The sequence below is a fragment of the Streptomyces sp. NPDC051907 genome, assembly GCF_040681075.1.
Classification (GTDB): Bacteria; Actinomycetota; Actinomycetes; order Streptomycetales; family Streptomycetaceae; genus Streptomyces.
Map to the genome: position 1 here is coordinate 56,280 of NZ_JBFAYB010000012.1, position 56,937 is coordinate 113,216.

The window sequence follows — 56,937 nt, forward strand, 5'->3', positions numbered from 1 at the left end:
GGCCGCACGGGGTGCGGCGGCGGTGCAGCAGTTCAGTACGCAGGGGGGCGTTCGTGTCGACGTGGGACATCAAGCCACAGGGAGTCCAGGGCCAGTTGAAGGTCACCGGCACACATGCCGGGGACCTGGAGAAGGCCCTGACGACCCTGGTGGCCGATATGCAGGAGGCGGCCCAGTGTGCGGGCACGGCCGTGCCGGGCTCCGCGGCCAAGGTCGCCCTGCACGGGCCGACGGCGTCGGGGGCGCCGTTGACGACGAATGCGACGGGGCCGGTCGGCGCGGCGCTGGCCGAGTACCTGAGCAAGCAGCAACCGTCCCTCAAGGACATGGCCGAGCGCATCCAGGCCGCGGTTCTGGGCGCCGCGAAGGCCACCAACGAGTACGTCGGGGGCGACCTGGCGGCGGCCAAGCACGCCCAGGACGCCGCGAAGTCCGTACGACTGGATCTTCTCAAGGACGCCGGGGGGCGCAGGTGAGCGGGGACGAGGCGGTCGACCCGGCGGAGGTGCCGGTCTTCACCGGCGATCTGGATCGGCTCGACACGAAGGTGAAGGCGCTGTCGATCGGCAGCGCCAAGATCGCGACCGCGACCGGCGACGTCCACACCTCTTTCGGCGGGCTGCGTGCCTTCTACAAGGCGCCTGAGGCGGAGCAGCTGTTCGCCGTCACCAAGCCGGTCTCGGACAAGGGGCTCTCGATGAGCTCCGACCTCTGCGTCATCGCGGGCGCGCTGGGCGCCTATGCGAGAGACGCCCGTCCGCTGAAGGAGAAGCTGGAGCAGCTCAAGGCCGAGGTCTCCGCTTTCCGCGCCAAGATCGCCGATGACGACAAGTGGCGTGAGGACGGCGATCTGACCGACGAGAACCTCGAGCGCCGCAATGAGATCGCCGAGGCCTGGGCCGCCTTCCAGGAGATCGAGCGCACCTGCCACGACAAGATCGTCGCGCTGGTCTGCGGTACGCGGCTGAGGGTGAACGACGGCTCCAACCAGGAGGGCATGTACGGCTACGACGCCGAGGCCCTCAAGCAGTCCGAGAGCCTCCCGTGGGGCGAGGCGGTCGAGGAGTCCACGCCCGGGTGGCAGGTGTGGGAGCACGCCTGGGACTTCGGCAAGGGCGTCATCGTCGACGGCGTCTGGGGCACCGTCAGGGGTCTGGGGACCCTGGTCGGCGTCGACGGCTGGGACGCCGCGGGCCAGGCGTGGGTCGGTCTGGGCCAGCTCGCCACCGGTGTGGTGATCTCCGCTGTCCCGGGCGCGAACCTGGCGTTCTGGTCGGCCGACGACAAGGACATGCCCGCTTGGCTGCGGGACTCGCGCAAGGCGTTGAAGGAGACGGGCAAGGCGCTCGTGGCCTGGGACAAGTGGGGAGAGAACCCCTCCCGGGCGGCCGGAGCGGTCACTTTCAACGTGGTGACGACCATCTTCGCCGGCGGCGCCGGAGGCGCGGCGGCCGGCGCGGGCAAGGCGGGCACGACGGCGAAGGCCCTGTCCTTCGTGGGCAAGGCGGGTCGGGCGATCGACCCGACGACGTACCTCTTCAAGGGCGTCGGCATGAGCCTGTCGAAGATCGGCGATGCGCTGGCCGCTCTCAGGGGCATGGGGAAGGTCGAGGTCTCCGCCCTTCCCGAGGGCGCGATCATGTTGCCGGAGGGCTCGTTCAAGCTGGCCGACGGCACGCTGCACCTGCCCGAGGGCGCGCCGATCCCGGAAGGCGCGTTCGAGGTCCCGAAGGGCACGTTCCAGCTGCCCGAGGGCGTCCCGATCCCCAAGGGCGCGGTCGACCTGGGCCACGGAATGGTCAAGATGCCCGACGGCACACCGCCCCCGGCGGGCTCGACCCCGGTGGCCGAGGGCACGGTCAAGGTCCCCGAGGGAGCGACGGCCCTGCCCGAGGGCACGACGGTGGTGAAGGACCTCGAGGGCAAGACCTTCCACCTCGACCGCCAGGGCAACCTCTTCAAGGAGGACGGCACTCTCCACCAGCACCACTCCGCGGCCCCGAGGGAGAATCCGCCCCAGACGGCCCCCAACCCGGCCGCGCGCGTGCCGGTCACGGCGGGCGCCGTTGCGGCCCGCGTCGGGGACGACGCGGCCGGCGCGGCGCGGCTGGGCGACAGCCTCGCCGACGACCTCGGCGACGTGGGCCGGGCGGGAGACGACGCGCCTGCCGGCAGGGCGGGCGACAACGCGCCGGGCGGCGTCGCGAACAACATGCCAACGGGGCAGGCGGGCGACAACCTGGACGGACCGGCAGGCAGCGCGGGCCGCACTGGAGACACCCCTGCGGCCACCGGCAGCACCCGCCCCGGCGCCAACCTCGGCGACGACGCCGTCCCTGGCCCTCGCCCAGAGCCCCCGGGCGCAGGCGCTGGCCGCAACCTCCCGACCGGCGCGCTCGACGAAGCCATCCGGACCCGCCCCGAGGCACCGGGCGGGGGCGGGGTGGACGAGGCGGCGCGCGCGGGCGACGACGCGAATACACCACCCGGCGACGGCACGGTCCCGCCGCAGCGCCAGCCTGTGCCGCGTCCCAGCTTCATGCGCGATACGGGCAACCCGTACGGACCCCGCGGTTCGCTCACGCTTGAGCAGATCGAGGAAATCCAGGTCTACCGGGCCAATGAGGAACCGGGGTACCGCGAGCGCCACTACAGGAAGGACGGCACTCGCCAGAGACTGGAGCGGTACGACGAGAGCGGGTACACCCCGCCTCAGCTCACCCGGCTGTCGGAGGACGGCCCGTGGATTCGTGCCAAGGATGCTCCAGAACCTCCTAAACCTCATTTCCTTGATGACGACTACATCTCCGTCGGAGCTGACACGGTCACGAGCAAGGTTCGGCGCAGGATACTGGAGGAGGCTGCGCGGATCCGCCATCTCTCCGTCAAATGGGACAACCTTATGGCGGATTGGAAGGCGGAGACCGGCAGGGCTCACGCGGCCCAAGGCACCATTGAATCCGCGGCGCTTTGGGGAGAGGCCAAGGGGGCGTACAAGGAATCTCACACCAGGATGGGCGACGACGCCGAAGCGTTTGGTGAGGCGGCTGCCGAGCACCACTTCATCGCCGAGCGCTACCCGGACTTCGAGAGCCAGTCTCTCCTCGGCCCGAAGAACGGAAATGACCAGTTCGACCAGGTGTGGAAGCACGAAGATGGTCGGGTCGTCGTCGTTGAGGCAAAGAGCAGCGCCGACACGGAGCTCGGTCGGCGCACGCTTCGGAACGGTAGGCAGGTGTCTCAGGGGAGCAGAGAGTACTTCTTCGACATCATCCGAGTCATGGAACGCCGAGGTGAATTCAAGGTTGCGGCTGATCTGAGAAATGCACTGAAGGAGGGCAAACTGGAATACGTCGTCGTCAAAGGTGAGAAGAACTCGGGCACGTACACTGGTTACCAGTATCGGCGCTTCGACATCAGCAAGGGGACTCTTCCGTGACCGTGATTGTGAGCCGGCATGCTCTGCAGCGAGATGAACCGGGGCAGTATTCGGAGCGGTTGGGAGAGTATCTTGCCAGCGCGATCAGCGATCTTGATGAGTCTGCCGAGCTCATCGACGCCACGTTCAGCACTTCTCTCCTGATGTTGCATGCGCGTTGTGTCGTCGATCCGCGGGCGGCTGCGGTGGAGACGTGGGAGGCCGCCGTCAACGCGATGCAGTTGGGCTCGGCGCTGTTCGCCGTGACCGGGGTGAGCGAGGGAACTGTCGAGTGCCGTGTCGATCGGAAGTTGCGGACTCTGCCGGCTGTCGGCCCGTTGCCCACGGCTGATGCGGGTACGTGGCTGTCGGCGTTCTGGCTGGCGATCATCTGTCGGGAGCAGCAGCGGATGACACAGCTGTGTGAGATCCCGTTGGAGCGGCTGCGTGCGCCGGAGGGGCAGTACGACGAGTACATCTACCACTGGGTGGATGTCCTGCAGACGTACTGGCTGCGGCGTCCGGGGCTGGTAGACAAGCTGATCGCTGCGATCGAGGCGTCGGATCCCGCGGTGGCGCGGGTCGCTCCACGCGATCTGCTGCAGTGTCTGCTCTATCCGCCGATCAACCTCTTCTACCACTTCGTGCGCAAGGACGAGGAGGGCTTCAGTCCGGCTCTGGAGGAGGCGCTGAAGCTCCACAAGGCGTACTGGACCATGGACGAGGACAGGACGGAGGACATCGACGGCGCTATCGCCCTGGGCCCGCTGGCGATCGCCTGCCTCGCCTACGACGGCAAGATCCCGATCGAGGTTGAGTCGGAGTACCTGCCCAAACACCTCCTCCAGCACGGCTGGCTGGGTGAGTTCCCCACCTGAGGCACATGTGAAGACGCGCATTCCCCGCCATCCATTCCGCACCGACAATGCGGCCGAAGCGATGGCGCCGATCATCGAGAGCACGAACCAGGCGCTCGAGCAGCTTGAGACGTCGGAGGACGACCGCTGGGATGCTCTGATGCTCACGCTGACGACAGCGAAGTGGCACTGCGTTGCGGATCCCACTGCGGCAGCCTTTCCGACGTGGGAGGCGTGGGTCACGGCCATGCAGGTCGGCTCAGCTCTGTTCGCCGCCGGCACTGCTGCGGAAGGTCCTGTGGCGTGTCGCATCGGGGCCGACGGCGAGGTGACGAACCTTCCCGCCACCGGGCCCCAGGACTACCTGCATGCGGGAAACTGGCTCACCTCCTTCTATCTGGCGGTGATCTGCCGCGAGAATGAACGGCTGAACCAGCTTGCCCAGGTGCCTGTGTCGTTCCTCCGTGCGTCCGGTGCGGAGTTCGACGAGTACATCTATGCATGGGTGGAAACCCTCCAGAACCGCTGGTTCGGCCGGCAGGAGACCTGGGACACCCTGGTCGCCGCAGTCGACGGCACCGACCCCGACGTCGCACAGGTCGCCGGCAAGGAGCTGATGCTGAAGGTCCTCTACCCCCCTCTGGAGCTCTTCCAGCTCTACCTGCGCGGGGAGTCGGAGCAGTTCAACGCCTCATTGGCCCAGGCTCTGACCTGGCACAAGGAGTACTGGACAGCCAACGAGGCACGTTCCTTGAGCGGCGAGGGCCTGGTCGCCCTGGGCCCGCTCGCCGTCGCCTGCATGGCACGCGACGATGGCGACATGGCCATCGAGGTCGAGTCGGAGTATCTGCCCAAGGAACTCTTGGAGTTCGCCTGGGCAGGCGAGCTGGACACATGAGCCAGGAGGCTGTCAGGCCGCGACCCTGACCCGCCACGGTGCGGGATTTCGACAGCCAGCTGCTGGGGTCGGTATCCGCCCGACGACGAGATGGATCCCTTGATGGACTCCGAGCGCAGGATCGACATCGACGACCCCGAGGTCGACATGGATGGCGGAGGACGTCTGCTGTACAGGGGGGAACTGTTCACTGGAGAGGTGACGGAGCACCTGGGCACTCCTCTCGTCAGCCTAAACGACTACGTGGAGGGAGTTCTGCACGGCCTCAGTCGCGAATGGTATAAGGACGGCACCCTTCGTTCCGAAGGGACAGTGCAGATGGGGCGTGCCGTGGGGCTCTTTAGAGAGTGGCATCCAAACGGAAGGCTCGCGTCTGAACGGGTCTTTTCCCAGAATGGATTGCCCATCCTGGCGGAACGTGTTTGGGATGAGCAAGGGAATCTCACAAAGAGCTGGAAGAAGGAAGCCGAGTAGTGCCGGGTGGGCGCGTTCCTCGGTGAGCATCGGTTGCTCGACTAGGGCCTCATCTGGGTACTGGCCCCTGTTCCTCTACAGGAACGGGAAGCCCCCGGTTCCATTACGGCGAGAGCCGCCCCTACGGCTCCCAAGGTTGTGAGCATGACGGCCGTGAACCGACCTGGCCTCCACTTCATGAAGAAGGCCCCGATGAGGAGGACGGCCGAACCGGCGCAGGTGGCGAGATAGGCGAGCCATGCCTTCTCTGCGTTGTCCTGGATGAGGAGCTGGTACGGAACGACCGCCAGAACGACGGCGATGACGCCCCACTCCTCGCCGCCGAGGACTCTCTCTTGTCCCGCGTTGTCCTGTCCGGTGGCGTTCGGAATGGCCATCTTCCCCTCCCTGTCGCGCTGTTCAGTCGTTGGTCGATCAACGATGAGGGACGCCAGCGGCAGGGCGCGGGTTGCCTCGATGGGGACGAACGAAGTCGCGGGCGGAGAGCCGGCGAGGCGCGCGGTGTCACGGGAGTAGCGGGTTGCCCTGCGCCAGGCGTCAGGCGGTGGCGGTCTCCTCGGGGCGCAGTACGTACGTGCCCATGCCGGCCTCGGAGCGGGTCAGTCCCTCGGCGCGCACGGACTCCATGGCGCGCTGGGCGGTCGAGTTGACCACGCCGAACTCGTTCGCAATCTGAACCACGCTCGGGATCTTGCTTCCGGGCGGATAGGTGCCGTTGCGAATGCGCTCGATGATCACTGCGGCGATCTGCGGCCACATCGCGCGAGTTCGGTCAATGCTCATGGGTCTAGTTGAGTGCGCCTCAGTATTCTTCGCATCCTCAGTGCGCTTCGGTATACTTCGGTATGGTCTCGAGGAAGGCTCCGACGGGTGCTAGCGGCACCCCAGGGCATGGCCGTTCTGAAGGGATGGACCGACATGTGCAACCTCATCCAGGCCCTCGTCCTGTGGGCGAGGGCAGTGTTCGCGCCGCGAACCAGCGGTCGGCATCGTTTGCGTGCGGGCGACCGCATGGCCGACTGCGTACAGCCCCGTCCTCCCCGGCTGCCCGACGTGCCGTGGCTGCTGCCCGCCGCCCGTTCCCCGTACGGGCTCCACCTGCCGCTGAACGGGCAGGAGACCGCCATGGTCCGCCCGTACGTCCTGGCGGACGAGCAGCGTCAGCGGCGGCTCGCCCTGGTGCTCGCCGCCGACTTCGGGGTCGATGTCGATGCGCATCTCCTCGGCGCCCATGGGGTGGTGTGATGAGCGCGGCCGTGGAGCATGCCGAGCCGCGGACGCCTGCGTGTGCCCGGTGCGGGAGCTGGCGGGGTCCCTGGCAGTCGCATCCGTCCAGTGAGCGGTACGCGTGCGGCGCGGAGGTCCTGGTGTGTGTCGCAAGCTGCCTGGTCGATGCGGACGTGCCCAAGGTGTGTGACGTCTGCGGGTCGACGGCCGGTCCCCAAGCCGCGGGCGCGGCCCGTTCGCCGCGGCCGCCCGTGCGGATGTGCGTGCGCTGCGACCGGATCACCGCCGCCCCGGTCCTCGTGTCCGAGGTGCACTCCGCTTCCGGCCCGGGTTTCAACGTCTACGCCTGTGCCGAGTGCGCGCCGCTGCTCCCGAAGCCGCCCGACGCGCTCGACCTGCTCGCGACCGGCAGGCGCACCCGTGCGGAGAGCGGGCATTGAGTGGGGGTACGACACGATCCCGGTGCCCACGAGCCGCCTCCGGCAGGTCCTGCGGGCCCGTCCTTCGGCTTCGGCCCGGCCCTCTCAGGCTGTGCGGTGTTAAATGAAAATGTGATTCATTCATGCAGCCCGTGCCGAGCGCCTTGGTGCGGTCACTGAGCGGGAAGCACCCACGAAGCGTCGCCGGACAGGTGTTCATACTCCAGGTGGCGGTTGTGGTGCTGCTCGCCGCCGGTGCCGTGCTGGCGCTGGTGCTCCAGTCGCGGCACGACGTCGGACGTGAGGCCCGCGCCCTCTCGGTGGGGGTCGCCCAGACGTTCGCCCACTCGCTCGGGCTTCCCGCCGCGCTGAAGGCCCCGGACCCGTCCAAGATCCTTCAGCCGCTCACGGAAGAGACGCGCAAGGCCGCGGGCGTCGACTTCATCGTCGTGATGAACACCGACGGAATCCGCTACACGCACCCCCAGCCCGACCGTATCGGCAAGCGATTCGTCGGCACGATCGCACCCTCCCTGGCCGGCCGGGTGCATACCGAGAGCGTGCGAGGGCCCCTGGGCCACGAGATCCAGGCCGTGGTCCCGGTGACTTCCGCCGACGGCCGGGTCATCGGGCTGGTGTCGGCCGGTCTCACGGTGGAGAACGTGACCGGCGTGGTCGACCGGCAGCTCCCCGTCATCCTCGGCGTCAGCGCTGCCGGCCTGGCCGTGGCCACCGTCGGCACCGCACTGATCACCAGACGGCTGCGGCGGCAGACCCACGGGCTCGGGCCCCTCGAGATGACCCGGATGTACGAACACCACGACGCGGTCCTCCACGCCGTCCGCGAGGGCGTGCTGATCACCGACGGGGAGGGTCGGCTGGTGCTCGCGAACGACGAGGCCAGACGGCTGCTCACCCTGCCGGCGGACGCGGAGGGACGCGACATCGAGCATCTGCCCGCGCTCGACCAGCGCGTGGCCGGCCTCCTGAAGTCCGGTCGGGTGGCCACGGACGAGGTCCTCGCGGCCGGGGACCGGCTGCTGGTGGTCAACCAGCGGCCGACCATGCCCCGCGGCCAGCCCGAGGGGGCCGTGGTCACCATCCGCGACTCCACCGAGATGCGCATCCTCACCAGCCGGGCGGAAGCAGCCCGCCGACGGCTGAAACTGCTGTACGACGCCGGTATCGGCATCGGCACCAGTCTCGACGTGACGCGCACGGCCGAGGAGCTGGCGGATGTCGCCGTACCCCGGTTCGCGGACTTCATGACCGTCGATCTGGCGGACCCGGTGCTCCACGGCGACGAACCGACCGACGCGCGCTCCGGCGTGCGCCGTACGGCGGTCAGCGGCATCCGCGACGACCAGCCTCTCTATCCGCGCGGCAAACTGATCAACTTCAAACCGTCCACACCGCACGCGCGGGGCCTCGCCGGCGGCCAGGCCGAACTGGTGCCGGACCTGGCCGACGCGCCGGGCTGGTACGCGCAGGATCCGCCACGGGCGCAGAGCATCATCGACTACGGCATCCACTCCCTCATCACCGCGCCCCTCAAATCGCGCGGCGTCGTACTCGGAATCGTCACCTTCTGGCGCTCGCGCAAGCCCGAGCCCTTCGACGAGGAAGACCTCTCCCTGGCCGAGGAGCTGGTGGCCCGGGCCGCGGTCAGCATCGACAACGCGCGCCGGTACACCCGTGAGCACGCCATGGCCGTGACGCTCCAGCGCAGCCTGCTGCCGCGCGCCCTGCCCGACCAGAGCGCCGTGGAGATGGCGCACTACTACCAGCCCGCGCAGTCCGGGGTGGGCGGCGACTGGTTCGACGTCATCCCGCTGCCGGGCTGCCGCGTCGCGCTCGTCGTGGGCGACGTGGTCGGGCACGGACTGCACGCCGCGGCCACCATGGGCCGGCTGCGGACGGCGGTGCACAACTTCTCCTCGCTCGACCTGCCGCCCGACGAGCTGCTCGCCCGTCTCGACGACCTCGTCCAGCGCATCGACCACGACGGGGACGCGGGCGAAGGCGCGGTGCTGGGCGCCACCTGCCTCTACGCGGTCTACGACCCGGTGTCCCAGCGCTGCACCGTGGCACGGGCCGGGCACATGCCGCCCCTGGTGGTCAGCCCCGACGGCGCCGTGGACATCATGGAGCTGCCCGCCGGGCCGCCGCTGGGGCTGGGCGGGATGCCGTTCGAGACGGCGGAGCTGCACCTGAGCGAGGGCAGCCAGCTCGTGCTCTACACCGACGGACTGGTCGAGGACCCCAGCCGTGACATCGGCGACGGCCTGGAACTGCTGCGCGCGGCCCTGAGCCATCCCGACCGGCACCCGCAGGACAGCTGCAGCGCGGTTCTCGACGCACTCCTGCCGGCTCGTCCTCGCGACGATGTGGCGCTGCTCATCGCACGGACCCGAACCCTCGGCGACGGCGACGTCGTCGACTGGGCCGTGCCGTTCGAGCCGAGCGCGGTGGGCGCCATGCGAGCCGTCGTCGTGGAGAAGCTGGAGGAATGGGGCCTGCCCGATCTCGCCTTCAGTACGGAGCTGCTGCTCAGCGAGCTGATCACCAACGCGATCCGGCACGGCTCCGCCCCGGTGCGCGTACGGCTGCTGCGCGACCGCACGCTGACCTGCGAGGTGTCCGACGGGAGCAGCACCTCGCCCCATCTCCGCTACGCCGCCACCACGGACGAGGGCGGGCGTGGGCTCTTCCTGGTGGCACGGCTCAGCCAGCGGTGGGGTACCCGGTACACCCCCGAGGGCAAGGTCATCTGGGCCGAGCTGCCGCTGTCGGGCGACTCGGAGGGCTCGGTGAGTCCGTTCCAGGACTTCCCGGACTTCCTCGACGTCGACGCGATCTGACGGCCGTCGACGCGATCTGACGGCCTCGGGTCGGGGGCGGGCGAGCGTCACGTCCGTCCAGGGGGCGGAGCGTCGCGTCCGTACGGCGCGGGGGTCACGGTCGTAGGGTGCGGGGCGTCGCGTCCGTACGGTGCGGAGGTCACGTTCGTACGGTCCGGGGCGTCGCGTCCGTACGGCGCGGAGGTCACGTCCATACGGCGCGGAGCGTCACGTCCGCAACGTGCGGGCCAGCAGCACCGCCACGTCGTCCTCCGCCGGACGCGGCAGCAGCCGCCCCAGGACACCGTCGCAGAGCTCCTCCAGCGGCTGGTCAGGCTCTTGCAGCGCCTGCGCGAGCTGGTCCATGCCCTGGTCGAGGTCCCTGTCCCGGGCTTCGATGAGACCGTCCGTGTACAGCACCAGCAGGCTGCCCGGGGGCAGCGGCACCCGCTCGGTGGGGAAGTCCTTGCCTCCCGTGCCCAGAGGGGTGCCCAGGGGACCGTCGAGGAACACGATCGCCCCGCCGGGCCTGGCGACGGCCGGCGGAGGGTGGCCGGCCCTGCCGATCACACAGCCGCCGGACGCCGGGTCGTGCACGGCGTAGACGCAGGTCGCCATCTCGTCCTCCCCCAGGTCGGAGACGACGGCGTCGAGGGAGCGGAGCATCTGCGCAGGAGGGATGTCGTGCCGGGCGAGCGTGCGCACCGCTGTGCGCAGCTGTCCCATGACGGCCGCCGCGTGGATCCCGTGGCCCATGACGTCCCCGATGACGAGTCCGGTCCGGCCCCCGGGCAGGGCGATGACGTCGAACCAGTCGCCGCCGACGTCGTGCTCGCTGGCGGGGAGGTAGCGCCCGGTGAGCTCGAGGCCCGTGACATCGGGCAGCGCGTTGTTCGTCAGGCTGCGCTGCAGGGTGAGGGCCGCCTCCCGCTGGGTCGTGTACATGCGTGCGTTGTCGATGTTCAGCGCCGCTCGCGCGACCACTTCGTCGATGAGGACGCAGTCCTGCTCGTCGAACGACTCGCGGCTGCGCAGCCGCGTCACCGTGACCGTTCCGAGCACCTTGCCGCGCGCGACCAGCGGGACCAATCGCGCCGATCCCAGACTGGCGAGGTAGTTGCGCAGGCTCTCGGCGCGGGGGTCCCTGATCAGCGCCGGGACGTCGGACCGGTACAGGTTCATTGGCCGGCCGTCGGCGATGACCCGCTCGTACACCGTGCCGGGCGGGATCTGCATGGTCTGGCCGGGCGCCAGTTTCGCGGTGGGGGCGGTCGGGTCGGGGAAGGCGACCGCCAGCCGGCGGAGCACGCCCCGGGTGGCCGCGGCGGCCGCCGCCCCCTCGTCGGGGGCGAGGACCGCCTCCAGCAGCTGTACGTCGGCCGAGTCGGCGAGCTGCGGCACCAGCACCTGCACGATCTCCTCGGCGGTCTGGCGCAGGTCCAGGGTGGTGCCGATGCGGGCTCCCGCCTCCGCGAGCAGGGCGAAGCGCCGACGGGCCCGTTCGGCCTCGACGAGCGCCCGCTGCCCCTCGGTGATGTCGATGAGGGAGGCGATCAGACCCAGCCGCCGGCCCGCGCCGTCGAGCAGCGGGGCGTAGGAGCAGGACCAGGTCCGGTCGTGATCGGGATCGGCCGCGGTCCGGCCGGTGCGACGCGCGTCGACGACCGGCTCTCTGCGGTCCAGAACCTGCTGCATCATCGCCTCCAACGCCGTGGCGTTGACGCCGGGGACCACCTCCGTGAGCCGCTTGCCCAGGTGCTCGGCCGGCAGGACGCCGTTCATCCGGGCCAGGGCGTCGTTGACCCGGATGAACCGCAGGTCCGTACCGAGGGTGGCCAGGCCGATGGGCGACTGGGTGAAGAGACTCTGGAGAGCCGCCAGCGAGTCCCTCATCCGCAGGACCTCCGAGGTCTCCACGGCGATCAGCATGGAGCCCGGACGGCCTTGCGGGTCGACGGCTGGGACGATCCACATCTCCATCGTCACGTGGTGGCCGTCGCGATGCCGCACGGGAAGGGTCCCGACCACGGTCTCGCCTGCCTGGACCCGTCGTGTGAGCTGCTCGGCCAGTTCCTGGTTGGCTTCGGGGACCAGTACGGGCGAGGCAGGGCGGCCCAGGAGGTCTTCGGGCCGGTGGCCGAGGAGGTCCTGGGCAGCGAGCGACCACTCCAGGACACGCCCTTCCGCGTCCTCCCTCCACAGCGCGATGGGAAGCAGCTCGCGGAGCACACCAGCGTGCCCGACAGCTCCTACGGGCGGGTCCGGCACCTCGCTCGTCGACTGGTGAGGGTGAGTGTCCAATGCATCGGCCTAACCCCAGGGGGGCATTTCCTATCGAATTACCCTATCCGAAAGATCGGCGCGGGGCGCTGCCCGCCTAGGGGGCGGCGCGCAGCGGGGGTGCGGGGCGATCCTGAATCCCGTTCCCGCGCGGCGCCCCCGGGGCGCCGCGCGAGAAGACCTCCAGGTCAGCCGCGACAGGGCAGCCCATCGGGTGCGCCAGTTAGCGAGCCCCCCGGCGATCCCGGTCCGTACCGCGCCGCCCCCGCCGCGCCCGGTCCGTACCGCGCCGCCCCCGCCGCGCACGCCTGCACCGCGCCGCCGCCGTGCGCCACCCGCACGTCCCGCACCCTCTTCACCGCGTCGTTCGTGTGGCCCCGCGTTGCGGCGGCGAGTCGAGCGAGCCGAGCGAGCAGGGGGAGCGCCGACGGGCCCGTTCGGGCCCGTTAGGCCTCGACGAGCGTCCGCTGGCCGTCGGTGGTGTCGCGCGCGTCATTCCCGTGGCACCCCGTCGCGGCGGCGAGCCGGCCGTCCCCCTCCGCGGGCTCCTTCGGGCGGGACAGCGTGCCGCAGGCCCATGCCCCCTGGGCCCCGCAGCCTCACGCATGCGCCCCCACCGCCACCACCCCCACCGTCAACTCCGTCTTCCCCTCCAGTGCTTCGCCCACCCGCTCCGCCTGCGCCTCCAGCTCGTCCCGCGCGTGCTGCGTGCGCAGCGCCTCGCCGATCGGCTCCACCGTCAGCGCGATCCGTCGGCCCGAGCGGCGCTGGTGCCACACCCCCGCGACGACGCCGTCCACCAGCACCACCGGAAAGTTCCCCGCCTGCCCGCCGGCCAGCGCGCGCTTGTACGCCGGGCCGGGGAAGAGCCGTTCGCGGGGCTGCGAGGCGATGGCGAACGCGTCGAAGTACGGCAGCAGCCGCACGCCCCGCGCCGGGGCGTCCGGGAAGTCGAGGTCCCCGGCGGCCACCCATGCCGGGGCGTCCTCGAAGGACACCTCCTCGACGCGGCCCTCTCGGGCGAGCGCGGCGAAGAGCTCCGTCGCCCAGCCCTTCGGCGCCGCGAGCCACTTGGCGAAGTGCTGGGGGCTCGCCGGGCCGTACGCGTACAGGTAGCGGTGTACGAGGGCGGCCAGCGCGGGCTGTGCCTCCATCGGTGTGACGGCGGGGCTGGTGTACGTCGTCTTGCGGCCGCGGTTGGGGGCGAAGCGGAGCACGCCCCGGTGCGCGGCCCGGTGGGTCGCCTGGCGCCAGCGGGGCCACTTGTCCTGGAACGCCTCCATCACCGGGTCCCCGGCCCAGGACCCGACGCGCTCCACGATCGCCTCGGTCAGTTCGTCGACGGTCAGCTCCGCGCCGTCCAAGGCGTCCCCGATCGCGTCGAGCACCTGCTCGGTCTGCTCGTCCGTCATCCGTGCCGGGGCGGGCATCGGGTTCGCCCCGGCGGGGATCGCCGAGAGCGCCCCGGTCCACATGGGCAGGTCGGCGGCGGCCAGCAGATGGACCGTGCCGCGCGGACCGTACGTCTTCACCAGGCTGGCGTCGCTCCACAGCGCCTCGCGCACATCGGCCCGGGTGGCGCCGCCCGCCATGCGCAGGGCGAGGGAGAGCTCGCCGGCCGACAGCACCTGCGCGTGCGCGCCGAGCATCGCGGAGGAGGTCTCCGCGGGCGTGCTCTCCATGGGGGCTGCGATGCCCTGCCGTTCGATCCGGCGGGCGTTGGCCTCGGTCCACGTCACCGTACGCGTCGTCATGCGAGCGACTCTAGGCTCGATATAGGTCAGATTCTGGCCGCATTGAGGGGCTCTCCGCGGGCTTTCCCCGGGACTCTGCACGGGACTTTCCACGGGCCTTCCGCGGGCCCTCCGCGGGCTTCCCTCGGTGAAGCGATGGCGCGACCGCGCCCGTCCGACCCGCCCTCACCGGCGGACAATGGTGTACTGGCGGGACGGTAAGTATTGCTCTCACCCGAGGAGTTGCGGTGGCCAAGGTCCGGACCTCGTATCACTGCGGCCTCGACGCCGCCGTAGACGTCGTCGGCGGCAAGTGGAAGCCGCTCATTCTGTGGGCGCTGCACGACGGCACGCACCGCTTCGGGGAGCTGAAGCGCCATGTGGCGGGCGTCAGCGAGAAGATGCTGATCCAGCAGCTGCGCGAGCTGGAGGCAGACGGCGTCGTGCACCGCGAGGTGTACCGGGAGGTTCCGCCCCGGGTGGAGTACTCCCTCACCGAGCTCGGCGAGGCGCTCAACACCGCCCTGCTGCCTCTCGGCGAGTGGGGCGCCGCCTATACCGAGCAGATCCTCGCCAACAAGCGCGCCAACTCCGTCGTCTGACCGGCCGTCGGGAGCGGTTGCGGCCGGGGCGCGGCCGTCGTATACGGCGCCCCGGCGGCGGCCGGCGGCCCACGTCGGACACGCCGTCAATACGACGCCCCTGCCCGGGGGTCACCCTTGGGAGGTACGGCCCCGGGCACGTCCCCGAGCCCCGCAAAGGCCCGGAACCAGCCATATTCCGGGCCCGTGGGACGCCGCTTCCTCCGTCCGCCGCATTCGGAGCGTAGTTACGGCATGGCGTGGCACCCAGCACCACTTACGAAGGGTTATGGTGGAAACCCCCCCTCGGGCCGGTCCGTATCCCCCCCCCACGGACCGGCCCGTTTTCTTCTCTCGGCTCCGCGCAGCTCTCGGCTCCGCGCAGCCCTGGTTCCGCGCAGCCCTCGGCTCCGCGCCGGCTCCTAGCTCCGCCCGGCCCAGATGTTCGTGCCCGCGGTGTCCACCGCGAAGGCGTCGATCTCCTCCAGCTCCGCGTCCGTGAGCGGCGGGGCGGCCAGCGCCGCCACGTTCTCCTCCAGCTGCTGCACGCTGGACGCGCCGATCAGCGCCGACGTCATCCGCTCGTCCCGCAGGACCCACGCGATCGCCAGCTGGGCGAGCGACTGGCCGCGCCGGGACGCGATGTCGTTCAGCCCGTTCAGCCGCCGCAGCACCTCGTCGGAGAGCAGATTCGGGTCCAGGGACTTGCCCTGCGTGGCTCGCGAGCCCTCCGGGATGCCCTTGAGGTACTTGCCGGTGAGCAGGCCCTGCGCGAGAGGCACGAAGGAGATGCAGCCCATGCCCGCGCTCTCCAGCGTGTCGAGCAGGCCGTCGTCCTCGATCCAGCGGTTGATCATGGAGTAGGAGGGCTGGTGGATGAGCGCGGGGACGCCCATCTCCTTCAGCAGCCGCGCCGCCTCGGCCGTCTGCTCCGCGTTGTACGACGACACGCCCACGTACAGCGCCTTGCCCTGCTGCACCGCGCTGGCCAGCGCGCCCATCGTCTCCTCGAGCGGAGTGTGCGGGTCGAAGCGGTGGGAGTAGAAGACGTCGACGTAGTCCAGGCCCATCCGCTTCAGGGAGGCGTCCAGGGACGACAGCAGGTACTTGCGCGAGCCCCACTCGCCGTACGGGCCGGGGTGCATCAGATAGCCGGCCTTGGTGGAGACGAGCAGCTCGTCCCGGTATGCCGTGAAGTCCTGGGCGAAGATCTTGCCGAAGTTCAGCTCGGCGGACCCGGGCGGCGGTCCGTAGTTGTTCGCCAGGTCGAAGTGGGTCACGCCCAGGTCGAAGGCGCGGCGCAGGATCGCGCGCTGCGAGTCCAGTGCGCGGTCGTCGCCGAAGTTGTGCCAGAGGCCGAGGGAGAGGGCGGGGAGCTTGAGCCCGGAGCGGCCCGTACGGCGGTACTCCATCGAGTCGTAGCGGCTGGGGGAGGCGAGGTAAGAGGGGGAGTCAGTCACGCTTCCCTCCTTATCACGGACTTGTGACAGACCGGGTTGGGTGGCCGTGGCCGCTGCGCAGTAGTGTGGCGGCCTCGGGCCCCGGACCCTGGCACGGACGGGACGGCGTGGCCCCGGACGGAACCGAGAGGTGGACTCAGTGAACTTGCGCGACCTGGTGTACGGGCTCTACGCACGCCGGGTGGAAGGCCGTCTCGACCACGCTCAGGTGCCCAAGCACATCGGTGTCATCCTCGACGGCAATCGTCGCTGGGCGAAGGCTTCGGGCGGCACCGCGGAGCAGGGTCACAAGGCCGGCGCCAGCAAGATCCAGGAGCTGCTGGGCTGGTGCGAGGAGACCGACGTCGAGGTCGTCACCCTCTGGCTGCTGTCCACCGACAACCTGGAGCGTCCCGAGGACCAGCTGATCCCGCTGCTGGGCATCATCGAGGACGCGGTCCGCGACCTCGCCGCCGACGGCCGCTGGCGCGTCCACCACGTGGGCACCCTGGACCTGCTGCCCGCCCGCACCCAGTCCGTGCTGAAGGAGGCCCAGCAGGCCACCGTCTCGAACGACGGCATACTCGTGAACGTCGCGGTCGGATACGGCGGCCGCCAGGAGATCGCGGACGCCGTCCGCTCCCTTCTCCTGGAGCACGCCGACAAGGGCACGAGCTTCGAGGAGCTCGCCGAGATCGTCGACGTCGAGCACATCTCCGAGCACCTCTACACCCGCGGCCAGCCCGACCCCGACCTGGTCATCCGCACCAGCGGCGAGCAGCGGCTCTCCGGCTTCATGCTCTGGCAGAGCGCCCACTCCGAGTACTACTTCTGCGAAGTCTTCTGGCCCGCCTTCCGCAAGGTGGACTTCCTGCGCGCGCTGCGCGACTACGCGGCGCGCCACCGCCGCTACGGATCCTGACCCCCTGCGGCCCCACCGGCGGCGTACGTCACAGGCTGTTCATTCATGCGTCGTCATATGCCATGGCATGGCCGCGCATGTTCGAGGGAATACCACTTTCAGGTCGACGTCCGATCCACGAACGTCGTATCTCAGTGAGCGGCCATGACCGCTCACCCGGGAGGCCCTTTGCACACGAAGGACCGCACCTCGCTTGCGGACCGCGCGGAGGGCCGGAGCTCGGCCCGTGCAGCGTGGCCTGAGCCCGGCCCGTCCCCCGCCTTCGGCGGGGAGACCCCATGGCCCGCGACAGCCGTCGCACGCCGACCTCAGCCGAGGGGGTACGTCCTTCCGTGGTGAACAGCACAAAGCGCCGCATGCCCGACAGGCGCACCTACGTTCTCGACACCAGCGTCCTGCTGGCCGACCCGAACGCCATGACCCGCTTCGAAGAGCACGAAGTCGTGCTCCCGATCGTGGTCATCACGGAGCTGGAGGCCAAGAGGCACCATCCGGAGCTCGGCTACTTCGCCCGGCAGGCGCTGCGCCTGCTGGACGACTTCCGTATCCGGTTCGGCCGCCTCGACGCCCCCATTCCGCTCGGCGACCTCGGCGGCACGCTCCGCGTCGAGCTCAACCACTCCGATCCCGGCGTCCTTCCGGCCGGCTTCCGATTGGGGGACAACGACTCACGGATCCTGGCGGTCGCCCGCAACCTCCAGGCCGAGGGGTACGACGTCACGGTCGTCTCCAAGGACCTGCCCCTGCGCATCAAGGCGTCCTCCGTCGGTCTGCTGGCCGAGGAGTACCGCGCCGAGCTGGCCATCACGGACTCCGGCTGGACCGGTATGTCCGAGCTGCCCCTCTCCGCCGAGCAGGTGGACCTGCTGTACGGAGAGGAGACGCTCTACGTCCCCGAGGCCGCGGAGCTCCCCGTCCACACCGGGCTGGTCCTGCAGTCCGAGCGGGGCAAGGCGCTGGGCCGGATCTCGGCCGAGGGCAACGTCCGCCTGGTGCGCGGCGACCGGGAGGCGTTCGGCATCCACGGCCGCAGCGCCGAGCAGCGCATCGCGCTCGATCTGCTGCTCGACCCGGACATCGGCATCGTCTCGCTCGGCGGCCGGGCCGGCACCGGCAAGTCGGCGCTGGCGCTCTGCGCGGGCCTGGAGGCGGTCCTGGAGCGCAGGCAGCATCAGAAGGTGATGGTCTTCCGGCCGTTGTACGCCGTGGGCGGGCAGGAGCTCGGCTATCTGCCGGGCACCGAGGCCGAGAAGATGAGCCCCTGGGCGCAGGCGGTCTTCGACACGCTCTCCGCGGTGGCCGGCCGTGAGGTGATCGAGGAGGTGCTGGGCCGCGGCATGCTCGAGGTCCTGCCGCTCACCCATATCCGCGGGCGCTCGCTGCACGACGCGTTCGTCATCGTGGACGAGGCGCAGTCCCTGGAGCGGAACGTCCTGCTGACGGTTCTGTCCAGAATCGGGGCCAATTCCCGGGTTGTTCTCACGCATGACGTGGCACAACGGGACAATCTGCGCGTCGGTCGCTATGACGGAGTGGTCGCCGTCGTGGAGAAGTTGAAGGGCCATCCGCTCTTCGCGCACGTCACCCTCACACGCTCCGAGCGCTCCCAGATCGCCGCGCTCGTGACCGAAATGCTGGAGGAAGGCCAGATCTAGTACGGAATAAGGCAGTTGGCGCCGCCCGGCAAGCGCAAGAGCGTAGCCGGGCGGCGCCGTGCTGTCCGCCGGTTTCCGTAAAACTCCTGGCGTAAACGGCGTGTGAGCTTTCACACGTAACGAAGAATTGCCTTGCGGCGTTGCCTTCCGGCAGAGTCTTGCTTCCGTCAGGCCCCGCATACGACACACGCGCACCTCTCGTGGGTGCACAGCAGTACATAACTCAAGACTTCGATCGTCGTATGCCGCCCGCGAGCACCACGCGGCGACTTCCGCAGGGGAGTTGCCCACCGGGCCCGAGCCTCCCGTGACCCAGACAAGGGGAGGCCAGCGTCAGGGGCAAGATTGCGCTCGCGAGGTCACCTATGCGGGCGACGCTGGAAGGAAACCGTGTGAGCCGGATCTCGGTCCGGGGGTTCGCGGTGGCATCTGCCACTGCGGTCACCACCGTCGGCGCCGTCGTTGGCGTCGCGTCGGGCAGCACTCAGCCCTCGAACGGCGACAGCCTCGAGGCGACCGCAGCCGACGCGACCCTCCTCGCGGACATTCCCATGGGCCAGCAGGCCCAGGTTCAGGTCTCGTCCCTGACGGAGCAGGCCGACGCGCAGGCAGCCGCCGCCGACGCCTCCGCGAAGAAGACCGCCGAGGAGGCCGCACGCATCTCGGCCGCCAAGACGGCCAAGGAGAAGAAGGCAGCCGCCGACGAGGAGGCCGAGAAGGCCGAGGAGGAGCGCGCGGACGCTGAGGCGCGGGCCAACCGCGACTCCGTGCGCGACGCCTCCAGCTTCTCCGCGAAGGCCTCCTACACGGTCGCCGAGGTCCAGGCGATGGCGCGGCAGATGGTCCCCGCCGACCAGTTCCAGTGCTTCAGCAACATCGTGAACCACGAGTCGACCTGGAACTACCGCGCTCAGAACCCGTCTTCGGGCGCGTACGGCCTGGTCCAGGCGCTGCCCGGCTCGAAGATGTCCTCGGCCGGCGCCGACTGGCAGACCAACCCGGCGACCCAGATCAAGTGGGGCCTGAACTACATGGACAGCCGCTACGGCAGCCCCTGCGGCGCGTGGTCGTTCTGGCAGGCCAACCACTGGTACTAGAGCTCGCTCGGCGCTCAACTTCGCGGAGCCCCTCACCGTCCTACGGTGAGGGGTTCCGTGCGTGTACGGTCGGTCCGAACAGGCTCCCGGGGGGAGTGATGTGGGGGGAAGAGGAAAGATCATGTCAAGAGTGCCAGGATGGCTCGGCCGGCTGGGCGGCAAGCTGACCGAGATGGGAGAGCGCTGGGACGAGCGCCGCGGCGAGGCCGCCGGCGACGAGGCGCCCGCCCCCGCCTCGCCCCCGGAGAGCGTCCCGCCGCCGCCCTCGTACGCGCCCGCCGTCGCCGCCCGGCCCGACCCGGTCGCCACCATCCCCTGGGGCATGCGCGTCGCCGCCGAGGCCGGCTGGCGGCTGCTCGTACTGGCGGGCACGCTCTGGGTGTTGATGCGCGTCATCAGCGCCGTACAGCTCGTCGTCCTCGCCTTCGTCGCCGCGCTGCTCGTCACCGCGATGCTCCAGCCCACCGTCGCCCGGCTGAAGCGGCTCGGCCTGCCGCGTGGGCTCGCCACCGCGGTCACCGCCATCGCCGGCTTCGTCGTCATGGGGCTGGTCGGCTGGTTCGTGGTCTGGCAGGTCATGGACAACCTCGACAACCTCTCCGACCGGGTCAGGGACGGTATCGAGGAGCTCAAGCGGTGGCTGCTGGACAGCCCGTTCCATGTCACCGAGAGCCAGATCAACGACATCGCCAAGAACCTCAGCGACACCATCGGCACGAACACCGAGGAGATCACCTCCGCCGGTCTTCAGGGCGTGACCGTGATGGTCGAGGTCCTCACCGGGATTCTGCTGGCGATGTTCTCGACGCTCTTCCTGCTGTACGACGGGAAGCGCATCTGGCAGTGGGTGCTCAAGCTGGTGCCCGCGCAGGCCCGTGAGGGAGTGGCCGGCGCCGGGCCGCGCGCCTGGCGCACGCTGACCGCCTATGTGCGCGGCACGGTGATCGTGGCGCTGATCGACGCGATCTTCATCGGCCTCGGCATCTACTTCCTCGATGTGCCGCTCGCCGTGCCGCTCGCCGTGTTCATCTTCCTGTTCGCCTTCATCCCGTTGGTCGGCGCGGTCATCTCCGGAGCGCTGGCGGTCGTCGTCGCGCTGGTCACCCAGGGCGTGTTCACCGCGCTGATGGTGCTGATCGTGGTCCTGGCCGTACAGCAGCTCGAGGGCCATGTGCTCCAGCCCTTCATCCTGGGCCGCGCGGTCCGCGTCCATCCCCTGGGCGTCGTCCTCGCGGTCGCCGCGGGCGGGCTGACCGCGGGCATCGGCGGCGCGGTGGTGGCGGTGCCGCTGGTGGCGGTGACCAACACGGTCGTCGGCTATCTGCGCGCGTACAGCAAGGAGCAGGCGATGCGGAGCGGGCCGCCGCCGTACGGGGCGACGGCCGTCGAGATCGCGGTGGCGCCGCGCCCGCCTGCCTCGCCGCTCAAGGACTCCGCGGCGGGGGAGGAGCGGGAGTGATATCCGAGCCTGAGCTGGTGGGAGAGGGCGACCCGTTCGGCGACGCCCAGCCGCCGGGAGCGGTGCCCGGGCCGCGCGGTCCTGGCGGGGCCGCGGAGGCCGCCACGGCATTCGGAGCGCCCGGGGCGACGGGAGCGACGGGAGCCGTCGAGGCGAGCGGGACGGGCGGAGCCGTCGGCACGGCCGAGACGGTCGGCGCGGGCGGCGACGAGGGCAAGGTCCCCTGGCTGCGCAGGCCGTGGACCCGCAAGCCGTGGGTGTGGGGGCTCGGCGGCGCGCTGCTCGCCTCCTCGCTGTGGGCGGGCGGTCTGTACGTCGACCACCGTCTGGGCCCGGACCTGCGGGGCTACAAGACGACCGGCAACCTCTGCGAGGAGACCGGGCTCAAGGCGCTGACCAAGCAGCTCGGCGAGATGGACGCCCCGGACCACGGCGAGCAGCCCCATAAGAACCAGAGCCGGGCGTACTGCTGGGCGACCTTCAAGTCGCCGGGCGCGGACGAGAAGAACGAGGAAGAGTTCGACGACCCGACGTCGAGCGTCTACGTCTTCTACCGGCTGCACAGGAAGGTCGACCCGGGGCCGGAGTTCGAGGCGAGCATCACCCCTGAGTCGAGGTTCAGCAGCGAGAACCAGCCCCCCATGGAGAAGGTCGAAGGCCTGGGCGACCGGGCGTACTTCGTGGTGGACGAAGTCACGTCCGCCGGTCCGCCGTCCCTCCATGTGCTCGACGGCCAGGCGGTGCTCAGCATCGCCCTCTCGATTCCCGACTCGACCGAGACCGTAGGGGACTCGGCGACGACGCGCCAGGCGTACCGGGACGAGATGATCGCCGATATGAAGGAGCTCATGGCCAAGCTCAAGGAGTGAGGCCAGCGTCGAAAGGGCCCCGCCGACGGGTGTCGGCGGGGCCCTTCGCGTGCTTGGCCCAAGGGGCCTGCGCCGTGCTACTCGGCCAGAGCGGCTTCGGCGTCCAGAGTCGTGCCCACGGCCTGGATCACCGAGGCGATCTTGAAGGCCTCCTGGATCGTCTCGCGGTCCACGCCGGCCTTGCGGAGCACCTGCTCGTGCGAGTCCAGGCACTGGCCGCAGCCGTTGATCGCGGAGACGGCGAGCGACCAGAGCTCGAAGTCGACCTTCTCCACGCCCGGGTTGCCGATGACGTTCATCCGCAGTCCGGCGCGGAGCGTGCCGTACTCCGGGTCCGACAGCAGGTGCCGGGTCCGGTAGAAGACGTTGTTCATCGCCATTATCGCCGCGGCCGACTTGGCGGCGGTGTACGCCTCGGCGGAGAGGTTGGCCTTGGCCTCGGGCTCCAGCTCGCGCAGCACCTTCGGCGAGCGCGAGGCGATCGCGCAGGCCAGGACCGTGCCCCACAGCTGCTGCTGCGGGAGGGCGCTGTTGCCGATGACCGAGCCGAGGTTCAGCCTCAGGTCCTTGGCGTAGTCCGGTACGGCGGACTTCAGTTCGTCGAGAGCCATCTCAGATCAGCCCGCTCACTCGCCCGAGAGCAGCTTGACCGGGTCGAGGGTGTTCTCGCCCTTGGTCCAGTTGCAGGGGCAGAGCTCGTCGGTCTGCAGCGCGTCGAGGACCCGCAGGACCTCCTTGGGGTTACGGCCGACAGAGCCCGCGGTCACCATGGTGAACTGGATCTCGTTGTTCGGGTCGACGATGAAGACGGCGCGCTGCGCGAAGCCGTCCTCGCCCTCGATGCCGAGGTCGCGCATCAGCTCGTGCTTGGAGTCGGCCAGCATCGGGAAGGGCAGGTCACGCAGGTCGGCGTGGTCCTTGCGCCAGGCGTGGTGGACGAACTCGGAGTCGCCGGAGAAGCCGAGGATCTGAGCGTCGCGGTCGGCGAACTCTTCGTTCAGCTTGCCGAAGGCGGCGATCTCGGTCGGGCAGACGAAGGTGAAGTCCTTGGGCCACGCGAAGACGACCTTCCACTTGCCCTCGTAGGACTTGTGGTTGATCTGCGCGAACTCCTCGCCGCTCTCCAGCGAGACGCAGGCGGTCAGTTCGAACGTGGGGAACTGGTCACCGACAGTGAGCACTCGGTCTCCTTGCATACAGGAATTCCCTTTTGGGGTCTTCCAGTGGGGGTTGGACGGATCTTGATCCTGGCATAGGCGCCATTGATCGCGGAAATAGCTAGACTCGGTCATCGCGATCGGAGGTGCCTATCAGTGGCCATCAGTAATGTCGTCAATGCCGGTAATAGGGGAGCGGGGCGAGGCAAGCAGCCGAGCCTCGCTCAGCTGCGCGCCTTCGCGGCCGTCGCCGAGCATCTGCACTTCCGGGACGCCGCCGCCGCGATCGGCATGAGCCAGCCCGCGCTCTCGGGCGCCGTGTCGGCGCTGGAGGACACGCTGGGCGTGCAGCTGCTGGAGCGTACGACGCGCAGAGTACTGCTCTCCCCGGCCGGCGAGCGCCTCGCGGTGCGGGCCAAGGCCGTTCTGGACGCGGTCGGGGAGCTGCTGGAGGAGGCCGACGCGGTGCGCGCGCCCTTCACCGGAGTGCTGCGGCTCGGCGTGATCCCGACGGTCGCCCCGTATCTGCTGCCCACGGTGCTGCGCCTGGTCCACGAGCGGTATCCGGAGCTCGACCTCCAGGTCCACGAGGAGCAGACCTCCTCCCTGGTCGACGGGCTCGCCGCCGGGCGGCTGGACCTGCTGCTGCTCGCCGTGCCGCTCGGGGTGCCAGGCGTCACCGAGCTGCCGCTCTTCGACGAGGACTTCGTGCTGGTCACGCCCGACGACCACTGGCTGGGCGGCCGCCAGGACATTCCGCGGGAGGCGCTGCGCGAGCTGCATCTGCTGCTGCTCGACGAGGGCCACTGCCTGCGCGACCAGGCCCTGGACGTCTGCCGGGAGGCGGGCCGCACCGAGGGCGCCCCGGTCACCACCACCGCGGCGGGCCTCGCCACGCTGGTGCAGCTGGTGGCCGGCGGGCTCGGAGTGACGCTGCTGCCGCGCACGGCGGTCGACGTGGAGACGGGTCGCGCCGGGCGGCTGCAGACCGGGTACTTCGCCGATCCCGCCCCCGCACGCCGGATCGCCCTGGCGATGCGCGCGGGGGCGGCTCGCCAGGGCGAGTTCGAGGAGTTCGCGCAGGCCCTGAAGGAGGCGCTGCGCCCCCTGCCCGTACGGATCAGCGACTAGCGCGCGGTCCGATACTCGGTACGGATCGGTCGCCGGTGTACGGATCGGCGACGAGCGCTCAGTCCGTGACCGGTGTACGGGTCGGCCCCGGCCAGGCGCTCAGTCCGTCACCGGTGTACGGATCGGCCCCCGGCCAGGCGCTCGGTCGGTCACTCCGTGCGCAGGCCGTCCGGGCGCATCAGGCGCCACAGCGGCGGCAGGCTGAGCAGCGTCACCACCGCGACCAGGCCCGCGCCGACCCCGGCGAGCGGCAGGAACAGCAGCCACTCCGTCACCGGCTTGTCGATCAGCCTGAGCATCGCCCAGCCGAGCCCGAGACCGCCCGCGACGGCCAGCGCCGTGCCCAGCACCACCGGGATCGCGGTCTGCCACAGCACCGACCAGGCGAGCGTGGAGCGGCGGGCGCCGAAGGCGACCAGCACCGACAGCAGCCGCTTGCGCTCGCGCAGCTGCTCGATCTGCGCGACCACCATGGACGCCGCGATCAGCATCAACGTGCCGGTGGCGGCGACGAAGAGCGCCGTGCGGAGGGAGTCGTACATCCTGTCCCGGTCGGCCCTCTGGAACGTCCATACGCGCATCGCCGGGTCGATCGCGTACGCGGTGGTGCGAACGCGTTCGGCGGCGTCCGGGACGGACGGGTCCGTCTGGATCAGCGCGGTGGTCGACGCGTTGGGCAGGCTCGCCGGGTCGAGGGAGCCCGGGGTGAGGAAGACTCCGCTGTGCGTCTCGCCCGCGGGGTCGGTCCGCTGGGGGACGGTCCGGGCGTCCGCGGGGATCCTCCAGAGCACCGGCTCCTTGTCGGCGGCGCCCCGGGGGTCGTAGAGGGTGTCGTTGAGGTTGAGCGTGCGGCCGGGGCGGGCGGCGTCGGTCACCCACTCCTCGTTCTTCTGGTCGGCGCGGTACGCGATGAAGACGTCGCCGTCCTGGCAGGAGGGCAGCTTCAGCAGCTCGCGCAGGGTCGAGCAGGAGCCATAGGTGAGCGCGACCGTCTGGGCGGAGCCGTCCGCGCTCCTGCCGGGGGAGACCGCGTAGGCGTCGACCGTGCCGACGACCTCCTTGACGCCCTGGGTCGCCCGGAAGTCCTTGATCATGCGGTCGGCCAGCTCGCCGCTGGGGAAGTCGGTCATGACTCCCACCTGGGCGCGCTTGGGGTCCTCGCCCGTCACCTTGGTGAAGTCGTCGTTGATGCCCACGAAGTACATCTGGAGCGCGATGCCGCCCGCCACCGCGACGGTGATGCCGCTGACGGCGCGGGAGGCCGCCGCGCTGGACAGCTGGAGCCTGCGGCTTGCGAGCTGCCAGGCCACCGGGCCGCCGCGCATCTGGAGCACGACGGTCTCGACCAGCCATGGCAGCAGGGTCACCAGACCGAGCAGGATCAGGAGGATGCCGATCGAGATGAGCGCCACCTCCGGCGAGGTGACCCCCTCGCTGCCGGCGCCGGTCGACAGGAGCAGCAGCACGCCGACGACCGGCATCGCGACGCGCCAGGCGGCCCTGCGCTTGCGGGTCTTGCTCTGGCGTACGACGCCCAGCGGCTCGATCGCCACCGAGCGCAGCGCCACCAGCGTCACCACGACCGCGCACACCGGCACCGCCAGCACGATCGCCAGGGCGAGCAGGGGAGCGGGCTGGAGGTCGGAGGGGAACGCGGCGACGCGCCAGACCTGGAACGATCCGACGAACTCGCGGCCCCCGTAGAAGAACACGGCGCCGAGGAGCAGCCCGAGCAGCGTGCCGAACAGCGCCTCGCCCGCCGCCGCCCGCCGGGTCGTCGCGATGTCCGCGCCGACCAGCCGGAGCGCGGCCAGCCGCCGGTCGCGCCGCTCGCCGCCGAAGCGCACCGCCGTGGCGATGAAGATCACGACGGGGACCAGCAGGACGACGCACATCAGCACGACGAGGATCACCAGGACGGGGTCCATGGGCTCCCGCTGCGTCGCCTGCCCCCACTCGGCGATCCTGTTCGCGTTGCCCTTGCCGTCCGTGATGGCGCCGCTGCCCGTGTACAGATAGAGGTCGTGCGGGTCGCTGAGGCCCGCCTCGCCGATGGTCCCCACCAGCTTGTACGGCTTGAACCGCTCCCTGAGCAGCTCTGAGTCCTCGCCGTTGAGCAGCCTCTTCAGAGCGGGGGAGACCACCATCTCGCCGGGGCCGGGGAACCGGTCGACGCCGGGCGGCCGGGCCGGGTTCGCGCCGTCCGCGCGCAGCTGCCAGCCGCCGATCGTGGCGTCGCGGTACTCCACCGACGCGTCGGCGACGACCAGCGTGCGGTCGGACGGCGGCAGCGTGCCGGCCTCCACGGCGGCGGGGGTGCGGTCGACGGTGCGCTGGTCGCGGTTGTTCAGCAGGCTGGGCACCGCGGTCGCGGCGAGGAGCACGGCCACGCCGAGGCCCACGCCGACGGCGGTGAGCAGGGTGCGGATCCAGCCTTCGCGGCCGCCGGCCACGGCGAAGCGCACCCCGAGGCCGAGGTCGCGCGTCCAGGCGGAGAGCGGGGCGGGGCCCGAGGGGCCCGGGGACGCCGTGGCCGCGTCCTTCCGCTCGTCGAGCATCGTCATCCGGCGTACTCCAGGTCACGGGTCCTGCCGTCGCGCACGACGATCTCGCGGTCGGAGTACGCGGCGACCCGGGCCTCGTGGGTGACCAGGACGACGGCGGTGTTGGCGGACCTGGCGGCCTCGGTGAGCAGCTGCATCACACGCTCGCCGTTGAGCGAGTCCAGGGCGCCGGTCGGCTCGTCCGCGAAGACCACCTTGGGGTTCGATGCGAGGGCGCGTGCCACGGCGACGCGCTGGCCCTGGCCGCCGGAGATGTCGCCGGGGCGCTTGCCGCCGAGGTCGTCGACCTCCAGCTCGGCCATCCGGCGCAGCGCCTCGGCCTCGGCGTCCTTGCGCTTCACACCGCTCAGCCGCAGGGGCAGGGCGACGTTCTCCGTGCAGGTCAACTCCGGTACGAGCTGGCCGAACTGGAACACGAACCCGAAGTCGCTGCGGCGCAGCGCGCTGCGGCGGGCGTCGGACATCGTGTGCAGCTCGCGGCCGCCGTAGACGATCGAGCCGCTGTCGGGCGTCACGATGCCCGCGAGGCAGTGCAGCAGCGTCGACTTGCCGGAGCCCGAGGGACCCATGACGGCGACGACCTCGCCGGGGTGGATGGAGAAGGACGCGCCGTCCAGGGCCGCTGTGGGGCCGAAGGACTTGTGCAGATCCGTGGCGACGAGGAGGGAGCCCGCGGGCGTCATGCGCGTACCGCCTTCGCGAGCTGGTCGAGCCGGGCCGCGGTCAGCTCCAGCCAGCGCAGGTCCGCTTCCAGATGGAAGAGCGCGTGGTCGCAGACGAGCTGGTCGGCGAGGTCGCCGCGGCGCTTGCGGTCGGTGAGGATGCGCATCAGCCGCAGATGCTCGGCCCGCTGGGCGTCCAGCAGATCGGCGGCGCTGCGCCCGGTGAGGATCGCGAGGACGACCTTGGTGTAGAGGGTCGACTGCAGATACGGCTCGGGCTTCTCGGGCTGGGCGAGCCACTGCGCGACGTCGGTGACGCCGGCGTCGGTGATCGCGTACCGCTTCCGCTCAGGACCGCCGCCGGCCTCGATGCCGTCCACCTCGACCAGCCCGTTCTTCAGCAGCCGGGACATGGTCGAGTAGACCTGCCCGTAGTGCAGGGGGCGGTCGTGGCCGAATCTCTCGTCGAAGGCCCGCTTGAGGTCGTAGCCGTGGCGCGGGCCGGACTCCAGGAGGCCGAGCAGGGTGTGACTGATGGACATGGGGCCTACTCTACACGCGGTGTATACCCCATGTGTATACCCGAAGGGGATAGTCGGATTCCGGTCGACGGGGGCTTCGGAGGGCGGGGACGGGCGCCCAGTACCCCCATAAATCGACTACTTCACCGCTCCTCGCAACCTTGTGCGCCTCTCAGGAGTCGGTTCCATAAGACGGGGTGCTCATTGTCACGTCCGGAAAAGGCCGGATCGGTGGCCCTTTGTCTGCATGGCCGGTGTTAGCTTTCTGAGCTGATTCCGGGCCGACCCCGGCGACACGGACAGATCGAAGGAAGAGCGGAGCAACGGAGCGATGGGCCGAGCGGAAGCGCGACAGGCCCGGCAGCGCGGCGCGCGCCGGGCGACCAAGGCCAAGCCGACCGGCATACGGCGCTTCTTCACCTGGAAGAAGCTGCTGGGCACGTTCTTCGGCCTGTGCCTGCTGCTCATGGGCGCGTTCTTCGTGGTCTATCTGATGGTCCCGGTGCCGAAGGCCAACGCCCAGGCCGAGATGCAGAGCAACGTCTACAAGTTCAGCGACGGCAAGGTCCTCACCCGCACCGGCAAGGTCAACCGGGAGATCGTCGGGCTGGAGTCGATCCCCAAGGACGTCCAGTACACCTTCGTCGCGGCGGAGAACAAGTCCTTCTTCAAGGACTCCGGAGTCGACCTCAAGGGCACTGCCCGCGGCCTGATGAACACCCTGACCGGCAAGGGCAAGCAGGGCGGCTCGACGATCACCCAGCAGTACGTCAAGAACTACTACCTCAACCAGGATCAGACGGTCACCCGCAAGCTCAAGGAGCTGGTGATCTCCCTCAAGGTCGACCAGAAGAAGGAGAAGAGCGAGATCCTGGCCGGGTACATCAACACCGCGTACTACGGCCGCGGCGCCTATGGAATCCAGGCCGCGGCCCAGGCGTACTACCGGGTCGACGCCGAGAAGCTGAACGTCGCCCAGGGCGCGTACCTCGCCTCGCTGCTCCAGGCCCCCAACCAGTACGACTGGAGCTCCGCGACCCCGACCGGCAAGCGGCTGGTCCAGGAGCGCTGGAACTACACGCTGGACAACATGGTCGAGGAGGAGTGGCTCGACAAGTCCGGCCGCGACGGACTGAAGTTCCCGGTGCCGAAGGAGCCGAAGGCGGCCCCCGGCAGCGAGGGCCAGGTCGGCTACATCGTCGAGGCCGCCAACAAGGAGCTGATCCGCCAGGGCCTGACCGAGGACCGCATCGAGGCCGGCGGCTGGACCTTCACGCTCAACATCGACTCCAAGCGGCAGGCGGAGCTCGAGAAGGCGGTCAAGCGCCAGCTCGAGGACGAGCTGGACCGCGAGGGCAACAAGATCGACGCCACCGTCCAGGCCGGCGCGACCTCCGTCGACCCCAAGACCGGCAAGGTCGTGGCGCTGTACGGCGGAGTGGACGCCACCAAGCACTACATCTCGAACGCGACCCGCTCCGACTACCAGCCTGCCTCGACGTTCAAGCCGATCGTGTTCGCCTCCGCGCTGGAGAACGAGTCCGAGACTCAGGACGGCGACCGCATCGGCCCCAAGACGATGTACGACGGCACCAGCAAGCGTCCGGTCGACGGCAGCGACACTCCCTTCGCCCCGGAGAACGAGGACGACAAGAGCTACGGCCCGGTCAACGTCCAGAAGGCGATGAACAAGTCGATCAACTCGGTCTTCGCGCAGATGGTCGTGGACGTCGGACCCTCCGATGTGAAGGAGACCGCGCTCGGCCTCGGCATGAAGGACGGCCCGTCCTTCCCCGAGCGGCCCGCGATCTCGCTCGGCACGATGGGCGCCTCCACCTGGGACATGGCCGGGGTGTACGCGACCCTCGACAACCACGGCAAGAAGGTCACGCCGACGATCGTGGCCAAGGCCGAGCACAAGGAGCGCCAGGTCGAGCTGGCGGACCCGATCGGCGAGCAGGTGATCAGCCGTGAGGCCGCCGACACCGTCACCTCGGTGCTGACGGGCGTGGTCAAGAACGGCTCCGGCCACGAGGCCCGTACGGACGACTACGAGGCGGCCGGCAAGACAGGCACGTCGGAGCAGAACAAGTCCGCCTGGTTCGCGGGCTACACCCCCGAGCTCACCACGGTCGTCGCCCTGTTCGGCGAGTCCACCAAGGAGGGCGGCGGGCAGGTCACCCTCACCGGCACGGCCAACTCCGGCCGCGCCAACGGCGGCGGCTTCCCGGCCAGGATCTGGGCCGACTACACGCTGGGCGCCCTGGACGGCGGCTCCGACGCCGAGTTCGACCTGGACGTCGACGAGAGCGCCACGGCCGACCCGGACCCGCTGCCGACGAGCACCCCGACCCGGAAGCCGACCGAGAAGCCCACCGAGAAGCCGACGGAGAAGCCGACCGAGAAGCCCACTCAGACGCCGACCGAGAAGCCGACGCCGACGGACGACCCGGTTCCGACGCCCACGGACAAGCCGACGACCCGGCCCACCATCCCGGTGCCGACGGATCCGACCGAACCCGACCCGGGCGACGGCGACCCGGACGAGGAGAAGAAGCCGTGACGGCCGCATGGGCCCGGCGCGCTTCTGCCGCCCGCAGCTGACAGCGCACGACGGCGCCCGCGACCCCCTCAGGGGCGCGGGCGCCGTCGTTCCGCGTCCGGCGGGCTCAGCCGCCGTCGACCTTGTCGGCGATGCGGTCGCCGAGGCTCTTGTCGATGGTGCGCCAGTACTGCAGGGCCCGGTCCAGGACGGGCCTGGTGACGTCCTGGAGCAGATGTCCGCTGACGTTCGACACCAGCCGGTCGCGTGCGGCGTCGTCCAGCACCTGGCGGACCATCGTGCCCGGCTGGCCCCAGTCGTCGTCCTCGCTGTGCCGCTTGGTCGCCTCCCGCACCAGCTCGCCCGCCGTCTCCCAGCCCGCCGGGTCGCCGAAGCGCCCGAAGTCGGCCGCGGGACCGCCATAGGAGTTCGGTGCGTACGGCCTCGACGCGTACGACGGCGCGTAGCGCATCGGGCCGTCCTTGGCGTACGAGTTCACCGGGGCGTGCGGCCGGTTGGGCGGCAGCTGCGCGTAGTTCGGACCGATCCGGTAGCGGTGCGTGTCCGGGTACGAGAACAGCCGGCCGAGCAGCATCTTGTCCGGCGACGGGCCGATGCCCGGCACCATGTTGGACGGCTCGAACGCCGCCTGCTCGATATGGACGAAGTAGTCCTCGGGGTTCTTGTCGAGCGTCATCCTCCCGACCTCGATCAGGGGGTAGTCGCCGTGCGGCCACACCTTGGTCAGGTCGAAGGGGTTGAAGCGGTAGTCGGCCGCGTCCTCGAAGGGCATGACCTGGACCTTGAGGGTCCACGACGGCGCGTTCCCGGACGCGATCGACTCGTACAGATCACGGCGGTGCGCGTCGCCGTCCTGCCCGGCCAGCTCGTCGGCCTCGTCCTGGGCGAGGAAGTCGATGCCCTGGTCGGTCTTGAAGTGGTACTTCACCCAGAACCGCTCGCCGCCGCCGTTGATCCACATATAGGTGTGGGAGCCGTAGCCGTTCATATGGCGGTAGGTCTTCGGGATGCCGCGGTCGCCCATCAGCCACGTCACCTGGTGCGCCGACTCGGGGGAGAGCGTCCAGAAGTCCCACTGCATGTCGTTGCTGCGCAGCCCGGTGGCCGGATGGCGCTTCTGGGAGCGGATGAAGTCCTGGAACTTGATCGTGTCGCGGACGAAGAAGACGGGCGTGTTGTTGCCGACCAGGTCGTAGTTGCCCTGATCGGTGTAGAACTTCAGCGCGAAGCCGCGGGGGTCGCGCCAGGTGTCGGGGGAGCCCTGCTCGCCGGCGACCGTCGAGAAGCGGGCCAGCATCTCGGTGCGCCTGCCCGGCTGGAAGAGATCGGCCTTGGTGAACTGGCTGACGTCGTTGGTGACTTCGAAGAAGCCGTACGCGCCCGACCCCTTGGCGTGCACCACCCGCTCGGGCACCCGTTCGCGGTTGAACTGGGCCATCTTCTCGATGAGGTAGTGGTCCTGGAGCAGGATCGGGCCGTCGGGCCCCACGGTGAGCGAGTGCTCGTCGCTCTCCACCGGGATGCCGGCGTTGTTCGTGGTGTACGGAGCCTTCGGGGATGACTCGGTCACGAGCGTCCTCCCGTCGAGAGAAGGGATGTGGTCGCATCGGCCGCGTTCCCCAGTGAACCCGTTCGACACCCCCTCGGCAACTTCTGGACGGAATCCAGAACTGGCCCGGATATCGAGCTGCCCCGCTAGGCGCGCGTGGGCAGCTCGAACCACACCACCTTGCCGGTCGACAGCCGGGTCGCCCCCCACCGTCTGGCCAGCCGGTTCACCAGGAACAGCCCGCGGCCGCCCTCGTCGGTGTCCCGCGCCCGCCGCTGCCGGGGCAGCTGCGGAGAGTCGTCGCCGACCTCGCAGCGCAGCACGTCCGTACGGAGCAGCCGCAGCGTCACCGGGCGCTCGGCATACCGCACCGCATTGGTCACCACCTCGCTGACCAGCAGCTCCACCGAGTCGCTCAGCTCCTCCAGACCCCAGCGGGCCAGCGCGCGGCGAGCCAGCCGGCGGGCCCGGCCCGGGGCCGCGTCCTCCGGCTCCAGGAACCAGTACGCCACATCGCTCGGCGCGATCCCGTCGAAGCGGGCCGCGAGCAGCGCGATGTCGTCGTCCCGGTCGCCCGGCCCGAGCATGTCCAGCACGTCGTCGCAGAGCGCCTCCAGCGGCGGCGAGTGGTCGGGGCCGGTCAGCTGGGCGGTGTCGGCGAGCCGCTCCCGCAGCTGCTCGATGCCCGTCCACACGTCGCGCAGCCGGGACTCGACCAGCCCGTCGGTGTACAGCAGCAGCGTCGCTCCGGCCGGGGCGTCCAGCTCCACGGCCTCGAAGTCGACCCCGCCCACCCCGATGGGCGCGCCGGGCGGCACCCGCAGCACCTCGGCCCGCCCGCCCAGGTGCAGCAGGATCGGCGGCGGGTGGCCCGCGTTGGCGATGGTGATGCGGTGCGAGACGGGGTCGTACACGGCGTACAGACAGGTGGCCATCCTGTCCGTGCCCAGACGCTGGGCCTGCTCGTCCAGATGGTGCAGGACCTCCTGCGGCGGCAGGTCGAGGCCCGCCAGCGTCTGCGCAGTGGTGCGCAGCTGGCCCATGATCGCGGCGGACGTCATGGAGTGGCCCATGACGTCGCCGACGACGAGCGCGACCCGGCTGCCGGGCAGCGGGATGGCGTCGTACCAGTCGCCGCCGACGCGGGCCGTCTCGGCGGCCGGCAGATAGCGCGAGGCCAGCCGGACGCCCGTGGGCTGCGGCAGCGAGTCGGGCAGCATCGTGCGCTGCAGCTCGTCGGCGATGTACGCCTCGCGGCCGTAGAGCACGGCCTTGTCGATGCCGAGCGCCGTGTGCGTGGCCAGCTGCGCGGCGACGAGCAGGTCGTTCGGCTCGAAGCCGGGCCGGTCGGGCCTGCGCAGGAACACGGCGGCGCCGATCACCCGACGCCGGCCGCGCAGCGGCGCCAGTATGGCGCGGTGCCCGCCGGGCACGGTCCGGTCCGCGCCCAGCAGCTCGGGCAGGGCGGCCCGGGCCGCGGCGGAGTCGCCGAACACCGGCCGCACCCCGCGCAGCACCTCCGACAGCGCGCCGCCGGAGCGCACCTCGCACAGCTCGGCGGCCGGGGCGAGGTCGGCCTGCGGGTCCATGAGCGAGACGGGCGTGCCGCCCGCCAGATCGCCGTCCTCACCAGCTAAACGCAGCCGGTCGGTCCGGCGCAGCCGCAAGACGAACGGCGAGATCGGCCGCTCGTCGCCCACCGGCAGCGGATCGCGCAGATACACCAGGATCGCGTCGGAGAAGGTCGGCACGGTGGCACGGCACAGCCCCAGGACGATCTCGTCCAGGTCTATGCCGCGCGCGATCCGCCGGGTGGCGGCCCCCACGAAACGCAGCCGGTCGCCCTCGCGGCGCGCCGTGCCCGCGATGTCCTGCGGAGGACTGGGCGGGCTCGGCGGCGTGGCCTGCGCGGGCGGCTTCTGCACGGCCGCGGCGCCGGGCGCCTCCGACCGCGGCCGGGTGCGTTCCTGCGGCCGGGCAGCCAAGGGCTGCCGGCCTTCGTGGGAGGTGGGCTGCTCCGTCACGCGTGGGATTCCGTCCGTCCGGGCCGGTTGTGCGATGCAATCGCCTCACGAGGCGGTATACCCGCTCTGCGGGCGGCGTCGACAGGGTGGCAGGCATCCGGCACAGCTCCACCCCCTATGTTGCGACTCGTGATGACTTACGGTCAGTTCCTGTGCTGCGCTCAATGATTGCTCCTGCTGCGCAGCCTTGCGGACGACGATCCTACGTTTGCCCCCAGGGGGCGCATCAAGAGTCTCACGAGGTCCCGTGCGCCGGAGCGGGTTCCCGGACCGGAATCGGTCACTTCACGAGGCGCCCTCGTTCACCCGCCGGAGCGCGCCCCGAAGCAGGGCTCGCCCCCCGGTGAGCGAGCCGCGTCTCAGGATGCCAGCCGGGCCGGCGTGCGGTCCCAGTCCGCCGGCAGCTCCGGAACCCGCCAGGCCGGATCAGGCCGCCAGTGCTCCCATCCGTCCGAGAACGGCGCGCCCCAGGCGTCGATGACGTCGACGGCCGCCCGGCCCGCCTCCTGGACGCGCAGGGCCTTCTCGGCGTCCATCAGGCCCACCTGCTGGGCCTGCGCGAACTCGTCCTCGTCCCGCCACAGCCAACTGCGGTCCGGAAAGACCGAGATGTCGAGGAAGTGGTCCTCGGAGTCAACTCCGCGCACCCACCGGGTGTGCGGCTCCTCGAGGTTGACGTACCAGTTCTTGAACCGCCAGCCGTGCTCCCAGAACAGCCATACCGACCACGGCTGCCCCGGCCGCGCCAGCTTGAGCACGCCCGTGCCCGACCAGCGGGTGCGGGCGACCGTGCGCGGGGCGGTGTAGCGGGTCGCCAGCGGCTCCTGGTGGACCGGGCCGCCGTCGGCGAGCACCGGCTTGACGCACTCCGTCCCCGGGGCCATCCACACGGCGAGCAGCTCGTCCGTGTCCTGGACGACGGTCACCGGACGGCAGATGTGGACGCCCGAGCCCGGCAGGCCCGGGGCATGGTCGCGATAGCGCCAGAGGATGTGGTCCCCGGGCGTCCAGCGTGAGATGCGTTCCGTACCTGTCATGAGCAGATATTAGGAGCCCGGCGGGGGCGCCGCTGCGATCCAGGTCACGAGCCGCGCTAGGGGCGGGTCATCCGCAGCACGTCAAGGGCCTCGTCGAGCTGCTCCAGGGTCAGCGCTCCACGCTCCACATAGCCGGACTCGAGGACGACCTCGCGGATGGTCTTGCGCTCGGCCAGCGACTTCTTGGCCACCTTGGCGGCCTCCTCGTACCCGATGTACTTGTTCAGCGGGGTGACGACGGACGGCGAGGACTCGGCGTACTCCCGGGCCCGCTCGACGTTGGCGGTGACGCCGTCGACCGCGCGGTCCGCGAACAGGTGCGAGGCGTTCGACAGCAGCCTGATCGACTCCAGCAGGTTCTTGGCGATCACCGGGAGCATGACGTTGAGCTCGAAGTTGCCGGACGCTCCGGCGACGGCGACGGTCGTGTCGTTGCCGGTCACCTGGGCCGCGACCATGAGCACGGCCTCGGGGATCACCGGGTTGACCTTGCCGGGCATGATCGAGGAGCCGGGCTGGAGGTCGGGGAGGTTGATCTCGGCGAGCCCGGTGCGCGGGCCGCTCGCCATCCAGCGCAGATCGTTCGCGATCTTGGTCAGCGACACGGCGATCGTGCGCAGCTGCCCGGAGGTCTCCACCAGCCCGTCGCGCGCGCCCTGCGCCTCGAAGTGGTCGCGGGCCTCGGTCAGCGGCAGCCCGGTGGCGCGGGCGACCTCGGCGATGACGGCGGCGGAGAAGCCGGGCGGGGTGTTGATGCCGGTGCCCACGGCCGTGCCGCCGAGGGGGAGTTCGGCCAGGCGCGGCAAGGAGGCGTTCAGTCGTTCGACGCCGTACCGGATCTGTGCGGCGTAGCCGCCGAACTCCTGGCCCAGCGTGACGGGCGTGGCGTCCATCAGATGCGTGCGCCCGGACTTGACGACGTCCGCGAACTCGGCGGCCTTGCGCTCCAGCGAGGCCGCGAGGTGCTCCAGCGCCGGGATCAGATCGTCCCGCACGCCCGCCGTGGCGGCGATGTGGATGGAGGAGGGGAAGACGTCGTTGGACGACTGCGAGGCGTTCACATGGTCGTTGGGGTGCACCTCGCGGCCCAGACGCTCGGTCGCGAGCGTGGCGATGACCTCGTTGGCGTTCATGTTCGACGATGTTCCGGAGCCCGTCTGGAAGACGTCCACCGGGAAGTGGTCGTCCCAGCGGCCCTCGGCTACCTCGGCCGCGGCGTCCGCGATCGCGCCGGCGACGTCCTTGTCGAGGACGCCCAGTTCGGCGTTGACCTGGGCGGCGGCGGCCTTGACGCGGCCGAGGGCCTCGATGTGGGCGCGCTCCAGGCGCTGGCCGGAGACGGGGAAGTTCTCCACGGCCCGCTGGGTCTGGGCCCGCCACTTCGCGTGCGCGGGGACCCGCACCTCGCCCATGGAGTCGTGCTCGATCCGGTAGTCGTTCGCGTCGCTCATCGCGGTCCTGCCTCCTGGCTGCGTCGTTCGGCGGGCGACCCCCGAACCCCGAAAAGGTGAGCAGTTGTCTTGTTCTATCTATTCCCAACTGCGCTACTCGCCAGTAAATACCCCTGGTAACCACAAGCCGGGGAGGCGCAGTGAACACGATGAGCGCAATGAGAGGCACCAGACGCAGACTTCGCTGTACGGTCGCGGCGGTCGCCGCGCTGGCGGCGGGATTTGGCGGATTGTCGGCGGCGCCCGTCCAGGCGGCCCCGGCGGCGCCGTCCGCTGCCGCCGCCGCGTCCGTACCGCTCCCGCCCGAGCTCGAGTCCATCCGCGCCGCCGAGGCCGTCAAGCTCTACGGAAGCCCCGCCCAGCGCCCGCTCGCCGAGCGCAAGACGGGCCTGATCTCGCTCGGCGACAGCGAGATCTCGGGCGAGGGCGTCGGCGTCTACGAGCCGGGCACCAACGGCCCCTCCAACTGGTGCCACCGCTCGCCCGACGCGGCCATCCACCGCACGGGCATCGCGGCCGACGTCACGTACAACGTCGCCTGCTCCGGCGCCGGCACCGGCAACATCAGGATCGGCGGCTCGAAGCAGCACGCCGACGAGCTCGTGCAGAGCGACAGCCTCGCCGTGAAGGCGCGCAACACCCGGATCAAGATGGTGCTGTTGGTGGCCGGGGCCAACGACGACCTCCAGTTCGGCCCGGTGATGACCGACTGCGTGATCCGCTATGTGACCTTCCAGGGGCCGTGCGCGCCGAAGTACGCCCCGGGCTGGCAGGCCCGCGTCGACGGCCTGGTCCCCAAGGTCGAGCAGACCGTGCGCGACCTGCGCACCGTGATGCGCGACGCCGGATACGCGGACGGCGACTACAAGATGGTCGTGATGGGCTACCCGAGCCCCATAGGCCCCGACTTCCGCGACAACCCGAACTTCCCCGGCAAGCTGCTCTGCGGCGGCATGGGCTACGACTCCGACACCGTCTGGGGCCGCAACACCGCCGTCCCCGCCTTCGAACGCGGCATGCGCAAGGTCGCCCAGTCGACCGGATCGGTCTACCTCGACAACTCGCGCCTCTTCCACGGCCACGAGGTCTGCATGGACGACGACTGGGCGCGCGGGCTCTACATCGACCTCTCCAACCCCTTCCCGCCGGACTCGAATTCGGCCCGCCAGTCCTTCCACCCCAACCGCGCGGGGCACGCCGCCTTCGCGTCCTGCCTCACCCAGCTCTACGCGTCCGGCCTGAGCGAGGCCAGCTGCGCGGACCCGGCCTCGACCGGGAAGCCGGTGCTGTACCCGGGCGCCTGGGACGACGCGTACAAGCCGCTGAAGAACGAGGCGACCGGCTCCTGCGCGGACGTCGACGGCGCGGTCACCCGCAACGGGACGTCCGTGCTCGGCTGGGACTGCCATGGCGGCCGCAACCAGAACTGGTGGTACGACCCGACGCGCACGTCGCTGCACACGGAGCTGACGCAGGACCGGTGCGTGGACGTGCCGGGCGGCGACTACACGGCCGGCAAGGCGCTCCAGCTGTGGAACTGCCACGGCGGCGCGAACCAGCGGTTCGTACGGCAGGCGGGCACCATCAGGCCGGCCGAGGCGACGGGGATGTGCCTGACCCTCGCGAGCGCCAGGCAGCCGCTGCGGCTCCAGCCCTGCACGGGCACGGCGAACCAGCGCTTCGCGTAGGCGTGCGGTCGGAGTAGGCGCGGGCTCGGCGTAGCCGCGTAGCCGCGAGGCCGGGGCGTACGGGTCCGCGGGCGCGGGCGGGTACTGGACTGGTCCGTGGCCGCCCGCAGGCGGTGCGGACAGGGCCCGTGGCGTACCGGGCTCCCGGGACACCCGCCCTCACGGGCCGGAGGGGCGCAGGATCAGCCCCTCCGGCCCGTGGGCCCGGCTACAGCCCCGGGCCGCGGACCGGGATGCTGGTGAACGTCGGGGCGGGCGCCGGCTCCGTGAAGAAGTCGTTGCCCTTGTCGTCGACCACGATGAACGCCGGGAAGTCCTCGACCTCGATCTTCCACACGGCCTCCATGCCGAGCTCCTCGTACTCGACGACCTCGACCTTCTTGATGCAGTCCTGCGCCAGGCGCGCCGCCGGGCCGCCGATCGAGCCGAGGTAGAAGCCGCCGTGCGTCCCGCACGCGTCCGTCACCTGCTTCGAGCGGTTGCCCTTGGCGAGCATGACCTTGGAGCCGCCGGCCGCCTGGAACTGCTCGACGTACGAGTCCATCCGGCCCGCCGTCGTCGGGCCGAAGGAGCCGGAGGCGTAGCCCTCGGGCGTCTTGGCGGGACCGGCGTAGTACACCGGGTGGTCCTTGAGGTACTGCGGCATCTCCTCGCCCGCGTCCAGCCGCTCCTTGATCTTGGCGTGCGCGATGTCGCGCGCCACCACGAGCGGGCCGGTCAGCGAGAGCCGGGTCTTGACCGGGTACTTGGTGAGCTCGGCGAGCACCTCGTCCATCGGCCGGTTCAGGTCGACGCGCACGACGTCGCCGGCCTCGGCGCTCTCGCTGAGGTGCTCGTCCGTCGTGTCCGGCAGGAAGCGCGCCGGGTCCGTCTCCAGCTGCTCCAGGAAGACGCCCTCCGCGGTGATCTTCGCCGTGGCCTGGCGGTCGGCCGAGCAGGAGACGGCGATGGCGACGGGCAGCGAGGCGCCGTGGCGCGGGAGGCGGACGACGCGCACGTCGTGGCAGAAGTACTTGCCGCCGAACTGCGCGCCGATCCCGATCTTCTGCGTCAGCTCGAAGACCTTCTCCTCCAGCTCCTTGTCGCGGAAGCCGTGGCCGGTCGCGGAGCCCTCGGTGGGCAGCTCGTCGAGGTAGTGAGCGGAGGCGTACTTCGCGGTCTTGAGCGCGAACTCGGCGGAGGTGCCGCCGACGACGATCGCGAGGTGGTACGGCGGGCACGCGGCGGTGCCCAGCGAGCGGATCTTCTCCTCCAGGAACTTCATCATGGAGGCCTCGTTCAGGACCGCCTTGGTCTCCTGGTAGAGGAACGACTTGTTGGCGGAGCCGCCGCCCTTGGCCATGAAGAGGAACTTGTACGCGCCGCCGTCGGTCGCGTACAGCTCGATCTGCGCGGGCAGGTTCGAGCCGGTGTTCTTCTCCTCCCACATGGTGATCGGGGCCATCTGCGAGTAGCGCAGGTTCAGCTTGGTGTACGCGTCGAAGACGCCGCGGGAGAGTGCCTCCTCGTCGCCGCCCTCGGTGAGGACGTTCTGGCCGCGCTTGCCCATGACGATGGCGGTTCCGGTGTCCTGGCACATGGGCAGGACGCCGGCGGCGGCGATGTTCGCGTTCTTGAGCAGGTCGAGCGCGACGAACTTGTCGTTGGAGGAGGCCTCCGGGTCGTCGACGATGCGACGGAGCTGCGCGAGGTGGGCGGGCCGCAGGTAGTGCGAGATGTCGTGCATGGCCTCGGCGGCGAGCGTGCGCAGCGCCTCCGGCTCGACCTTGAGGAAGGTGCGCCCGTCGGCCTCGAAGGTGGAGACGCCCTCGGCGGTCACCAGGCGGTAGGGCGTGGTGTCCTCTCCCAGCGGGAGCAGCTCGGAGTACGCGTACGCAGGGCTGGTTGGGCGGGAGACAGGGGACATTACGGCCATTCCTCACTCGGCAGACGGCGACGCGGCCTCCATTGGCAACACGCGCACTCCAGCGTAGAGCGCGGTGACGGGGGAAGGTTGGTGAGGTAAGGCTCAGTAGGCGCGAGGCCCCCCGGCGGACGCCGTCGCACCTCCAGCCCTGTGGGGGTCCCCCGGGCGAAGTCTGGGGGGAGATGGAGGCGCGGGGCCCGGGGCGGAGCCGCGCGGGAGACGCCCCGCAGGAGACGCCGCGCCACCCCACCCCCTGTACTAGTCGCGATCTATCGCGTTTCGCTACCCTGACTCCGTGGACCTCGAAAAGCACCCCCAGAAGCCCGTCGCCCCGGCGGATCCCGCCTTCGCGGACCCCGCCCCCGCCATCCGCGCGTCCGACGCCGACCGCGACCGGATCGCGGACATCCTCCGGGACGCCCTGGCCGAGGGCCGGCTGGACGCCGAGGAGCACTCGGAGCGGATCGACGCCGTCTACCGGGCCAAGACCCTCGGGGAGCTCGAGCCTCTGGTGCGCGATCTGCCCGCGGCGCAGCGGAGCGAGCCGGACCCCGTCCCGCACGCGTACGGAGGGGACGACGAGCCCACCGGTCCTGCCGAGAACCTGATCGCGGTCTTCTCCAGCTCCACCCGCAAGGGCCGTTGGCGGGTCGGTCGCCGCACCAACGCCATCGCGCTCTTCGGCAACGTCGAGATCGACCTCACCGAGGCCCTCTTCGAACAGCGCCTCACCGTGATCAACGCGACCTCCGTCTTCGGCAACATCGAGGTGCGCGTTCCCGAGAACATCTCCCTGCGCGGCAGCGGCTCCGGGATCTTCGGCAACTTCGAGGTCCTCACCCTCGAGGGGGCGAATCCCGAGGCGCCGGTCGTCGTCGTCAACGGGTACTCGGTTTTCGGTAATGTCGAGGCCAAGCCGAAACGGGGCCGACGAATCTCGGACCTCCACGATCGCCTGCGGAAACATCTCGGCTGACGGCTCCGCCCCGGAGCGCTTTCCAGCCGTGAGCGCCCAGCCGCAATTCCGTACCCCGGAAGTCAGTGCCACTCAGTGCATAGGAGTGCGTACAGCGGGTAGGGAGTGCTGCATCGTCTCTCGCTCGCGAAGCCGTCGTCAGGAGTAGACCCGTGCTGCAGCTGCCGCATCAGTCCTTGCAGGTCGCCGCCCTTCCGCCCCAGCGGATTCCCGCTCGGGAGGATCAGGCCGGACCCTGGCATGCGGAGGCGGTGTGCCGCCGCGACGAAGCGGGGCTGTTCTTCGCTCCATCCAAGGAGCCAACGGCGGCGCGGCTGTCACGCGAAGAGGCCGCGAAGCGGGTCTGCGCCCGCTGCCCGGTGATGGTCGAGTGCCGGGAGCACGCCCTGCTGCAGCCGGAGCCGTACGGAGTCTGGGGCGGCCTCACCGCGGCCGAGCGCCGCGTGGTGCTGGCCCGCCGCAGGCGGCGCGAGGTCGAGGTGAAGAAGCCGGCGTCGGCGGCCTGAGCGGTCGCCTACGCACGGGAAGGGGCGTTCCCACCGCACATGGGAGCGCCCCTTCTCGTATGGCTGACTATCAGCGGCTAGCGGCTAGCGGCAACCGGTCGTCGGCGAAAGGTCGTTGGCCGGCAGCCGCCAGGCGCTCCTTGGCGCCGCTACTTCGCGCGGTCGAAGTCGATGGCGCTGTACGCGCGCAGCTTCGACAGCCGGTGCGTCGAGTCGATCTTGCGGATCGTGCCGGACTTGGAGCGCATCACCAGCGAGGACGTGGTGGCGGTCTCCGCGCGATAGTGGACGCCGCGCAGCAGCTCGCCGTCCGTGATGCCGGTGGCGACGAAGAACACGTTCTCGCCGCTGACCAGGTCGTTCGTGTGCAGCACACGGCTCAGGTCGTGGCCCGCGTCGAGCGCGCGCTGGCGCTCGGCGTCGTCCTTCGGCCAGAGCTTGCCCTGGATGGTGCCGCCGAGGCACTTGATCGCGCAGGCGGAGATGATGCCCTCCGGCGTGCCGCCGATGCCCATCAGCATGTCGACGCCGGTGCCTTCGCGTACCGCCATGATCGAACCGGCGACGTCGCCGTCCGAGATGAACTTGATCCGGGCGCCCGTCTCGCGGATCTCCTTGACCATGCCCTCGTGGCGGGGGCGGTCGAGGATGACGACGGTGATGTCCTCGGGGTTGGCGTTCTTCGCCTTGGCGACGCGGCGGATGTTCACCGAGACCGGGGCGTTGATGTCGACGAAGTCGGCGGCCTCGGGGCCGGTGACCAGCTTCTCCATGTAGAAGACCGCGGACGGGTCGAACATGGTGCCGCGGTCGGCGGCGGCGAGCACGGCGATGGCGTTCGGCATGCCCTTGGCGTTGAGCGTGGTGCCGTCGATCGGGTCCACGGCGATGTCGACCTCGGCGCCGGTGCCGTCGCCGACCCGCTCGCCGTTGAACAGCATCGGGGCCTCGTCCTTCTCACCCTCTCCGATGACGACGACGCCGTTCATCGAGACGGTGGAGACGAGGGTCCTCATCGCCCTGACGGCTGCGCCGTCCGCGCCGATCTTGTCGCCACGCCCGACCCAGCGGCCGGCGGCCATGGCGGCGGCCTCAGTGACGCGGACGAGCTCAAGGGCGAGGTTGCGATCGGGGGCTTCGGGAGAGACCTCGAGCTGGGGCGGCAAGTTGTGCTCGGTCATCGGAGCGCACCTTTCTGTACGACGACGGCCGGAATAGAGGGTGATGCGACTCTATCGGTACGTCGACAAAATGAGCAGAGGGGGCCACGTTTGAGCACGGTCCCTTGATGCGACCATGGTGGGCGTGGCAGGTATGCGAGGAAGACAGACGGTGCGGGACATGGTGCTCTCGATGGCGGTGATCGGTGCCGTCGTCGCGGGTGTGTACATGTTCATTCCGCACGACGACAAGGCCGACCCCATCAAGGCGGTCGACTACCGGGTGGAGCTTTTGACTGCCCGGCGCGCGGCACCTTACCCGGTGGCCGCGCCCGAGGGGTTGGCGAAGGGCTGGAAGACGACCTCGGTCACCTACAGCCGAGCCGAGTCGAACGCCTGGCACCTCGGCTTCCTCGACCCGGACGGCCAGTACGTCGCGATCGAGCAGTCGACCGCGGCGGCCGGAAAGTACATCGCCAAGGTCAGCCACCAGGCCAAGAACACCGGGAAGACCCAGGCGGTGGGCGGCGAGACCTGGCAGCGCTGGGAGGGCCCGAAGTACGACGCCCTGGTGCGCGACGGCAAGGGATCGACGACGGTGGTCACCGGCACCGCGTCGTTCGAGCGGCTGGCGGAGATGGCGGGCGCGCTGAAGTCGGAGAAGGCCCCCTCGCCGAAGAGCCCCTCGCCGTAGAGCCCGTCCTCGAAGAGCCCGTCCCCGACGAGCTCCTCGCCGTCAGGGGCGGGCGGGTAGCTGCTCCACCGGCAGGTGTCCGGCCGGCCCGGGCGGCAGCTGCCCGGCCGGTAGATGCCCGGCCGTCACGTGCCCGGCTGTCACGTTCGCACTCGGCAAGTGCTCGCCCGGCAGGTACTTGTGGATGTGCTCCCGGGGGATCTTGTCCGTCGTCAGGAGCAGTCCCAGCACGAGGGGCCGGTCCCGGGACACGGAGGTGATGATCCACCCTTCGTCCGGCCCGTGTCCGACGACGCCGTACCAGTTCCGCCCAGGGAGTTCGACGGGGTTCTGGTCGCAGCGGTCGAACACCGACCAGACGACGGCGTACTGGTCCAGGTAGAAGTAGAACGGCAGCGAAAACGGCAGGCCGGGGCAGAGTTCGGACTCGTACGGCGTCGGCCGAGGATGTTCGCGTTCGTTCAGGTGTGTTCGCTGTACGGGCAGAGTGGTCGGCGGTTCGTGCCGTCCGGAACTCCGGCCGAGGGACTCCTGGATGCGCCGGTGGTCGGCATCCTGCGCGAGCGCCCGCCCCGGCGTCTGATCGCGCACCTGGGCGCTCTCGAGGGCGTCGTGGGCGTGGCCTTGGCGGCGGCCGTGGCCCCGTTCCTGCTCCTGCTCCTGCATCCGGTCGCGGGCCTGGCGGCGGGCCTGCTTCTGCAGGTGCTTCGCCACCCGCCAGCGGCTGCGCCAGTGCGCGCGGATCCTCTCCCGCTCGGCCATGGGGGCCTCGGCGGAGATGAGCTGGACGACTCTGAGGGCGACGTCGTGTGACGGCAGTCGCTTGCCGTTCAGCGCGTCGCTGATGGTCGACTTCGCGAGGGTGCGGCCCGGCAGCTGCTTGGAACGGTTCACCAGGCTCTGCAGGGTGAGCGAGTCGTACGTGCTGTGCAGTGCGTTGAGATCCGCGGCGAACGTCTCGAGCACGCGGGCGAACTCTGCCTCCGCGCCCTCGTCCTCGGCTGCGGGCCCTTCCGGGCGCGGTGCCATGTGCTCCATCCTTACGCGCCGAAACGACAGTGAGACAGGCATCGTAGACGCGATGTGACGCTTCCATCACACTGTGCTCGTCAGAGGCGCGTTGCTGATGCACCCGAGGTGCATCAAGGGCGTTCGACGTCGTCCCGTCGAACGAGATCGGGCGATCTGCGACAGCCGGGTTTGTGCGCTCGATTGAGGCGATCGCGCGCTGGTCCGCTGAGCTTTGCGGCATGGACAACGACGACGCGCAGAGCGCGTCCAACGAGCGGCCTCCCGATCGGCTCGGGGAGGCGATCGCCATAGAGCTCGGCGCGATGGCCGGCCAGTCGGTCCCGTTCACCGGAGTCTGCCCGGTGACCGGCGCCGCCCTCTACGGCGCGGACGACGGCCCCTGCCTCGCCCGGTGGAGCCGGCGGTGAGGCGGGTGCGGTCGGCCATGGCGAAGGCCCCCGAGCTAAAGGCCCCCGAGCTAGGGGTGCTCAGGGGCCTGCGGTTCTTCTCGCGTGCGTCGGCCCGTGCGGCGACGAGCGGCTCAGACGGCGGTGACGACGTCGTCGTACGACAGCCGCGGGGAGCGGTCGTGCCACGCGTTCTCGGCCGGCCTGCCGATGTTGACGATCATCACCGGGGTGTGGTCGTCGTCCAGGAACTCCTTCTGCACGCCCGCGAAGTCGAACCCGGTCATCGGACCGGCGGCGAGCCCGGCGGCGCGGAGGCCGACGATGAAGTAGGCGGCCTGCAGCGCGGCGTTCATGGCCGCGGACTGCTCCCGGACCGGGCGCTCGGAGAAGAACAGCTCCTTCACCTGAGGGATGTGCGGGAACAGGTGGGGGAGCTCCTCGTGGAACTCGTTGTCCGCGGTGAGGATGGCGACCATCGGAGCGGAGGCGGTCTTGGCCCGGTTGCTCTCGGCGAGGTGGGGGAGGAGCCGCTGGCGGGCCTCGTCGGAGCGGACGAGGACGATGCGCATCGGGTTCTGGTTGAAGGCGGTCGGACCGTACTTGACGAGGTCGTAGACAGCCTGCATCTGCTCCTCGGTCACCGGCTCGTCGGTGAACGCGTTGGCGGTACGGGCCTCGCGGAAGAGGAGGTCCTGAGCAGCGGCGTCGATCACGAAAGACATTCGGCGAACCTTCCAAGCAGCAATGGATCAAGCGATGACCTCACCGTACGTCGAGATAGATTAAATTTCAACTAATAGGGGAGCGTGGTGCTCCACTTCACAGGGGGTGGGGCGTCGCGCGCTGCGAGGCGGGGCGCGGGCGGGGCGCGGGCTGGGCGTCGCGGGCGGGTCGGACCTGCGGCGACGGCTGTGGGGGCGGGGCAGTGCAGGGCGGGGGATGGCCCGGCGGGCGGGCGGGGTCGGTGCGCGTGAGGGTCTGGCGGCTGTGCGGGACCCGGCGCGAGGGCCCGGTGGCCGGGCGGAGCCGGGACGCGATGGGGCCCGGCGGCTGGTGGGCCGACGGGCCGACGGGCTGGCGGGCTGGCTGTGCGGGGGGAGGGCGGAGGGGCGGCCTGCGCCGGGAGGGCGCGCGGGCCGGGGTCGCTGGGAGTGCCGAGCGGTCGCCCGCGGGCCGTCGTATGGCTGGGGCGCGGGAGGACCGTCGTGCGGCTGGGGTCGTACGACGGGCACCGGGCCCGCCGGGTCTTATACCGGCAGGCGGGGGTCGCCCGCTGGTCGCCAGGCCGGCCGGGGGCCGACGTCGGCTGGCCGGGTCGCACGCCGGGCCAGTTGGCCGGGGTCGTATGCCGGGCCCGCCGGTCACCAGGCGGACTGGCCGGGACCGCAGGACGAGCACCAGGCTCGCCGGGGGCCCATACCGGCTGGCCGGGATCGCCTGCCGGCACCGGGCACCAGGCCCGCCGGCACCCCGGCGGTGGTGGGCGCGGCGGCTGCGCCCTCGGCCGCCCCCGCGCTACTCCTGCTCCGCCTCGCCGCCCTCGTCCCGCGCCGCCAGCGCCGCGTCCAGGCGGGCGCGCGCGCCCTCCAGCCAGTGGTGACAGAGCTTGGCCAGGTCCTCGCCCCGCTCCCACAGAGCCAGCGATTCCTCGAGCGTCGTGCCTCCCGCCTCCAGGCGGCGTACGACCTCGATCAGCTCGTCCCGTGCCTGCTCGTAGCCGAGCGTGGCCTCGTCCGTGTCAGCAGCCATGACGTCCACCCTATGCGTGAGGTGTGACAACGACGCTCACTCCGCGACCCGCACCGAGAACTCCCCCTCGGAGACCCGCGCGCGCAGCTCCTCGCCCGCGGCCACCTCCTCCGGAGAGCGGACGACCGAGCCGTCCTCCCGCTGCAGCACCGCGTACCCCCGCTCCAGAGTGGCCGCCGGCGACAGCGAGAGCACGCGCGCGCGTGTGTGCGCCAGTTCTGAGTCGGCGCGGTCCAGCAGATGCCCCAGCACCCGCCGGCTGCGCGCGAGCAGCGCGTCCACCTCGGACTCGCGCTCCTCCACCATCCGGTGAGGATGCTCCATGGAGCGCCGCCCCAGCGCGTGCGCCAGCCCCCGCTCCTCGCGGTCCAGCAGCCCCCGCACGGTCCGCAGCGCGCGGTCGCGCAGCTGCCGCACCCTGTCCAGCTCCTCGCCGACGTCCGGGACGACCTTCTTCGCCGCGTCCGTCGGCGTCGACGCCCGCAGGTCGGCCACCAGGTCCAGCAGCGGCGAGTCGGGCTCGTGCCCGATCGCGGACACCACGGGCGTACGGCAGTGAGCGACCGTCCGCACCAGTTGCTCGTCCGAGAAGGGCAGCAGATCCTCCACGCTGCCCCCGCCCCGCGCCACGATGATCACGTCCACGTCGGGGTCGGCGTCCAACTCCTTGACCGCCTGGACGACCTGGGCCACCGCCCGCACTCCTTGCACCGCCACGTTCCGCACCTCGAAGCGGACCGCGGGCCAGCGTCGGCGCGCGTTCTCCAGCACGTCTCGTTCGGCGGCCGAGGCCCGCCCGCAGACCAGTCCCACCCGGTGCGGCAGGAACGGCAGCGACTTCTTCCGATCGAGGGCGAACAGCCCCTCCGCTCCCAGGGTCCGCTTCAACTGCTCCAGCCGGGCGAGCAGTTCGCCGATGCCCACCGGCTTTATCTCCACCGCGCGCAGCGACAGCTGTCCCCGCGGCGCGTACCACTCCGGCTTGGCGTGCACGACGACCCGCGCACCCTCCGAGACCACGTCCGCCACCGCGTCGTACACCTGCCGGAAGCACGTGACGCTCACCGAGATGTCGTACGAGGGGTCGCGCAGGGTCATGAACACGACCCCCGCGCCGGGCCGCCGCGACAGCTGGGTGATCTGCCCCTCCACCCAGACCGCCCCGAGCCGGTCGATCCACCCGCCGATGAGCCGGGACACCTCGCCGACCGGCAGGGGAGCTTCCGCGGACGTGTTGAGAGCCATAGGGGCGAGCGTAACGGCCGCGTACGACAACGCCCCCTGCCCCGCGCCCCTTACTCCGCCCGCCGTCGCCGTCGTCGTCGCCTTAGCGCGGACACCCGCGTCGTCTCCGCGCGGACAGATGCCTGGACGGCCTCGACAGCCAGTCCGGTTGTCCGGTGAGCACTGGTAGTCGGGGTAGTCGGGTGGTCCTGGCAGCATGGCTAGGCCGGCAGGCATCGCGAGAGCTAGTCGGGCAGCCTCTGCGCGTCTCCGCGACCCCACTGCACCGACAGCACGATCAGCCCCACGCCCAGCCACACCGCGCCGACCGCCTGCGCCGAGGCCGACGCCTCCTTGATCACCGCGATCGTCACGGCCGCGCCCAGAGCAGGCGCGACGAGATGCCGCAGCCAGTGCGGCGGGCCCTCCATCCGGCGCACCACGAACCAGCCGATCACGCTCGCGTGGAGCAGCGTGAACGCTGTCAGCGCCCCGACGTCGACCACGGACACCAGACGGTTCAGCCCGTCGTCGTGCCGCGCCGCCCACACCGCAGCGACCATAGTCACCGCCGCGGCCAGCAGCAGAGCGAGCCGCGGCACGCCCGAGTCCGTACGGGACAGCACACGCGGCAGCCGCCGGTCCCGCGCCATCGCGAAGAGCAGCCGGCCGGCCGCCGCCTGCCCCGCCAGCGCCGCGAACGCCGCCCCGATCGCCTTGCCACGCGCAGCATCTGGGCGAAGCTCCATGCGGTGAGGGCCATAGCGATCGTCGCGACGACGTAGACGGCCGCCACCGCGCCGTGGGACTTGGCATCGAGGGCGCCGAAGACGCCGACGGGGGCCATGGGCGCGATGAAGAGCAGTCCATAGATGAAGAGCAGTCCATAGACGACGAGGTCCCGGAATCCCAGCGTGCGCCGCAGCCCGCGGCGCCCGTTCCCCTTCGCGTCCTTTCCACTCCTTCCCGCGCTGTCCCCTATATCTCCCATGTCCTCCCTTTCCTCCGTTCTCGGTGCCCTCTCCTCTCCCTCTCCTCGGTTCGCGCTCTACGACTCCGGAACGAGTACTTCCGCAGGCTCCGGCGCGTCTGCGGAGGTCATCGCGGTCTCTCCATCGCTCCAGCACAGGCGTACGCCCCGGTCTCAGCAGTCTCAGCCCGACGGGTGATCTCTCGCCTGTTCTGGGCGGCCTTACGATGGGGGGCATGACTGCAACGACTCCTGCCCGACGCGTCCTGCTCGCCGCTCCCCGTGGCTACTGCGCGGGAGTGGACCGTGCCGTTATCGCCGTCGAGAGAGCCCTGGAGCAGTACGGCGCGCCGATCTATGTGCGCCACGAGATCGTCCACAACAAGTACGTCGTCCAGACCCTGGAGAAGAAGGGCGCGATCTTCGTCGAGCAGACGGCGGAGGTCCCCGAGGGATCGATCGTGATGTTCTCGGCGCACGGCGTCGCGCCGACCGTCCACGACGAGGCCGCGGCAGGAAAGCTCGCGACCATCGACGCGACCTGCCCCCTCGTCACCAAGGTCCACAAGGAAGCCGTCCGCTTCGCCAACGAGGACTTCGACATCCTCCTGATCGGCCACGAGGGCCACGAAGAGGTCATCGGCACCTCCGGCGAGGCCCCGGACCACATCACGCTGGTCGACGGCCCGGCCGACGTGGACAAGGTCGAGGTCCGCGACCCGTCGAAGGTCGTCTGGCTCTCCCAGACCACGCTCTCCGTCGACGAGACCATGGAGACGGTCGACGCGCTCAAGGAGAAGTTCCCGCAGCTGATCTCCCCGCCGAGCGACGACATCTGCTACGCCACGCAGAACCGCCAGATCGCCGTCAAGCAGATGGGCGCGGAGGCGGACCTGGTCATCGTGGTCGGCTCCAAGAACTCCTCGAACTCCGTCCGGCTGGTCGAGGTGGCGCTGGGCGCCGGCGCCCGCGCGGCACACCTGGTGGACTTCGCGTCGGAGATCGAGGAGTCCTGGATGGAGGGCGTCTCCACGGTCGGCGTGACCTCGGGCGCGTCCGTCCCGGAAGTGCTGGTCGAGGGCGTGCTGGAGTGGCTCGCGGAGCGGGGCTTCGAGGACGTCGAGATCGTCAAGGCGGCGGAGGAGTCGATCACCTTCTCGCTGCCGAAGGAGCTGCGCCGCGACCTGCGCGCGGAGGCGGCGAAGCTCGCGGGCGAGTAGCCCTCTGCCGGTTGGCGCCCGCCGACGACCTGGTCGTCGGCGGGGCCGGGCTGTCCGCGGCCGGTCGGCGGCGTCCGGGCCGGTGCGACAGGGTGCGAACCTGTTCGCCCCTGTCCGTTATCGCCGGTCCGTATCACCGGTCCGCGCGGCCATCGCCGTTCGTACGTCCCCGATCTGTGAACTCGGGCGGTGACTGCCAGGGGCTGCCCGTAACGTTGTGTCCATGAACGTGTTCGGAGTGGACATCGGCGGATCCGGCATCAAGGGCGCTCCCGTGGACCTTGAGCGCGGCGACCTGGCGGAGGAGCGCCGCAAGGTGCTGACCCCGCATCCGGCGACGCCGGCCTCGGTGGCGGACGCCGTCGCCGAGGTCGTGAGCGATTTCGGCTGGTCGGGCCCGGTCGGCATCACCTTCCCCGGCGTCGTCACGGACGGCGTCACCCGCACAGCGGCCAATGTCGACAAGGGCTGGATCGACGTGGACGCCCAGAAGCTGCTGGGCGATCGGATCGGCATGGAGGTCACCGTCCTCAACGACGCGGACGCGGCGGGGATCGCGGAGATGCAGTTCGGCGCGGGCCGCGGGCGCAAGGGCACGGTGATTCTGCTGACGTTCGGCACGGGCATCGGCAGCGCGCTCTTCCTCGACGGCCGCCTGGTCCCCAATACCGAGCTGGGTCATCTGGAGCTGCACGGCCATGACGCGGAGAAGCACGCGTCCACGAAGGTCAAGGAGGACGAGGACCTGAGCTGGCCGCACTGGGCGCGCCGGGTCCAGAAGTACCTCCACCACGTGGAGATGCTGTTCTCGCCGGAGCTGTTCATCATCGGCGGCGGAGTGAGCCGGAAGGCGGACAAGTTCGTGCCGCTGATCGAGGGCGTGCGGGCGGAGATCGTCCCGGCGGAGCTGCGCAACAACGCGGGGATCGTGGGGGCCGCGATGGCGGCGACGGAGCGCTAGACGGGGCGCGAGACGAGGCGCTGGACGGAGCGAGCCGCCCCGCGTGCGCGACGCGCGCCGTTCGACTGCGCTGGTCGACGGTCGGCCGCGCTGGGAGGGCTCGTCAGCCGCGGTGCCTGGGGCCGGTCCCGCCGTCGACGCCGGCTCCCGCACCTGTGCCCGTGCCTGTGCCCGTGCCAGTGCCCGTGCCCTGCCCTTGGCCGGTTCCAGGCCCTGGACCGGGTCGGCCGCGCCGCTGGCGGCGGCTCATCATCCGTACCTTCCGTACGCACGTGATGAGCCCGGCGATCAGCGTGCCGCCGTAGAGCCATCCGGCGTGCACGGCGAGCGCTGTGACCACCGCCATCGTCTGCCCGCCGAAGCCGCCGGTCCCGCCCGAGATCGGCACGATGCCGACGGCGAAGGCGATCGGCACGCTGATCGGCGCGCTGACCAGGTCGGCGCCGCGCACCCAGAGCGCGGTGAGGGCGCTGACCGGCAGGAAGAGCACCCCGTAGACGACGGCCGAGCCGTCGAAGAGCAGCCAGACGAGGCCGCCGATCGCGAGCATGGTCGCCGCTCCGAAGAGCCCGGCGCCCAGGCCGGTCAGCCGGGGGTTGGGCAGCCTGCGCAGCGCGAGGACCACGGGCGGCGCCGTCCGCGGACGCGTCGGGGGCACTCGGTAGACGGCGGGGGCCTCGGCGATGACGCCCTGGGGCGCGAGGGGCGCTTGAGGGGAAAGAGGGGGCTGCGGCCGCTGTCGGCGCTGACGGGGACCTGATCTGTGCTGCTCCACACGAACAACGTAGGTCGCGGGGCAGGAATAACCAGGTACGGGACACGCCTTTTGGGTGACCTTGGCGTTGAGTTCGACCGGCCGGGGCTGAGGGGGCGCCCCGGCGAGGCTCCAGGGCGGGGCGGTGCCGCCGGACGGTCGCAGTCGCTGGGCGTACCTCTTCGCGCCCCCTCGCCTGCCCTCGAGGGATCTTCCAGCACACCCCCACTCCCTGCCCCTGCCCCTGAGGGGACTTCCGGCACGCTCCCACCCCTGCCCCACCGCCCCGTCGGCCCTTTGTCCCCCGGGCTTATCCTCCTCACGGCCCCGCTTCGCCGCCTCCTCGCAGCTCCCGTCGCTGGCCGGCTTGACCCGCCCGTAAACTGGGGGATCGGCCCACCTCCGGGCCGTACGGCCATCAGCCAGACCTCCGCCGGACCTCACCGCCGGACCTCACTCCAGGAAGTCGCCAACGTGTCGCTCACGATCGGAATCGTCGGCCTGCCGAATGTCGGCAAGTCGACCCTGTTCAACGCCCTGACCAAGAACGACGTGCTGGCGGCCAACTACCCGTTCGCCACCATCGAGCCGAACGTCGGCGTCGTCGGCGTCCCGGACGCACGCCTCGCCACGCTCGCCGAGATCTTCAGCTCGCAGCGGATCCTCCCGGCGACGGTCGACTTCGTCGACATCGCGGGCATCGTGCGCGGCGCGAGCGAGGGCGAGGGCCTGGGCAACAAGTTCCTGGCGAACATCCGCGAGTCCGACGCGATCTGCCAGGTCATCCGCGCGTTCAAGGACGAGAACGTCGTGCACGTCGACGGCAAGGTCTCGCCGAAGGACGACATCGAGACGATCAACACCGAGCTGATCCTCGCGGACCTCCAGTCCGTAGAGAAGGCGGTGCCGCGTCTGCAGAAGGAGTCCCGTCTCCAGAAGGAGAAGGTCGCCGTCCTCGCTGCGGTCGAGTCCGCGCAGAAGATCCTCGAGTCCGGCCAGACGCTCTTCTCGGCGGGCATCACCAAGGGCACCGAGCAGGGCGACCTGCTGCACGAGCTGCACCTGCTCACGACGAAGCCGTTCCTCTACGTCTTCAACGTGGACGAGGACGAGCTGGTCGACGAGGACTTCAAGAACGAGCAGCGCGCGCTGGTCGCCCCGGCCGAGGCGATCTTCCTCAACGCCAAGATCGAGTCCGAGCTGATCGAACTCGACGACGACGAGGCGCTGGAGCTCCTCCAGTCGATGGGCCAGGAGGAGCCGGGTCTGGCCACCCTGGGCCGCGTCGGCTTCGACACCCTGGGCCTCCAGACCTACCTGACGGCGGGCCCGAAGGAGACCCGCGCCTGGACGATCAAGAAGGGCGCGACGGCTCCGGAGGCGGCCGGTGTGATCCACACCGACTTCCAGAAGGGCTTCATCAAGGCCGAGGTCATCTCCTTCGCGGACCTGGTCGACACGGGCTCGGTAGCGGAGGCCCGCGCCAAGGGCAAGGCCCGCATGGAGGGCAAGGACTACGTGATGCAGGACGGCGACGTGGTGGAGTTCCGCTTCAATGTGTAGCGGGTGACTAGCCGCCACGTCGCTGATCTTGCAACGTGCAGGTCAGAAGGGGTCCGACTCTCCGGAGTCGGGCCCTTGGTTTTTCCCGTGCTGGGATGGTCGCTGGGATACCTGGCCCGTCGTAACCGGCCATCACCCCTGTGGTCGCCGTGACAGTCCACCACGGCGTCTTGAGTCCGTTCGTCTCCAGGGCGGGCTCGACCGTGCCCGCCCCCACACGGACCGCGCCAGCCGCTCCCCCCCCCCGCTCAGATGCCGTCCACCGAAGCCACCGAGAACGGCGTCTGCGGGACCCCCGGTCCCAGTGGTCCCCCCTTGTCGAACTGGGAGCGGACCACCAGGAGGCGGCCCGCCCTGTGGAGCAGGGTCGTCGGGGCCTGGAGGGTGGGGTCGGAGAGTTCCGCGGTCTGCCACGCCCGCGTGCCGTCCGGGGAGACGTGCCAGCGGGTGAGTTTGTTGCGGAAGTTGTGGGCCGCCCATAGCGTGCCGTGGCGGAGTTCGAGGCCGTCCGCGCTCAGCATCGTGCCGCCCTTGAGGGTCACCCGGCGCGTCGTGCCCGATGCGAGGTCGACGCGGTAGAGGGTGCCCGCGCTCATGTCGGGGGTCAGCAGGTAGCGGCCCGTCGGGTCGGCGACGATGCCGTTCAGCGTGTACTGGCTGCGGTCGGGGCCGATCGCCGGGGTCAGGTCGTAGCGCGTGGCGAGCGTGGCGCGGCCGCTGCCCGCCATGGTGCGGGACAGCTGGGCCGGGGTCACGCGGTAGATCACCGCGCGCACGCTGTCGGTCAGATACGCCGTGCCGTCCGGGGCGATGACGATGTCGTTGACGAATCGGGCCCCCTCGCCGGGCACGTCGAAGCGGGCGAGCAGTCTGCGCTTCCGGATGTCGTACACCGAGACGCCCGCCGTGGAGTCGGTGACCCATAGGCGCCCGGCGCGGTCCGCCTTCAGGCCGTTGGCCGTGGAACGGCCGTCCGTGCCGGCGGGGAGGAACACCTTCGCCGTGCGGTCGCCGGAGGCGGCGCGGTAGACCGCGCCGGTGGTGTACGAGCCCACGTACACGTCCCCGTTTCGCGGGTCGGTCGCGATGCCCTCGGGGTAGGCGCGGTCGCCGGGCAGCGCGTAGGCCGTGCGGATCTTGGCCGGGCGAGGGGACGTCGTCGCATCTGTGGAGCCTGTCCCCTCCGTCGCCTGGGACGACGACGCGAGCGGGAGGGCGAGGCAGAGGGCGAGGGGGAGAGCCAGCAGGGAGCTGCGGAGAGCGCGGGGCATGATGCCTCTCTGTTCGAACTCAGGTGGATGGGTGAGTCGTAACAGTAATTAGAGTTCTAATACTCGTCAAGGTTCGCATGGTCAGTGCGCTCGATACGATGCGGAGATGACGTCTATGCCCGCCGCCGAGCGCCTCGGTTCGCACATCAAGCGCGCCGAACGGGCCCTCGGCGCCACCAAGCACGCCGTGCTCAAGCCGGCGGGCCTGACCGTCCCGCAGTACGCCGCCCTGCTCGTCCTCTCGGAGAGCCCCGGCATCTCCGCCGCCGCGCTGGCCCGCGCCTGCGGGGTCACCCCGCCGACCATGAACACCGTGCTGAAGAACCTCGAGTCGCGCGGCCTCATCGAGCGCAGCCCGCACCAGTGGCACAAGCACGTCCTGGAGGCCCGGCTGACCGAGGAGGGCAAGGGCGTCATGGCCGACGCGGACGAGCGGGCCGTGCGCGTCGAGCGCGCCCTCGCCGCGGAGTTCACGGACGAGGAGCGGGAGTCGCTCGTCGCGCTCCTGGGACGCTGCGTCGACCTTCTGGAGTCGGTCCGGCCCTCGTCAGGCTGATCGACGCCCGCGGCAGAGCCGCCGAGGGCCCTCGGAGGGCTGTCGGAGCACGGCCAGATGTGTGTGCGAGGCTCAACTCGACGAAAAGGAGCGGCACATGTCGTACCCCGACCCGAAGTACGTCGAGGGCAAGGGCGAGATCTCCGCGGAGTTCCGGCCCGCGAACACCCCCGCCGACCTCCAGTCGAAGAACGGAAGCCGCACGCAGTACCTGGCCACCGCCGCCTCCACCGGCGGGGAGTTCGGGCTCTACCGGGTGGACATGGCGCCCAAGGCGGGCGGCCCCAAGACGCACTTCCATAGATCGATCTCGGAGTCGTTCTTCGTCATCGACGGCACCGTCCGCCTCTACAACGGCGAGAGCTGGATCGACGGGAAGGCCGGCGACTTCCTGTACGTCCCCCAGGGCGGCCTGCACGCCTTCCGCAACGACTCGGACGAGCCGGCCTCGATGCTGCTGCTCTTCGCGCCGGGCGCGCCCCGCGAGGAGTACTTCGAGAAGGTCGCCGAGGTCGCTGCCGAGTGGTCGCCCGAACAGCAGGCGGAGTTCTTCCTCAAGCACGACACCTACTGGACGGACTGACCCTCTCCCCGGCGGGACCGAGACCCGGGCGGGACCGAGACCCCGGCGGGACCGATCCCCCCGGCGTGACCGGCACACGCTCCCCGGCGTGGCCGACCCCGCGTCGGACTTAGCCGGCTGCGCGATCGGCGGGCGCGGGCGCGAGGCCCGTCTTGAGGCCGGCCCCGCAGAGCGGCACCACGGCCGTGCGGTCGGTCCACCCGCCCGCCGCGGCCCAGCAGGCCACGCCCGTCGACTCGACGAACAGCCCGCGGGCGGCCAAGTCCAGCTGTGCCGCGCGGATCTGCTCCTCCGTCACCGTCAGGAACGTCCCGCCGGACTCGCGTACCGCCCGGAGGATCTGGCGGGCCCGCGGCGGCCTCGGGATCGCGATGCCCTCGGCGAGGGTGGGGCGCGGCTGCGGGGCGTCGTCGAGGAGGTCCTCCGCGCCCGCCCGGAACGCCGCCGCGAGCGGGGAGACCGCCTCGGCCTGTACGGCGACGAGGGCGGGGCGCTCGTCGATCAGCCCATGGGCGAGGAGCTCGGCGACGGCGAGGGACGCTCCCAGCAGCAGGGTGCCGTTGCCGACCGGGACGACGATCGCCTCGGGCAGCCGGCCGCCGAGGTCCTCCCAGAGCTCGTATACGTACGTCTTGGTGCCGTGCAGGAAATACGGGTTGAAGACATGGCTCGCGTAGAACGTGCCGGGTTCGTCGGCGGCGGCGCGGGCCGCCGCGGCGGTCGCCTCGCGGTCGCCGGGCACGAGTTCGAGGTGCGCGCCGTGCGCCCGGATCTGCTCGGCCTTCTTGGCGGACGTGGACTCGGGGACGTATACCGTGCAGTCGAGGCCGGCTCGAGCGCAGTAGGCGGCGAAGGCGGTGCCCGCGTTGCCGCTGCTGTCGGCGATCACCCGGCGCGCCTTCAGCCGG

The 56,937-nt window shown here is 70.6% G+C and carries 49 protein-coding genes and 1 pseudogene (1 of these 50 cut by a window edge); 26 read left to right on the top strand and 24 right to left on the bottom strand.

Annotation, left to right across the window (positions count from 1 at the left end):
• Positions 1-53: 53 nt before the first annotated feature.
• From AB0M39_RS10385 to AB0M39_RS10405, 5 genes are all read left to right on the top strand, one after another.
• A complete protein-coding gene (locus tag AB0M39_RS10385; protein ID WP_365362310.1) occupies positions 54-476 on the top strand; it encodes a DUF6507 family protein in 423 nt (140 codons plus the stop codon).
• A complete protein-coding gene (locus AB0M39_RS10390) occupies positions 473-3,439 on the top strand; it encodes a hypothetical protein (protein WP_365362312.1) in 2,967 nt (988 codons plus the stop codon). The genes AB0M39_RS10385 and AB0M39_RS10390 overlap by 4 nt, the downstream gene beginning before the upstream one ends.
• Complete coding sequence (locus tag AB0M39_RS10395) at positions 3,436-4,296, top strand: immunity 49 family protein (protein WP_365362314.1); 861 nt, start codon at positions 3,436-3,438, stop codon at positions 4,294-4,296. The genes AB0M39_RS10390 and AB0M39_RS10395 overlap by 4 nt, the downstream gene beginning before the upstream one ends.
• Before the next feature lie 7 nt (positions 4,297-4,303).
• Complete coding sequence (locus AB0M39_RS10400; RefSeq protein WP_365362316.1) at positions 4,304-5,173, top strand: immunity 49 family protein; 870 nt, start codon at positions 4,304-4,306, stop codon at positions 5,171-5,173.
• Positions 5,174-5,275: 102 nt separating this feature from the next.
• Positions 5,276-5,647, top strand: a complete 372-nt coding sequence (locus AB0M39_RS10405) for a hypothetical protein (protein ID WP_365362318.1) — start codon at positions 5,276-5,278, stop codon at positions 5,645-5,647.
• Positions 5,648-5,688: 41 nt separating this feature from the next.
• On the opposite strand, the gene AB0M39_RS10410 is transcribed toward AB0M39_RS10405, so the two are convergent.
• Entirely contained in the window at positions 5,689-6,024 is a 336-nt protein-coding gene (locus AB0M39_RS10410) for a hypothetical protein (protein WP_365362320.1), read from the bottom strand.
• 160 nt (positions 6,025-6,184) lie between these two features.
• Positions 6,185-6,430 (bottom strand): winged helix-turn-helix domain-containing protein, encoded by a 246-nt coding sequence (locus AB0M39_RS10415; protein WP_365362322.1) that lies wholly within the window; start codon positions 6,428-6,430, stop codon positions 6,185-6,187.
• Positions 6,431-6,565: 135 nt separating this feature from the next.
• Between AB0M39_RS10415 and AB0M39_RS10420 the strand changes: the two genes are divergently transcribed.
• The 3 genes from AB0M39_RS10420 (at position 6,566) to AB0M39_RS10430 (ending at position 10,154) form a co-directional block, all read left to right on the top strand.
• Entirely contained in the window at positions 6,566-6,892 is a 327-nt protein-coding gene (locus AB0M39_RS10420) for a hypothetical protein (protein ID WP_365362324.1), read from the top strand.
• A 122-nt stretch (positions 6,893-7,014) separates the two neighbouring features.
• The gene (locus tag AB0M39_RS10425) at positions 7,015-7,314 is read left to right on the top strand and encodes a hypothetical protein (protein WP_365362326.1); all 300 of its coding nucleotides are present in this window, start codon (positions 7,015-7,017) and stop codon (positions 7,312-7,314) included.
• 122 nt (positions 7,315-7,436) lie between these two features.
• The gene (locus tag AB0M39_RS10430; protein WP_365362328.1) at positions 7,437-10,154 is read left to right on the top strand and encodes a SpoIIE family protein phosphatase; all 2,718 of its coding nucleotides are present in this window, start codon (positions 7,437-7,439) and stop codon (positions 10,152-10,154) included.
• Between the two features lie 207 nt (positions 10,155-10,361).
• On the opposite strand, the gene AB0M39_RS10435 is transcribed toward AB0M39_RS10430, so the two are convergent.
• The gene (locus tag AB0M39_RS10435) at positions 10,362-12,434 is read right to left on the bottom strand and encodes a SpoIIE family protein phosphatase (protein WP_365362330.1); all 2,073 of its coding nucleotides are present in this window, start codon (positions 12,432-12,434) and stop codon (positions 10,362-10,364) included.
• Between the two features lie 578 nt (positions 12,435-13,012).
• On the bottom strand, positions 13,013-14,167 hold the full coding sequence (locus AB0M39_RS10440; protein WP_365362332.1) for a winged helix DNA-binding domain-containing protein: 1,155 nt from the start codon (positions 14,165-14,167) through the stop codon (positions 13,013-13,015).
• 227 nt (positions 14,168-14,394) lie between these two features.
• Between AB0M39_RS10440 and AB0M39_RS10445 the strand changes: the two genes are divergently transcribed.
• Positions 14,395-14,748, top strand: a complete 354-nt coding sequence (locus AB0M39_RS10445; RefSeq protein ID WP_365362334.1) for a helix-turn-helix domain-containing protein — start codon at positions 14,395-14,397, stop codon at positions 14,746-14,748.
• 401 nt (positions 14,749-15,149) lie between these two features.
• Here the strand turns inward: AB0M39_RS10445 and mgrA are convergent, their stop codons facing one another.
• Positions 15,150-16,187, bottom strand: a complete 1,038-nt coding sequence (gene mgrA, locus AB0M39_RS10450; RefSeq protein WP_365362336.1) for an L-glyceraldehyde 3-phosphate reductase — start codon at positions 16,185-16,187, stop codon at positions 15,150-15,152.
• Between the two features lie 139 nt (positions 16,188-16,326).
• On the opposite strand from mgrA, the gene AB0M39_RS10455 reads away from it, so the two are divergent.
• The 5 genes from AB0M39_RS10455 (at position 16,327) to AB0M39_RS10475 (ending at position 22,168) form a co-directional block, all read left to right on the top strand.
• Positions 16,327-17,088 carry an isoprenyl transferase gene (locus AB0M39_RS10455; protein ID WP_365362338.1) on the top strand — a complete coding sequence of 254 codons (762 nt, stop codon included), beginning with the start codon at positions 16,327-16,329 and terminating at the stop codon, positions 17,086-17,088.
• A gap of 332 nt (positions 17,089-17,420) precedes the next feature.
• On the top strand, positions 17,421-18,743 hold the full coding sequence (locus tag AB0M39_RS10460) for a PhoH family protein (RefSeq protein ID WP_365362340.1): 1,323 nt from the start codon (positions 17,421-17,423) through the stop codon (positions 18,741-18,743).
• Between the two features lie 392 nt (positions 18,744-19,135).
• Entirely contained in the window at positions 19,136-19,840 is a 705-nt protein-coding gene (locus tag AB0M39_RS10465; RefSeq protein ID WP_365362342.1) for a transglycosylase SLT domain-containing protein, read from the top strand.
• A 121-nt stretch (positions 19,841-19,961) separates the two neighbouring features.
• Positions 19,962-21,299: an AI-2E family transporter gene (locus AB0M39_RS10470; RefSeq protein WP_365362344.1), complete on the top strand. Its 1,338-nt coding sequence runs from the start codon at positions 19,962-19,964 to the stop codon at positions 21,297-21,299.
• Complete coding sequence (locus AB0M39_RS10475) at positions 21,296-22,168, top strand: hypothetical protein (RefSeq protein WP_365362346.1); 873 nt, start codon at positions 21,296-21,298, stop codon at positions 22,166-22,168. The genes AB0M39_RS10470 and AB0M39_RS10475 overlap by 4 nt, the downstream gene beginning before the upstream one ends.
• Positions 22,169-22,245: 77 nt before the next feature.
• Here AB0M39_RS10475 and AB0M39_RS10480 read toward each other — a convergent pair whose 3' ends face one another.
• Both AB0M39_RS10480 and AB0M39_RS10485 read right to left on the bottom strand, forming a co-directional pair.
• Entirely contained in the window at positions 22,246-22,779 is a 534-nt protein-coding gene (locus AB0M39_RS10480; protein WP_365362348.1) for an alkyl hydroperoxide reductase, read from the bottom strand.
• A 15-nt stretch (positions 22,780-22,794) separates the two neighbouring features.
• Positions 22,795-23,349 carry a peroxiredoxin gene (locus AB0M39_RS10485; protein ID WP_365362350.1) on the bottom strand — a complete coding sequence of 185 codons (555 nt, stop codon included), beginning with the start codon at positions 23,347-23,349 and terminating at the stop codon, positions 22,795-22,797.
• A 138-nt stretch (positions 23,350-23,487) separates the two neighbouring features.
• Between AB0M39_RS10485 and AB0M39_RS10490 the strand changes: the two genes are divergently transcribed.
• Positions 23,488-24,456 (top strand): hydrogen peroxide-inducible genes activator, encoded by a 969-nt coding sequence (locus AB0M39_RS10490; protein ID WP_365362438.1) that lies wholly within the window; start codon positions 23,488-23,490, stop codon positions 24,454-24,456.
• A gap of 149 nt (positions 24,457-24,605) precedes the next feature.
• Here the strand turns inward: AB0M39_RS10490 and AB0M39_RS10495 are convergent, their stop codons facing one another.
• From AB0M39_RS10495 to AB0M39_RS10505, 3 genes are read right to left on the bottom strand one after another with little or no spacing between them, the layout of a single operon-like run.
• Positions 24,606-27,020 (bottom strand): FtsX-like permease family protein, encoded by a 2,415-nt coding sequence (locus AB0M39_RS10495; protein WP_365362352.1) that lies wholly within the window; start codon positions 27,018-27,020, stop codon positions 24,606-24,608.
• The gene (locus AB0M39_RS10500) at positions 27,017-27,703 is read right to left on the bottom strand and encodes an ABC transporter ATP-binding protein (protein ID WP_365362354.1); all 687 of its coding nucleotides are present in this window, start codon (positions 27,701-27,703) and stop codon (positions 27,017-27,019) included. Before AB0M39_RS10500 ends, AB0M39_RS10495 begins: the two co-directional genes overlap by 4 nt.
• Entirely contained in the window at positions 27,700-28,224 is a 525-nt protein-coding gene (locus AB0M39_RS10505) for a PadR family transcriptional regulator (protein WP_365362356.1), read from the bottom strand. The genes AB0M39_RS10500 and AB0M39_RS10505 overlap by 4 nt, the downstream gene beginning before the upstream one ends.
• 310 nt (positions 28,225-28,534) lie before the next feature.
• On the opposite strand from AB0M39_RS10505, the gene AB0M39_RS10510 reads away from it, so the two are divergent.
• Positions 28,535-30,766: a transglycosylase domain-containing protein gene (locus tag AB0M39_RS10510; RefSeq protein WP_365362358.1), complete on the top strand. Its 2,232-nt coding sequence runs from the start codon at positions 28,535-28,537 to the stop codon at positions 30,764-30,766.
• A gap of 106 nt (positions 30,767-30,872) precedes the next feature.
• Here AB0M39_RS10510 and AB0M39_RS10515 read toward each other — a convergent pair whose 3' ends face one another.
• The 4 genes from AB0M39_RS10515 to AB0M39_RS10530 all read right to left on the bottom strand — a co-directional run bounded on the left by AB0M39_RS10515 (position 30,873) and on the right by AB0M39_RS10530 (position 36,827).
• Positions 30,873-32,336, bottom strand: coding sequence for a catalase (locus tag AB0M39_RS10515; RefSeq protein WP_365362360.1), 1,464 nt, complete (start codon positions 32,334-32,336; stop codon positions 30,873-30,875).
• Positions 32,337-32,461: 125 nt separating this feature from the next.
• Positions 32,462-34,339, bottom strand: coding sequence for a SpoIIE family protein phosphatase (locus AB0M39_RS10520; protein ID WP_365362362.1), 1,878 nt, complete (start codon positions 34,337-34,339; stop codon positions 32,462-32,464).
• A gap of 359 nt (positions 34,340-34,698) precedes the next feature.
• On the bottom strand, positions 34,699-35,376 hold the full coding sequence (locus AB0M39_RS10525; protein WP_365362364.1) for a DUF402 domain-containing protein: 678 nt from the start codon (positions 35,374-35,376) through the stop codon (positions 34,699-34,701).
• A gap of 56 nt (positions 35,377-35,432) precedes the next feature.
• Positions 35,433-36,827 carry a class II fumarate hydratase gene (locus tag AB0M39_RS10530; RefSeq protein ID WP_365362366.1) on the bottom strand — a complete coding sequence of 465 codons (1,395 nt, stop codon included), beginning with the start codon at positions 36,825-36,827 and terminating at the stop codon, positions 35,433-35,435.
• A 158-nt stretch (positions 36,828-36,985) separates the two neighbouring features.
• On the opposite strand from AB0M39_RS10530, the gene AB0M39_RS10535 reads away from it, so the two are divergent.
• Positions 36,986-38,515 (top strand): ricin-type beta-trefoil lectin domain protein, encoded by a 1,530-nt coding sequence (locus AB0M39_RS10535; RefSeq protein WP_365362368.1) that lies wholly within the window; start codon positions 36,986-36,988, stop codon positions 38,513-38,515.
• A 208-nt stretch (positions 38,516-38,723) separates the two neighbouring features.
• Here AB0M39_RS10535 and AB0M39_RS10540 read toward each other — a convergent pair whose 3' ends face one another.
• Complete coding sequence (locus AB0M39_RS10540; protein WP_365362370.1) at positions 38,724-40,421, bottom strand: fumarate hydratase; 1,698 nt, start codon at positions 40,419-40,421, stop codon at positions 38,724-38,726.
• 295 nt (positions 40,422-40,716) lie between these two features.
• Between AB0M39_RS10540 and AB0M39_RS10545 the strand changes: the two genes are divergently transcribed.
• Both AB0M39_RS10545 and AB0M39_RS10550 read left to right on the top strand, forming a co-directional pair.
• A complete protein-coding gene (locus AB0M39_RS10545; protein ID WP_365362372.1) occupies positions 40,717-41,397 on the top strand; it encodes a DUF1707 domain-containing protein in 681 nt (226 codons plus the stop codon).
• 152 nt (positions 41,398-41,549) lie between these two features.
• The gene (locus AB0M39_RS10550) at positions 41,550-41,903 is read left to right on the top strand and encodes a WhiB family transcriptional regulator (protein ID WP_365362374.1); all 354 of its coding nucleotides are present in this window, start codon (positions 41,550-41,552) and stop codon (positions 41,901-41,903) included.
• Positions 41,904-42,052: 149 nt separating this feature from the next.
• On the opposite strand, the gene glpX is transcribed toward AB0M39_RS10550, so the two are convergent.
• The gene (glpX, locus tag AB0M39_RS10555) at positions 42,053-43,084 is read right to left on the bottom strand and encodes a class II fructose-bisphosphatase (RefSeq protein ID WP_365362376.1); all 1,032 of its coding nucleotides are present in this window, start codon (positions 43,082-43,084) and stop codon (positions 42,053-42,055) included.
• Between the two features lie 124 nt (positions 43,085-43,208).
• Between glpX and AB0M39_RS10560 the strand changes: the two genes are divergently transcribed.
• On the top strand, positions 43,209-43,757 hold the full coding sequence (locus AB0M39_RS10560; protein ID WP_365362378.1) for a DUF4245 domain-containing protein: 549 nt from the start codon (positions 43,209-43,211) through the stop codon (positions 43,755-43,757).
• A 42-nt stretch (positions 43,758-43,799) separates the two neighbouring features.
• Here AB0M39_RS10560 and AB0M39_RS10565 read toward each other — a convergent pair whose 3' ends face one another.
• Positions 43,800-44,786 carry a hypothetical protein gene (locus AB0M39_RS10565; RefSeq protein WP_365362380.1) on the bottom strand — a complete coding sequence of 329 codons (987 nt, stop codon included), beginning with the start codon at positions 44,784-44,786 and terminating at the stop codon, positions 43,800-43,802.
• Between the two features lie 221 nt (positions 44,787-45,007).
• Here AB0M39_RS10565 and AB0M39_RS10570 point away from each other — a divergent pair, with 221 nt between their 5' ends.
• A complete protein-coding gene (locus AB0M39_RS10570) occupies positions 45,008-45,196 on the top strand; it encodes a hypothetical protein (RefSeq protein WP_365362382.1) in 189 nt (62 codons plus the stop codon).
• 113 nt (positions 45,197-45,309) lie between these two features.
• On the opposite strand, the gene AB0M39_RS10575 is transcribed toward AB0M39_RS10570, so the two are convergent.
• From AB0M39_RS10575 to AB0M39_RS10590, 4 genes and pseudogenes are all read right to left on the bottom strand, one after another.
• Positions 45,310-45,900, bottom strand: coding sequence for a malonic semialdehyde reductase (locus AB0M39_RS10575; protein ID WP_365362384.1), 591 nt, complete (start codon positions 45,898-45,900; stop codon positions 45,310-45,312).
• A 793-nt stretch (positions 45,901-46,693) separates the two neighbouring features.
• On the bottom strand, positions 46,694-46,927 hold the full coding sequence (locus tag AB0M39_RS10580) for an exodeoxyribonuclease VII small subunit (protein WP_365362386.1): 234 nt from the start codon (positions 46,925-46,927) through the stop codon (positions 46,694-46,696).
• Positions 46,928-46,963: 36 nt separating this feature from the next.
• On the bottom strand, positions 46,964-48,172 hold the full coding sequence (gene xseA, locus AB0M39_RS10585) for an exodeoxyribonuclease VII large subunit (RefSeq protein ID WP_365362388.1): 1,209 nt from the start codon (positions 48,170-48,172) through the stop codon (positions 46,964-46,966).
• 224 nt (positions 48,173-48,396) lie between these two features.
• Positions 48,397-49,142: pseudogene (locus tag AB0M39_RS10590) on the bottom strand (hypothetical protein).
• A 206-nt stretch (positions 49,143-49,348) separates the two neighbouring features.
• Between AB0M39_RS10590 and AB0M39_RS10595 the strand changes: the two are divergent.
• Both AB0M39_RS10595 and ppgK read left to right on the top strand, forming a co-directional pair.
• A complete protein-coding gene (locus tag AB0M39_RS10595; protein WP_365362390.1) occupies positions 49,349-50,341 on the top strand; it encodes a 4-hydroxy-3-methylbut-2-enyl diphosphate reductase in 993 nt (330 codons plus the stop codon).
• Between the two features lie 223 nt (positions 50,342-50,564).
• Positions 50,565-51,302 (top strand): polyphosphate--glucose phosphotransferase, encoded by a 738-nt coding sequence (gene ppgK / locus AB0M39_RS10600; RefSeq protein ID WP_365362392.1) that lies wholly within the window; start codon positions 50,565-50,567, stop codon positions 51,300-51,302.
• Between the two features lie 103 nt (positions 51,303-51,405).
• Here the strand turns inward: ppgK and AB0M39_RS10605 are convergent, their stop codons facing one another.
• Positions 51,406-51,987: a DUF6542 domain-containing protein gene (locus tag AB0M39_RS10605; protein WP_365362440.1), complete on the bottom strand. Its 582-nt coding sequence runs from the start codon at positions 51,985-51,987 to the stop codon at positions 51,406-51,408.
• 543 nt (positions 51,988-52,530) lie between these two features.
• Here AB0M39_RS10605 and ychF point away from each other — a divergent pair.
• Complete coding sequence (gene ychF / locus AB0M39_RS10610; protein WP_365362394.1) at positions 52,531-53,619, top strand: redox-regulated ATPase YchF; 1,089 nt, start codon at positions 52,531-52,533, stop codon at positions 53,617-53,619.
• Between the two features lie 248 nt (positions 53,620-53,867).
• On the opposite strand, the gene AB0M39_RS10615 is transcribed toward ychF, so the two are convergent.
• Entirely contained in the window at positions 53,868-54,890 is a 1,023-nt protein-coding gene (locus tag AB0M39_RS10615) for a superoxide dismutase (RefSeq protein ID WP_365362396.1), read from the bottom strand.
• Between the two features lie 106 nt (positions 54,891-54,996).
• Here AB0M39_RS10615 and AB0M39_RS10620 point away from each other — a divergent pair, with 106 nt between their 5' ends.
• On the top strand, positions 54,997-55,446 hold the full coding sequence (locus AB0M39_RS10620) for a MarR family transcriptional regulator (protein WP_365362398.1): 450 nt from the start codon (positions 54,997-54,999) through the stop codon (positions 55,444-55,446).
• A 97-nt stretch (positions 55,447-55,543) separates the two neighbouring features.
• On the top strand, positions 55,544-56,029 hold the full coding sequence (locus AB0M39_RS10625) for a cupin domain-containing protein (protein WP_365362400.1): 486 nt from the start codon (positions 55,544-55,546) through the stop codon (positions 56,027-56,029).
• Between the two features lie 109 nt (positions 56,030-56,138).
• Here AB0M39_RS10625 and AB0M39_RS10630 read toward each other — a convergent pair whose 3' ends face one another.
• A protein-coding gene (locus AB0M39_RS10630) for a pyridoxal-phosphate dependent enzyme (RefSeq protein ID WP_365362402.1) crosses the window boundary here: on the bottom strand, positions 56,139-56,937 show its 3' portion. 317 nt of this gene lie beyond the right edge of the window; the window shows 799 of its 1,116 coding nt (coding positions 318-1,116); its start codon lies off the right edge, out of view — the gene reads right to left on this strand; it ends in the stop codon at positions 56,139-56,141.

What these genes read in the sequence shown, in the direction of transcription:
- AB0M39_RS10470 (WP_365362344.1), top strand. Translation starts at nt 19,962, where the DNA reads ATGTCAAGAGTGCCAGGATGGCTCGGCCGGCTGGGCGGCAAGCTGACC.
- AB0M39_RS10575 (WP_365362384.1), bottom strand. Translation starts at nt 45,900, where the DNA reads ATGTCTTTCGTGATCGACGCCGCTGCTCAGGACCTCCTCTTCCGCGAG.
- AB0M39_RS10540 (WP_365362370.1), bottom strand. Translation starts at nt 40,421, where the DNA reads ATGTCCCCTGTCTCCCGCCCAACCAGCCCTGCGTACGCGTACTCCGAG.
- AB0M39_RS10530 (WP_365362366.1), bottom strand. Translation starts at nt 36,827, where the DNA reads ATGAGCGACGCGAACGACTACCGGATCGAGCACGACTCCATGGGCGAG.
- glpX (WP_365362376.1), bottom strand. Translation starts at nt 43,084, where the DNA reads ATGACCGAGCACAACTTGCCGCCCCAGCTCGAGGTCTCTCCCGAAGCC.
- AB0M39_RS10480 (WP_365362348.1), bottom strand. Translation starts at nt 22,779, where the DNA reads ATGGCTCTCGACGAACTGAAGTCCGCCGTACCGGACTACGCCAAGGAC.
- AB0M39_RS10430 (WP_365362328.1), top strand. Translation starts at nt 7,437, where the DNA reads ATGCAGCCCGTGCCGAGCGCCTTGGTGCGGTCACTGAGCGGGAAGCAC.
- AB0M39_RS10565 (WP_365362380.1), bottom strand. Translation starts at nt 44,786, where the DNA reads ATGGCACCGCGCCCGGAAGGGCCCGCAGCCGAGGACGAGGGCGCGGAG.
- AB0M39_RS10535 (WP_365362368.1), top strand. Translation starts at nt 36,986, where the DNA reads ATGAGAGGCACCAGACGCAGACTTCGCTGTACGGTCGCGGCGGTCGCC.
- AB0M39_RS10505 (WP_365362356.1), bottom strand. Translation starts at nt 28,224, where the DNA reads ATGTCCATCAGTCACACCCTGCTCGGCCTCCTGGAGTCCGGCCCGCGC.
- AB0M39_RS10580 (WP_365362386.1), bottom strand. Translation starts at nt 46,927, where the DNA reads ATGGCTGCTGACACGGACGAGGCCACGCTCGGCTACGAGCAGGCACGG.
- AB0M39_RS10420 (WP_365362324.1), top strand. Translation starts at nt 6,566, where the DNA reads ATGTGCAACCTCATCCAGGCCCTCGTCCTGTGGGCGAGGGCAGTGTTC.
- AB0M39_RS10595 (WP_365362390.1), top strand. Translation starts at nt 49,349, where the DNA reads ATGGGGGGCATGACTGCAACGACTCCTGCCCGACGCGTCCTGCTCGCC.
- ppgK (WP_365362392.1), top strand. Translation starts at nt 50,565, where the DNA reads ATGAACGTGTTCGGAGTGGACATCGGCGGATCCGGCATCAAGGGCGCT.
- AB0M39_RS10500 (WP_365362354.1), bottom strand. Translation starts at nt 27,703, where the DNA reads ATGACGCCCGCGGGCTCCCTCCTCGTCGCCACGGATCTGCACAAGTCC.
- AB0M39_RS10440 (WP_365362332.1), bottom strand. Translation starts at nt 14,167, where the DNA reads ATGACGACGCGTACGGTGACGTGGACCGAGGCCAACGCCCGCCGGATC.
- xseA (WP_365362388.1), bottom strand. Translation starts at nt 48,172, where the DNA reads ATGGCTCTCAACACGTCCGCGGAAGCTCCCCTGCCGGTCGGCGAGGTG.
- AB0M39_RS10495 (WP_365362352.1), bottom strand. Translation starts at nt 27,020, where the DNA reads ATGACGATGCTCGACGAGCGGAAGGACGCGGCCACGGCGTCCCCGGGC.
- AB0M39_RS10405 (WP_365362318.1), top strand. Translation starts at nt 5,276, where the DNA reads ATGGACTCCGAGCGCAGGATCGACATCGACGACCCCGAGGTCGACATG.
- AB0M39_RS10415 (WP_365362322.1), bottom strand. Translation starts at nt 6,430, where the DNA reads ATGAGCATTGACCGAACTCGCGCGATGTGGCCGCAGATCGCCGCAGTG.
- AB0M39_RS10615 (WP_365362396.1), bottom strand. Translation starts at nt 54,890, where the DNA reads ATGCCCCGCGCTCTCCGCAGCTCCCTGCTGGCTCTCCCCCTCGCCCTC.
- AB0M39_RS10510 (WP_365362358.1), top strand. Translation starts at nt 28,535, where the DNA reads ATGGGCCGAGCGGAAGCGCGACAGGCCCGGCAGCGCGGCGCGCGCCGG.
- AB0M39_RS10620 (WP_365362398.1), top strand. Translation starts at nt 54,997, where the DNA reads ATGACGTCTATGCCCGCCGCCGAGCGCCTCGGTTCGCACATCAAGCGC.
- AB0M39_RS10625 (WP_365362400.1), top strand. Translation starts at nt 55,544, where the DNA reads ATGTCGTACCCCGACCCGAAGTACGTCGAGGGCAAGGGCGAGATCTCC.
- AB0M39_RS10410 (WP_365362320.1), bottom strand. Translation starts at nt 6,024, where the DNA reads ATGGCCATTCCGAACGCCACCGGACAGGACAACGCGGGACAAGAGAGA.
- AB0M39_RS10570 (WP_365362382.1), top strand. Translation starts at nt 45,008, where the DNA reads ATGGACAACGACGACGCGCAGAGCGCGTCCAACGAGCGGCCTCCCGAT.
- AB0M39_RS10525 (WP_365362364.1), bottom strand. Translation starts at nt 35,376, where the DNA reads ATGACAGGTACGGAACGCATCTCACGCTGGACGCCCGGGGACCACATC.